Here is a 57,671-nt window from a genome sequence, read left to right on the forward strand (position 1 = left end):
GCGTCGCTGGAAGGCCGTGCACTCCGTCACCTCGTGGAGCAACGAGGCCCTGCACCGCGCCCCCGGCGGCCGGGCCGCGCTCAGCGCGCTCCGCCGCCGGCTGGAACACCTGGAGCGTTCGCTGATCCGGCACGAGGCCGACCTGGAGAACGGCCGACTCGACACCGCCTGGCAGGAACCGGCCGGTTTGGGAGACGCCCTGGCCCGGCTGACCCCAGAGTCGCTGGCCGAGCTGTGGGAGGCGGTCGAGGCGAAGACGGCCGAACTGGCCGCTCGCGACGAGGGCGATCCCCGCGCCGAACAGGTCGTGGTGTTCACGGCCGGGCTTCCCCTGGCGCCGAAACCGCCCAGCGCCCTCGCCCCGTCCACGGCGGACGGGCCCGCCTCGTCCGTCGCCGGCGCCGGCGAGGACGCTTCGTGAGCGGGACGACGGCCGGATTACCGGAGGCCGGCGACGACGCGTCGGCACCGCGGACGCCCGCCCCCACCGGGCGGGGTCTCGACCCGCTGACCGCCCGCCGCCGGTTCACCACGGTCTCGTTCCTCTTCTGGCTCCCCACCGGCATGTTCATCGCGACCGGGGTGCTCCTCCTCACCGACAGGGGCATGGGTCTCGCCGCCATCGCCGGCTTCTTCGCCGTGCACTCCCTCACGGCCGCCGCGATGGAGCTTCCCACCGGCGGCCTCTCCGACGTGGTGGGCCGCCGCGCTGTCCTGACCACTGCCGGGCTCCTCAACCTCACCGCCTTCACCCTCATCGGCCTCGCCTCGTCGGCCTGGGCCGTCACGCTCGGCATGGCCCTCATGGGCTGCGCCCGCGCTCTGTCCAGCGGGCCCGCCGAAGCCTGGTACGTCGACACCGTCCACGCCCACGCGGGACCCGAAGCCGATCTGCGTACGGGCCTGGCGCGCGGCAGCTCCGCCATGTCGGCCGGCCTCGCACTCGGCACCCTGCTCGGCGGCGGGCTGCCCTGGTTGCTCGGACTCGGCGGCGGCATCAGGGAGTGGCTGACCGATGCGACCGGCGGGCTCGTCATTCCCCTCTCCGTGCCCGCACTCCTCAGCGCGCTCGTCGAAGTCGTCTTCGTCCTCTACGTGCTGAGCGCCCTGCCCGAACCGCCCCGGCCCCCGGCCACCTTGCGCGGGGTCGTCGGCGGTGTTCCCGCCGCCATCGGTGCGGGGCTCCGGCTCGGCGCCCAGGACGCCCTGATCCGGCGCATTCTGCTGACCGCGAGTGCCGCCGGGGCCGCGCTGGCGGCCGTCGAACTGCTCACCCCGGGCCGGGCCGCCGCCCTCATGGGAACGGCCGAATCCGGGGCCGTGATCTTTGCCGGGCTTGCCTGCGCCGGGTTCGTCTGTTCCGCCATCGGCAACCAACTCGCTCCGCCGACTGCCCGGTTGACCCGCAGTAGTGAGCGCGCGGTGCTGGCCGGTTACGCGGTGATGGCGCTGGGCCTCGTCCTGCTCGGCCTCACCGCGACCTCGACGGGCCCCTTCGCCGCGGCGATCGCCGCCATCGGCTACGGGCTGGTCTATCTGGGGCTCGGAGCTGCGAGTCCCAACACGAAGGATCTGCTGCACCGCCGGGTCGACGCCTCCGGGCGCGCCACCGCCCTCTCCGTCCAGTCGCTCGCCCTGCTACTCGTGGCCGCCGCCGCTGGACTGGGGGTCGGGGCCCTTGAGCCAGGTCCACTGCCGTGGCTGCTGGTCGCCGCCGTCGTGCTGGCCGGAGCCCTTCTCTGGGCCCGGCGGGCCGCCCCCGCGAAGCCGTACCCGAAGGGAGCGGCGACCGTGATGCCGGAACAGCCCGCTGCCCGTTGTGGCCGTGATGACGCCTGAACGGCAGCCGGCCGGCGCCCGATGCATGGGGTGGCTTCCGCCGGCGGGCGCGATCGGGCTGAATGGGGGACGGAGGGCCCGAGGACACCCACGTCACAGCAGTTGAGGAGATCCACCCCCATGCACGACCGCACCGAACTGCTGGTCGTCGGCGAATGCGTCGCCGACGTCGTCCGGCTGCCGGACCAGGAGGACACGGTCCACCCCGGCGGCAGCCCCGCCAACGTCGCCCACGGGCTGGCCCGTCTCGGGCATCGGCCGACCCTCCTCACCCAGCTCGGCCCCGACGACAACGGGCGGCTCATCCGGGACCACCTGGTCTCCGCCGGAGTCGTCGTCCGCACCGACGGCGCGTCCGCCCCCACCCCGTCCGCCGTCGTCACCCTGGACGGGGCCGGGCGGGCCTCGTACGCGTTCGACGTCGCCTGGACCCTGGGCCCGGTCGCCGTGGAGCCCGCGCCGGGACATGTGCACACCGGGTCGATCGGTGCGGTGGTGGAGCCGGGGGCGGCGACCGTCCTGGACGTCGTACGGGCCGCCCGGGCCACCGCCACCGTCAGCTATGACCCCAATGTGCGGCCCGATCTGATGGGCGATCACGGGGCGGCCGTGCGGCGGGTCGAGGAGTGCGTCCGGCTGAGCGACCTGGTCAAGGCCAGTGACGAGGACCTGGCGTGGCTGTATCCGGGGGAGGAGCCGGAGAAGGTCGCGGCGCGCTGGCTGGAGCGCGGGCCCGCCGTCGTGCTGGTGACCCGGGGCGGCGACGGGGCCCTGGCCGTGTTCCCGGGCGGCCGGATCGCGGTGGCGGCCGCGCCGGTCGACGTCGTGGACACCGTGGGCGCGGGCGACGCGTTCATGTCGGGGACCCTCCACGCGCTGGCCGCGCACGGCCTCCTCGGCGCCGGAGCCAGGGACCGGCTGCACACGGTGGACCGGGACGCCCTCACCGGCGTACTGCGCCACGCGGTGGCCTCCGCCGCCGTCACCGTCTCCCGGGCCGGCGCCAACCCGCCCGACGCGGGGGAACTCCGGGAGGCGCTCGCGCGCAACTGACAAACCGTCATGACCCGTTCGGCCCAGTCGAACGCACCCTCGCCAGACGTTCCGCCGTTCGTCAACCGTTCGCAGTATGACAACGGGATCGGGGCAGCGGGTGGCGAGCAGACGGGCAGCAGGCAGCGGGGCGGGGCCGCGGGGGCGGGAGCGTGCCTTAGCGGGCGCGGGCGGGCGCACGGCGGTGCTGGAGAGCGTGGCGGGCTGGGTGCCGGGGGAGCCGGTGGGCAACGACCGGCTCCCCGCCGACTGGGAGGTCGACGACGCCTGGGTCCGCCGCCGCACCGGCATCGGCAGCCGGCACCGGGCCGGACCCGGGGTCGCCACCGGTGACCTCGCCTACGAGGCGGCCTCCCGGCTGCTCGCCGGCTCCCCGGCGACGGGCCCGGTCGACGCGGTGGTCCTCGCCACCGCCACCCCCGACCACCTCTGCCCCGGCACCGCGCCCGCCCTCGCGGCCCGGCTCGGGCTCGGCACCGTACCGGCGCTGGACATCGCCGCCGTGTGCAGCGGCTTCGTCTACGGGCTCGCCCTCAGCCACGGGCTGATCGCCTCGGGGCTCTATGAGCGCGTCCTGCTGGTCGGCGCCGACGTCTACTCGACCTGGCTCGACCCGGACGACCGCTCGGCCGGAGTCGTCTTCGGCGACGGGGCGGGCGCGGCCCTGGTGGCGGCGGGGCGGACCGGCGACCCCGGTGAGCTGCTCGCGTTCGACCTGGGCAGCGACGGCAGCGGCTACGGCCTGATCACCGTCCCCGGCGGCGGCGCCCGCGCCCGCGCGAGCCAGAAACCGCCCGCGTTGACGGACGCGTACTTCCGCATGCAGGGCGGCACCGTCTACCAGCACGCCGTCGAGCGGATGACCGGCTCGTGCCGGACGCTGCTCGACCGGGTCGGCTGGGACCCGGCCGAGGTCGACCACTTCGTGCCGCACCAGGCCAACGCCCGGATCCTGCGCGCGGTCGCGGACCGGGTCGGCATCGGGCCGCAGCGCTGCGTCACCCATCTGGAGCGGGTCGGCAACACCGGCGCCGCCTCCATCCCCCTCGCCCTGGCCGACGCGGCGGGCCGGGGGGTGTTCCGGGGCGGGGACCGGGTGCTGCTCACCGCGTTCGGGGGCGGATTGACCTGGGGTTCGGCGGCACTTCGGTGGCCGGGGACCCCGCAGAGGATTTCCACGGATTCTACGGAAGGAACACAGCATGTCGCAGTCCGCTGATCAGGGGTCAGCCGGTTTCGGCACCGCCGTCGCGGTGACGGGGGTCGGCCTGGTGACGCCCGCGGGGGCTGACGAGCACAGCTTCTGGGAGGGACTGTGCTCCGGGCGCTCCACCGCCCGGCGGTGCGAGGAACTGGCCGGTCTCCCGGTCGACTTCGCCTGCCCGGTCGACTCCATCGACCTGGACGAGGCGGTCGGCGGCCGCTCGGTGTGGCGGATGGCCCGGTTCGTGAAACTGGCCGTCGTCGCGGCCCGGCAGGCCGTCGCGGACGCCGGCCTCGACCCGGCGGTCTGGGACGGCGGCCGGGTCGGCGTCGTGCTGGGCGTCGGCGTCGGCGGGGTGTCCGTCCTCGTGGACAACGCCGCCAAGCTGGCCGCCTCCGGGCCCGAGGCGGTCTCCCCGCTGCTCGTCCCGATGATGATCCCCAACGCGGCGGCGGGCGAGGTCGCCATCGCCCTGAAGGCGGGCGGCCCGAGCCTCGCCCCCGCCACCGCCTGCGCCTCCGGGGCCACCGCCGTCGCCGTCGCCCGCGATCTGCTGCTCGGCGGAAGCTGTGACGTGGTGGTGGCGGGGGGCGCGGAGTCGGTGCTCACCCCGCTGGTGGTGACCGCGTTCGCCCGGATGGGCGCGCTCTCCACCCGTACCGCCGATCCGGCGGGCGCGTCCCGGCCGTTCGCCGCCGACCGCGACGGCTTCGTGATCGGCGAGGGCGCGGCCATGCTCGTCCTGGAGCGCGAGGAGGCGGCCCGCGCGCGGGGCGGCCGGGCGCGCGCCCTGCTCACCGGGGCCGGGTCCAGCACCGACGCCCACCACCCCACCGCCCCGGCCCCGGACGGGCACGGCGCCCAGCGCGCCGTCCAGGCGGCCCTGGACCAGGCGGGCTGGTCGCCGGGCGATGTCGACCACATCAACGCCCACGGCACCTCCACCCCCCTCAACGACGCCATGGAGACCATCCTCATCTCCCGGCTCTTCCCGCACCGCCCGCCGGTGACCGCGCCCAAGGGCGTCGTCGGGCACACCCTCGCGGCGGCGGGCGCGATCGAGGCGGTCGCCACCGTGCTGACGCTGGAACGTTCCCTCATCCCGCCGATCGCCAACCTGGACTCCTTCCCCGACGCCTTCCCGCTCGACTGCGTGACGAAGGAACCCCGGAGCCGGCGGGTGGAGACGGCGGTCAGCCACTCCTTCGGCTTCGGCGGGCACAACGTGGCCCTGGCCTTCCAACGCGCCTGAGCGCGCAGGGCCGTTCGGGAACGGCGAGGGGTGTCCTCGCCGTTCCTTGATCGTTACTCTGTCGTGACCGTATCCATGCATGAACCGACTTTGCCCTCCACGGACGACCAGCTGACCCGTGTCCTGTTCGGTGACAACTTCCGTCAGGAGCACGGCTTCTGGCGGCGGCTGCTCACCACAGAACCGTTCCGCCGCCCCGGGGGCGGCACCCCCGACGAACAACTCGCCCTCGCCTACCACCGGTTGCGCATCCTGAACAGCGCGCTCGACAGCGGTGCGCGGCTGGCCGCCGACCCCCGCGCGCTGGCCGCCCTGCACGAATGGCTCGGCCCGGTCGACCCGGCCCTGACCACCGTCGCGGGCATCCACTACAACCTCTTCCTCGGCAGCCTCCTCGACCACGACCCGGGCACCCTGCGCGACCTGTCGGACTTCCTGGAGCTGCGGCGGGTGGGCACCTTCCTCTGTACGGAGGTGGCGCACGGCAACGACGCGGCGGCGATCGAGACGACCGCGACGTACGACCGCGGACGCGACGGCTTCGTCCTGCACACCCCGCACGCCGGGGCCCAGAAGTTCATGCCCAACACCAGCCCCGCCGGCGGTCCCAAGACCGGAGTGGTGGCCGCCCGGCTGCTGGCGGACGGGGCGGATCACGGGGTCTTCCTCTTCCTCGCCCCGCTCACCGACGACAGCAGCGCCCTGCCCGGCGTACGGGTGCGGCGGCTGCCCGCCCGAATGGGCTCCCCGGTCGACCACTGCGTGACCTCCTTCGACCGCTACTTCGTCCCGCGCGACGCGCTGCTCGCCGGGGAGCAGGGGCGGATCGGGAAGGACGGGCGGTTCACCAGCGAACTGGCCAACCGCAGAAGGCGGTTCCTCCTCTCCATCGGGCGGGTCACCCCCGGCAAGCTCTCCATGAGCGCCTGCGCGGTCGGCTCCGCCCGGGTCACCCTCGCCATCGCCGTCCGTTACGCCGGCCACCGGCTGGTCTCCGGATCGCGGGCCGACCGGCGGGTGCCGGTCTACGCGCACCGCACCCACCACGGCCCGCTGGCCGGGGCGATGGCCACCGTCTTCGCGATGAGCCTCCTCCACCGCAGGGCCCTGGACCGCTGGGAGTCCGCACCCGCCCCCGACCGGGACGAGGCGGAGCGCCTGGTCGCCGTCGCCAAGGGCTGGATCACCTGGCAGGCGCGCGGCGTCATCGTCGAGTGCCGGGAGCGGTGCGGGGCGCAGGGGCTGCTGGAGAACAACGGCATGACCGAGCTGTTCACCGGCATCGAGGGCGCGATCACCGCCGAGGGCGACAACCTCGCCGTACACGCCAAGGCCGCCGCCGAGATGCTGTTCAGCGCCACGCTCCGGGACGAGGAGGAGGCGGCGGGCGACGACGGCCCCGGCGAGCTGGACGACCCCCGCTTCCTGGGCCGACTGCTCGCGGCGGTGGAGGACATCTGGTTCGCCCGGGCCCGGGAGCGGATGAGCTCGGCCCCGCCCGGCGACCCGCTCGGCCGGTGGAACGCCGCGTCGGGGGCCGCGCTGCGCGGGGTGGAGGCGTACGGCTACCGGCAGGCGGGCGAGGCGTACGAGCAGGCCGTCGCCACCCTGCCCGAGGGGGCCGCCCGCGAACGGCTGACCGAGCTGCACCGGCTCTTCGCCCTCCAGTGGATCGCCCGCAACAGCGGCGACCTGCTCGCCGCCGGACGGCTGACCGCCGATCAGGTCACCTTCCTGCCCGACGCGGTGGAGGCGTCGATCGCCGCCGTGGCCGCGCACACCCCCGCCCTGGTGAAGTCCTTCGCGCTGCCGGAGCGCCTGATGTCGGACTGGCCGATCGCCGGACCCGGCTACGCGGACGCCTACGACGACCCGGAGGGATCCTGGCACCGGGACCGCAGGGCGGCGGCGGCCGGGGGGCGCACGGTGGGGTTCCGGCGGCCCGTCTGCGGCAGCAAGCGGCGTCCGCTGCGGGAGAAGGTGGCGGCGCTCGGGACCCGCGGGGTGCTGCTGGCGTACTGGGGAACCACATCGGTGCTCTCCCGATGGTTCGAGAAGCCGCAGGTGAGCGCAGACGAATCGGTTCGCCCGAAGGCGTAACCGGAGGGTCGTCATCCAGTTACTTCGGCGGTGGGGTCGAAGCGTTCGGCCATCCGCCATTCGTGAGGACGCCGAGGCGTCATGAGGACGCCGAGGCCGATGAGAGGAACGACCATGAAGACCATCCACCCGAAGATCACCGAGGTGCTGACCGAGACGTTCAAGGTGCCCGCGGCCGAAATCCTGCCGGAGTCCACGATGGACAGCCTGGAGATGGACTCCCTCGCGGTCGCCGAGTTCGCCGTCATCATCAAGGAGACCCTGGGCGTCGACGCCGACTCCGAGAAGCTCTACAAGGACGCCACGCTGGCCGACGTCTCCGCGTTCATCGACGCGGCCGTCGCCGGCGTGAGGGCCCGCGGCGAGGCGGCCGACGCGACGGCCGGCGGCGGCCGGGCGGCCGACAGTTCGGTGCCGGTGAGCAACACCCGATGAACCGACCCGCCATCGCCGTCACCGGTCTGGGGATGATCACCCCGGCCGGCCATACCACCGACACCACCTGGGACGGAGTCCGTCGCGGAGAGTCCCTCGCGCGCACCGTCCCCGCACTGGAAGGCTGCGCGGTCGACTTCGCCTGCACGGTCTCCGGCATCGACCTCGACGAGGCGGTCGGCGGCCGCAGCGCCTACCGCATGGGCCGGTACGTCAAGTTCGCCGTCCTCGCCGCACGGGAGGCGGTGGCCGACGCCGGGCTCGACCCCGCCCACTGGGACGGCGCCCGCGTCGCCGTCGTCGTCGGCACCAGCAGCGGCGGCTCCGCCGGACTCACCGAACAGGCCGTCGCCCTGGAGCGGCGCGGCCCCGAGGCCACCTCGCCCTCGGGCATCCTGCTCACCATCCCGAACATGCCCGCGGCCGAGATCGCCATCCAGATGAGGGCCACCGGGCCCAGCCTCGCGCCGTGCACGGCCTGTTCCTCCGGGGTGACGGCCCTGTCCGTGGCCCGCGACATGCTGGCCCTGGGCCAGTGCGACATCGCCATCGCCGGAGCCACCGAGTCGATCGTCTTCCCGGTCGCCATGACCGGCTTCGCCCGCTCGGGCGCGGCGGCGCTGCGGAACGGGGACCCCGCCCGCCTCTGCCGCCCCTTCGCCGCCGGCCGGTCCGGGCTCGTCATGGGCGAAGGCGCCGCGATCATGGTCCTGGAGCGGGCCGAGGACGCCCGCGCCCGAGGAGCGGCCCCCCGGGCGCTGCTGGCGGGAGCCGGGGCCACGACCGACGCCCACCACCCCACCAGCCCGCACCCCTCAGGGGACGTCGCCCGGGCGGCCGTCGAGGCGGCGCTGACCGACGCGGGCTGGCGCGCCGAGGACGTCGACCACGTCAACGCGCACGGGACGTCGACCCCGCAGGGCGACGCGACCGAGGCCGCCCTCATCGGCCGGGCCTACCCGCACCGGCCGCCCGTCACCGCCCCCAAGGGCGTACTGGGGCACTGCATGGGGGCGGCGGGCGCCATCGAGGCGGGACTGACCGTCCTGACGCTCCAGCACGGCACCGTCCCGCCGATCGCGAACCTGGACGCCCCCGCGCCGGACTTCGACATCGACTGCGTCACGAAGGTTCCGCGCGAGGCGCCCGTACGACGGGCCGTCAGCCACTCCTTCGGCTTCGGCGGACACAACGCGGTGATCGCGCTCGAAGCTCCCTGACCCGCGCGGCTCCCTGACGCGCGGTCTCTGACGCGCCGCTCCCTGACGGGCGGCTCCGTGACCGCGAAGCTCCGTGATTCGCGAAGCTCCGCGACCTCACAGCTCGGTGACCACGAAGCTCCGTGACCCGCGAAGCTCTGTGATCCGAGCAGCTCCGTGACCCTTCAGCCCGACGGCCCGCCAGGCTCCGCAACCGAAGCGGAGGGCGTCCGGGCCGGTGCGGCGGGACGATCCCGCGCCGCACCGGCCCGCCGGGAGCCGGCCCCCGCACCGGCTCTGAGCTGCGCGAAGCCCCGTGATAGCTTGCCGGGGCCAGTCGAACCCCAGCGACGGGGTCAGGGAATCCGGTGCGAGACCGGAACTGACGCGCAGCGGTGAGGGGGACGGGCGGGGCCACGGCCACTGGAGCACAAGCGCTCCGGGAAGGCGTCCCGCCCGGACGAACCCGAGTCCGAAGACCTGCTGGCATCCGCGCCCCGCACCGGGGCACGGGAACCGTACGACGGGCTCCGCGGCTGGGCCCAGAGACACCGAGGTCCTTCGTGCTGCCCACGGCCACCCCCGCCCCGATACGCACCGCCGCCCTGCTCGCGGCCGGGCTCGTCCTGCTCACCGCCTGCGGTGGCGGGGCCGCCACCTCGTCCGCCGAGGGCGGCGACAAGGCGGCCGGCTTCCCGGTCACCCTGAAGAACTGCGGGCGCACCGTCACCGTGAAGGCCCCGCCCCAGCGGGCCGTCTCCGTTGACCAGGGATCGACCGAGATCCTGCTCTCGCTCGGCCTCGCCGACCGGCTCGCGGGCACGGCGACCTGGAGCGACCCGGTCATGAAGGGCCTGGAGAAGGCCAACGAGAGCGTCGAGCGCATCTCGGACAACCGCCCCTCGTCGGAGAAGGTCCTCGACAAGGAGCCGGACTTCCTCAGCGCCTCCTTCGCCTCCACCCTCGCCAAGGGCGGCGTCGCACCCCGCGAACAGTTCGAGAAGCTCGGCGTCCCCACCTACGTCTCGCCCGCCGACTGCGTCGGCAAGGACAACAGCGGCGGCGGCGACGGAGCCCGTACCGCGCCCCTCACCATGGACAGCGTCTACACCGAGGTCCGCGAACTGGCCCAGGTGTTCGGCGTCCCCGAGCGCGGCGACGCGCTGGTGGGCAGGCTCCAGGCGCGGGTGGAGAAGGCCACCGAGGGGATCGACGCGTCCGACGCCTCGCTCCTCTACTGGTTCTCCGACTCCAAGGCCCCCTACCTCGCGGGCTGCTGCGGCGCTCCCGGCGTCATCACCCGCGAGCTCGGCGCGAAGAACGTCTTCGACGACACCCACGACGAATGGCCCCAGATCAGCTGGGAGACCGTCGCCGACCGCAACCCCGACGTCCTGGTCATCGGCGATCTGAGCCGCACGATGCAGACCGCCGAGAGCGCCGAGAAGAAGATCGAGTTCCTGGAGTCCAACCCGGTCACCAAGACCATGGACGCCGTCAAGAACCGCCGCTACGTGCTGCTCAGCGGCCAGGCGATGAACCCCACCATCCGGACGGTCGAGGGACTGGAGCGCGTCGCCGCCGGGCTGCGCGACTTCAGGCTCGCGGGGTGAGCGGCGGCGACCGGGCGGTGGAGGGGGAAGGCCGGGCCGTGACGGCGGAAGGCCGGGCAGTGACGGGGGAAGGCCGGGCCGTGAAGCAGGGAAGCCGGGGGATGACGGGGGAAGGCCAGGCCGTCGAGGGGGGCAGCCGGGCGGTGGAGCGGGAAGGCCGGGCGGTGAAGGAGCCCGTGGAGCTGAAGGCTTCCTCGCCGCGGACGCCGTCCGGCCCGGTGTGGAGCGGCGGCCCGCTCGCGGTGCTGCTCTGGACCGGCGGACTCCTGCTCCTGCTGCTCTCCGTCGCGGTCGCCGTCACCATCGGGCCCGCCCGGATCTCCGTCCCCGACGTCTGGTCCGCCGTCGCCTCCCATCTGGGCCTCGGCGGTACGGAGTTGAGCCCGATCCGCGACGGCATCATCTGGAACCTGCGCATGCCCCGCACCCTGCTCGCCGCCGTGTGCGGGGCCGGGCTCGCGGTGTGCGGCACGGTGATGCAGTCCCTGCTGCGCAACCCGCTCGCGGACCCCTTCGTCCTCGGCGTCTCCTCCGGGGCCTCCACCGGGGCGGTCGTGGTCGTCGTCCTCGGCGTCGGCGGGGGAGCGGTGTCGCTGTCGGCCGGGGCGTTCGTCGGGGCCATCTGCTCGTTCGCCCTGGTCCTGCTGCTCAGCCACACCCTCGGCTCCACCACCGACCGGGTGGTGCTGTCCGGCGTCGCCGCGATGCAGCTGTTCTCCGCCCTGACCTCCTTCGTCGTGATGACCTCCGCGGACGCCGAGCAGACCCGCGGAGTGCTGTTCTGGCTGCTCGGCTCGCTCAGCGGGGTCGGCTGGAGCGAGGTGGCCCTGTGCACCGCCGTCCTCGCCGTCTGCCTGGTGGTCTGCCCGTACGCTCGACGCCTTCGCCTTCGGGCAGGACGCCGCGGCGGCGCTCGGCGTGAACGTCGCCCGCACCCGGATCGTGCTGCTGTGCACCACCGCCCTGCTGACCGCCGCCCTCGTCAGCTCGGCCGGAGCGATCGGCTTCGTCGGCCTGGTGCTCCCGCACGCCGCCCGCGCGCTCACCGGCTCCGGGCACCGCCGCCTGCTGCCGGTCACCGCGCTGGCCGGGGCGATCTTCCTGGTCTGGGTCGACACCCTCGCCCGCACGGTCCTGGACCCGCAGGAGGTGCCGGTCGGAGTCGTCACGGCGCTGATCGGCGTGCCCGCGTTCGTCGCCGTCCTGTACCGCACCCGGAGCACGCCATGAGCCTCATCGAGAACGGCGGCCTGCGCGCCGAGCGGGTCGGCCGCGAGGCGGGCGGCCGACTGATCCTCGACGGGGTCGCCATCACCCCGCCGCCCGGCTCCACGGTCGGCCTGCTCGGCCCCAACGGGTCCGGCAAGTCCACCCTGCTGCGGATCCTCGCGGGCCTGCTCGCCCCGGACACCGGCGTCGTCACCCTGGACGGCGACCCCCTCGCCGGCCTCGGCCGCCGCACCGTGGCCCGCCGGATCGCCGTGGTCGACCAGCACGCCGTCACCCAGGTCGACCTCAGCGTCCTGGACGTCGTACGCCTCGGCCGCATCCCGCACCGCCGCGCCTGGTCCGCCCCCGACCGCGCCGACGAGGACGCCGTCGCCGACGCCCTGCGGCGCACCGGCCTCACCGACCGGGCCGCGCAGTCCTGGCACACCCTGTCCGGGGGTGAGCGCCAGCGCGTCCAGATCGCCCGCGCCCTGGCCCAGCAGCCCCGCGAACTCCTCCTGGACGAGCCGACCAACCACCTGGACATCCAGCACCAGCTGGACCTGCTCGCCCTGGTCGCCGCACTGCCCCTCACCAGCGTCATCGCCCTGCACGACCTCAACCTGGCGGCGATGTTCTGCGACCGGATCACCGTGATGAAAGCGGGCCGGGTCATCGCGGACGGCACCCCGGCCGAGGTCATCACCGAGGAGCTCATCGAGGACGTCTACGGGGTCCGGGCGGTCGTCACCCCGGACGGGCCGGACGGACGTCCGTCTGTACGGTTCCTGCCGCGCCGCTAGAGCGTACGGTTCCTGCCGCGCCGCCAGAGCGTACGGTTTCCGCCGCGCCGCTGAGGAACGGGCGAGCGGCCGGTCCCGGACAGCCCGCCGGGCGGACCCGTTCGCACGGGCCCGCCCGGAGGCCGAGGACATGGGAGCGGCCTTCCGGCCGCCGGAAGGGGATGCGCCGTCAGCGGCGGCGTCCCTGGCCGAACTCGCCACCGGCGTCCTTGCCGGTGCCCATGTCCTTGCCGTCCGCGTAGTCGATCTTCTCCTTGCGGACCTCGGCGGAGACTTCCTTCTGCTCGGTGACCCGGTTCGTCTCCAGACGGACCCGCTCCACCGGCACGGACTCCTTGCGGACGGTCGCGCGCTCCGCGTGCAGGGTGACCTCCACGTCCTGCTCGCCGATGTCCGTGGTCCCGGCCGTCTTCTCACCGGGCTGCAACGGCTCGCGGACCACCCGCACCTCCTCGTGGGAGACGGGCACCGTACGGGAGACGTTCTCCGTCACCACGTACTTGTGCAGACGGGCCGTTCCGCTCTCGTACTCCTCCGTGCCGACGTGGAGCTGTTCCTCGGAGCGGATCAGCTCCTCCTTGCCGCTCAGGTCGGCGGAGCGCGCGGCTCCCGCGCCCGCCAGCGGGCGGGCCGTCGTGGAGGCGTCCGTGTCACGGTGCCTGCCCGTGCCGCCCGCCGCCGCGCCCGTGGTCGTACGACCGGTCGCCTTGGCGTTCGGCGCGGCGCCCGTGCCACGGGCCGCGCCCGCCGCACCCGCTCCGGCGGCACCCGCTCCGGCCGCGCCCATCGCGCCGGTACCGGCGGCGGTCGGGGCGTCGGCTCCGGTGCGCTTGTCACCGAGGTTGCCGGTCTTCCTGGTCAGGCCGTAATGCCGGTAGAGCTCTTCCTCCTCGGCCACGGAGAGGTGCGCGTCCGCGTCGACACGGGGCGCCTCCTTGACCGTGTCCTTGGAGTGCGCGACATGCAGGTCGGAGCCCACTCGACGGGCTCCGGCGAGCGGTACGAAGCTCTCCTTCATGCCGAACATGCCGGTCTTGACCGTGACCCAGTCGGGCTTGCCGGTGTCGTCGTCGACGTACACCCGGCCCACACTGCCGACCTTCTCGCCCTCGTTGTCGTACACGGTCAGACCGTCGAGCTCTCCGGAATCCGTGAAACCGTCAGCGGCTCCCATAACCGATTCCTCCTCGCTCGGGCACGCCCTGTGGTTCGCTCCACGGATGAGGCGCGTCCGGCTTCCATCGCGCCTCATGCCGTGGGCCGCTGCAACCTCCCGGCCACCCGGCCGGGAGGGCCCCGGAGACCCGGCGTCCCTGCGGGGCCCCGTACGACGGCGCTGAGCGGCCCAGGGACCGGTTAGGCCAATCGAGTGAGCGGGGGCGGGCCCGCATAGGATGCGGCGGAGCACGGCGGCCCCGGAACGACGGGCCACCGCCGGTCCCGCCGACCGCACAGGGGTGCGCCATCCGTTCCGTACGCGTCCACCTGCCCGCCCAGCGCGGCGAACTGCGCGACCGGCACGAGGACGGCCACCGCCTCCACCACCTCGTGTGGCGGCTGGGCCCCGGCGTGCGGGTGTGCAGCAGCGCGGTCCTCGGCGGCGGCATCGGCCCCCGCGCCTGGATCCTCAACGCCCAGGTCCCCGGCGGCTACCCCCGGCTCGACCCGGACCGCCACCTCGCCGAGATCGCCGCCGCCGAAGGGCTCACCGGCCCGGGCGCCGGGTTGATGACGGCGGCGGACGTCGCCGCGTACACGACCGGGCACGACGGCGGCGTGACCGCGACCGTCACCGCGGGGCTCGGTGTACGGGGCTGGGCCGCGGCCCCCGAGACCGACCGGCCCCGCACCCCGCACCGGCCCGGCACGGTCAACATCGTCGTCACGGTCCCCGTCGCGCTCTCCGACGCCGCCCTCGTCAACGCCGTCGCCACCGCCACCGAGGCCAAGGTCCAGGCCCTCCTGGACGCCGGACTCGACTGCTCGGGCACCCCCACGGACGCCGTGTGCGTCGCCGCCCCGGAACCGGAGCCGGAATCGGGGCCGGAGTCCGGGCCGGAGTCGAGGTCTGGGGCGGTGGGGGCGGGGCCGCGGCCCGGCGGCGAACCCTTCGCCGGACCCCGCTCCACCTGGGGCGCGCGCATCGCCCGCGCCGTGCACACCGCCGTACTGGCGGGGGCCCGGCCGGACCGGGGCCTCAGCTGACCGTCACCGGGTGCCGCACCACCGCGTCGAACAGATACCCCTGCGTGTTGTGCGCCGTCGCCTTCGGCTGCGTACGCCCCGACCGGTCCGTGGCCCGGGCCAGCAGCTCCGTCGCGCCCTTGTGCACCGGCGCCCAGTCCACCGACCACCGCACCCAGCTCCCGGCCCGGGGCACGTCGTGCAGCCGGGCCGACCGCCACCGGCGGCCTCCGTCCGTGCTGACCTCCACCGACTTGACCGGCGCGCCGCCCGACCAGGAGCGGCCGGTCAGCAGCGTACGGCGATGGGCGGGGAACACGGCCCCCGGAGCCAGCTCGAAGGCGCTCTTCAGCGTCTGCCGGGTCAGCGGCGCGCTCCCCTCCGGCGGATGGCCGGGGCCGAACAGCCGGTAGAGGCCCGTGTTCCACGGCGTGAGCAGTGGCTCGGCGCTCACCTCGATGTCCCCGAGCCACTTGATGTTGGCGATGCCCACCCACGACGGCGCGATCACCCGGACCGGATACCCGTGGTCGGGCGGCAGCGGCTCGCCGTTCATCTCGTACGCGAGCAGTACGTCGTCCAGCGCCTTCGCCACCGGCAGCGGCCGGCGCACCCGCCCCAGGTTCACGCCGTCCGTGACGACCTCCGCGTCCAGCCCGCGCGGCAGCACGTCCACCGCGTGCCGGCCGATCCCGGCCCGCCGCAGCACGTCCCCCAGCCGCACCCCGCGCCAGCGGGCCGTACCGATCGCCCCGAGCGTCCACGCGGTGCCGCTGGCCGCCTGCCCCTGCTGCGAGGCGAAGAAGCTGCGGCCGTTGCCCGCGCACTCCACGAACGCGGTACGCCTCACCGAGGGCAGCCTCCGCAGATCGGCGTAACCGAAGTCCACCGGGCCGCCCTTGAGCCCGTCGCCCCAGACTGTCAGCTTCCAGGCGTCCCGGTCGACGCTCGGGGTCGCGGTGTGGTTGCGGACGAAGAACCGGTCGGCGGGGGTGAGCAGCCCGGTGCCCCTGAGGGCGGCGAAGTTCGTCTCGGCGTTGGTGCCGCGCAGCGTGAACAGCTCCGGGGGCAGCGGCTTGACCACACCGGGCAGACCGGTGGCCGCCGGGCTGCCCGAGGTGGCCGCCGCCTGTGCCGGGGCGGCGACGGACGCCAGCGGTGCGGCGGCCGAGGCCGCCGCGAGAAGCCTCAGCAGATCGCGGCGGTCGATCCCGGCCGAGCGCGCCCGGCCGGCCGACCACTGCCGCAGCCGTATCCGGTCGTAGGCGTCCTCGGACGGCGCTGGGGGTACCGGGCTCATGGAGACTCCTTGCTGAGTACGGGGGAGGGGAGGGGGGTGGGAGCGGGCGGGAGCAACTCCCTGACCAGACGACCCACCTGGCCGGTTTCGATCAGGAAGCCGTCATGTCCGTAAGGGGAGGTGACGAGCCGCAGGGCGTCGGCGCCCGGCAGCAGTGCCGCCAACTCCTCCTGCTGGGATGGCGGATACAGCCGGTCCGAGTCGACGCCCACGACCAGCGCGGGCATCTCCGCCCGCCGCAGCGCCCGGGCGATCCCGCCCCGGCCCCGGCCGACGTCGTGCCCGTTCATCGCCTCGGTCAGCGTCACATAGCTGCCCGCGTCGAACCGGCGCACCAGCTTGTCCGCGTGGTGGTCGAGATAGGACTCCACGCGGTAGCGCCCGCCGCGCCCCGGCTCCTCGCCCGGCTGCGGCTCGCCGCCGAACCGGGAGCCGAGCTCGGGCTCGCTGCGGTACGTGATGTGGGCGACGCGCCGCGCCTGGCCGAGGCCCCGGTGCGGACCGCCGCCCGGCGGCGCGCCGTGGTAGTCGCCGCCCCGCCACCCCGGGTCCGAGCGGATCGCGCCGATCTGCACCGAACCCCAGGCGATCTGCTCGGCGGAGGCGGCGGCCGGGGCGGCGAGCACCAGCAGCGAACCGGTGCGCTCGGGCCTGCTCACCGCCCACTCCAGGGCCCGCATCCCGCCCATGGACCCGCCGACGACGGCCGCCCACCGGTCGACGCCCAGCGCGTCGGCGAGCGCCGCCTCGGCCGCCACCTGGTCCCGTACCGTCAGATACGGGAAGCGGGAGCCCCAGGGCGCGCCGTCGGACCCCGGGGAAGAGGGGCCCGTACTGCCCTGGCAGCCGCCCAGCACGTTCGGGGCGACGACGAACCACCGGTCGGTGTCGAGCGCCCGGCCCGGTCCGACGAGCGCGTCCCACCAGCCGGGGGTGGGGTGGCCGGGACCCGCGGGTCCCGACACATGGCTGTCGCCCGTCAGCGCGTGCAGGACCAGCACGGCGTTGGAACCGTCCGCCGCCCGCTGCCCCCAGGTCTCGTACGCCAGGCGAACCCCCAGCAGCCGGGCGCCGGACTCCAGGAGCAGCGGGTCCTCGATCGCCGCCCAGCGGCGACGACCGGGCGGGTCCCCCTCCCTCCGGCCACCGGAAGCCGGAGGGAGGGGAAGTGCGGCGGGCACGGCCGTCCCACGGTTCAGGACGCCGCCTTCGCGGCCCGGAACCCCGCCTCCAGGTCGGCCTTGAGGTCGTCCACGTTCTCCAGGCCGACCGAGAGCCGCACCAGCCCGGGCGTGGCGCCGGTGGCGACGAGCTGCTCCTCGGTCAGCTGGCTGTGGGTGGTGGAGGCCGGGTGGATGATCAGGCTTCGTACGTCCCCGATGTTGGCGAGGTGGCTGAACAGCTCGACCGCGTCCACGAACTGCTTGCCCGCCTCGGCCCCGCCCTTCAGTTCGAAGGCCAGCACCGCTCCCGCGCCGCGCGGCAGATAACGCTGCGCCGCCTCGTACCAGCGGTTCGACGGCAGGCCCGCGTAGTGCACGGTCTCCACCTCGTCGCGCTGTTCCAGCCAGCGGGCGAGCTCCAGGGCGTTGGAGGTGTGCCGCTCCAGCCGCAGGCTCAGCGTCTCCACGCCCTGGAGCAGCAGGAACGCCGAGTGCGGGGAGAGCGCGGGGCCCAGGTCGCGCAGCAGCTGGACGCGGAGCTTGATCGCGAAGGCGCCCGGGCCCAGGTCCGGCCAGTAGCGCAGCCCGTGGTAGCTCGCGTCGGGCTGGTGGAAGTCGGGGAAGCGCTCGGCGTGCGCGCCGAAGTCGAAGGTTCCGGCGTCCACGACGACGCCGCCGATGGTGGTGCCGTGCCCGCCGAGGAACTTGGTCGCGGAGTGGACGACGATGTCCGCGCCGTGCTCGATCGGCCGCAGCAGGAAGGGCGTCGGCACCGTGTTGTCCACGATCAGCGGCAGCCCGGCGGCGTGCGCGGTGTCGGCCACCGCCCGGATGTCCAGCACGTCGCCGCGCGGATTGCCCAGCGTCTCGGCGAAGAACGCCTTCGTGTTGGGCCGGACCGCGGCCTGCCAGGCATCCAGGTCCTCGGGGTCCTCGACGAACGTCACCTCGATGCCGAACCGGGGCAGCGTGTGCTTGAAGAGGTTGTAGGTGCCGCCGTAGAGCGAGGGCGAGGAGACGATGTGGTCGCCCGCCCCGGCCAGCGTCAGGAGCGCCAGGGTCTCGGCCGCCTGCCCCGAGGCGAGCGCCACGGCGGCGACCCCGCCCTCCAGCGCGGCGATGCGCTGCTCCAGGACGTCCTGCGTGGGGTTGTGGATGCGGGTGTAGATGTTGCCGGGCTCGGCGAGGGAGAACACGTCGGCGGCGTGCTGGGTGTCGCGGAAGACGAAGGACGACGTCTGGTAGATCGGCACCGCGCGGGCGCCCGTCGTCGGATCGGGGACGGCTCCGGAGTGGATCTGCTTGGTCTCGAACGACCAGGCCGCTCCGGGGTCCTCCCGGTTCACGTCCTCGGGGGTGTGGCCTGCGGTGACGGAGTCGAGGGGCTGGCTCATGTGTTTCCTCGCACGTGGTTCAGTCGCCGTACGGCGTACGTCCGCCGGTCGGCGGAAGCCCGGGTGGCGACGGGCTGACTACGGACCGTAGGACGCGGCGGACCGGCCCGGAAGCGTGTCGCCCGCTTGGCCACGAACCTGCAATACGGCGGCAACGCGAAGGGCCGGCCCCGGGTTCGGATCCCCGGGGCCGGCCCTTCGCGTCGCCGCCGTGCCGCGACGCGTGTGTCACTCCTGGACGAGCATCCCGCTGCGCAGCTTGCCCAGCATGCGGCTCAGCAGCCGGGACACGTGCATCTGGGAGATCCCGAGCTCCGCGCCGATCTGGGCCTGCGTCATCTCCTGGCCGAACCGCATGTCGATGATCCGGCGCTCCCGCTCGTCCAGTTCGCCCAGCAGCGGTGCCAGGGTGTGCAGATTCTCCACCGTCTCCATCGCGGGATCCGGCTCGCCCAGCACGTCGGCGAAGGTCCGCCCGCCGGTGTTCTGGGGGCCCGTTTCGGTGGAGTCGGTCGGCATGTCGAGGGAGCCCGCCGTATAGCCGTTGGAGGCGACGATCCCTTCGGTGATCTCCGCCTCGTCCATCCCCAGGTGCTCGGCCAGCTCCTGGACCGTGGGGTCACGGTCGAGGTCGCCCGCCAGGGCCTCCTTCGCCTTGGCGATGTCGACCCGCAGCTCCTGAAGCCGCCGGGGCACGTGCACGGCCCAACTGGTGTCCCGGAAGAACCGCTTGATCTCCCCGACGATGTACGGCACGGCGAAGGAGGTGAACTCGACCTCGCGGGAGAGGTCGAAGCGGTCGATCGCCTTGATCAGCCCGATCGTGCCGACCTGGACGATGTCCTCCATGTCGCCGCTGCCCCGGTTGCGGAAGCGGTTGGCGGCGAACCGCACCAGCGAGAGGTTCATCTCGATGAGGGTGTTGCGCGCGTACTGGTACTCGTGCGTGCCCTCCTCCAGGACCTGGAGGCGGTCGAAGAAGAGCCGCGAGAGCCGACGCGCGTCCATCGGGGCGACCTTGCCGGCGTCCTCGATCCACGGGAGGTCCTCCGTGGCGCCCGTCCGCTGCTCCGTACCGGTCGTCCGCGTGGTGTGCGCCGTCATCTGGTCACCCTCCCATGGTCGTAGGCCCGTCAGGTCTACTCGCCTTCCCGGGAGTTCGGTCCTCATGCACGCGAGCCGCATGCGATCTGGTTGCGCTGTGCGAGTCGACCGGAAACGGGCGGAGTCCGGCCCTGAGGCGGTGTCACGGCACGGGGCCGGATCGCGGGGAGCGCGGAACCGCCCCACCGGTACGGGGGAGCCCGGTGGGGCGGTCGTCACCAGACTGCCACAGCCGGACGGCCGTTGGGACCGCACCGGCGCGTATTGGCCTATGGATGGGTCGAATTCATCGCCCGGGCACGCGGGCGTGCGCCGGGGCGGGGCGTGCGCCCGCGTCTGGGCGCCCCGCTCCTCGGAGCCGGGCGGGCGGCCCGCTTGATTGCGGCCTCGTGAACAGTTCCCCGCCCCGGAATACGCCCTGCGCGCTTCGGCTTTTCGCCGCTGGCGGGCGCGCGGCGCCAGGGCACCGGGGTGTCCGCCGGGAGGAACCGCGCGATGGACCGGAACGAGGGAGAACATGCGCAAGGCGCACGCGTTCGAGGACTGCTGGGAAGACGTCGAGGACGGCTGGGGAGACGTGCCCCGGGTCGCCGCCGAACGGCCCGATCCGATCGCCCGGATCGAGGGGCCGTTCGCGGGGACGGACGCGCCGTTCGCGGGGACCGACGGGCCTGTCGCCGGGATCGACGGGCCGGGCGCGGGGGTGGGGATGGGCGCGCCGCTCGTTCCGGCACGGGGTGCGGGGGCGCGCGGGTCCCTGCGTACGGTGGGCCGTGGCCGTGGCCGTGGCCCCGCCCGCGAAGCCGCCCCGGCGGAGGTGGGCCGGTGACCGCCTCCGACTCCGCCGCCCCGACCCTCGGAGAGGCGCAGCGCCCCGGGTCCCGCCCCGGGAGCCCCTCGCCGCAGTCCTCCGCACCGCATGCGCAGTCCGCCGTACCGCACCCCCTGCCCGGGTCGTCCCACCCGCTGGACAACCCCGCGCGCTCCTCGCTCACGGGCCCGCACGCCCACTTCGCCGAGCGGCGCGGGCGGATCCTGCGCTACCCCGTCGACGTCACCCCCTGGCTGGCCCTCCCCGACGCACCGGACGCACAGGACTGGGCCGATGTCGCGGCGCTCGCCGGGCCGGGCGGGACCGTCACCCTGACCGCGCTCCGGGAGTCGCCGCCGGAGGACTGGGAGATCGTCTTCCGGGCGGACGGCGTCCAGCTCGTCGACGAGTCGGCGGTCCCGGAGCCCGCCCCGGAGGCCGTACGGCTGGGCCCGGCGGACGTCCCGGAGATGCTGGACCTCGTGGAGCGCACCCGCCCCGGCCCCTTCCTGCCCCGCACCGTCGAACTCGGCGCCTACCTGGGCATCCGCCGGGACGGGGCCCTGGTCGCGATGGCGGGGGAGCGGCTGCACCCGCCGGGCTGGACCGAGATCAGCGGAGTGTGCACCGACGAGACCGTACGGGGACAGGGGCTCGCGAGCCGCCTGGTCCTCGCGGTCGCGTACGGGATCCGCGAGCGCGGCGAGACCCCGTTCCTGCACGCCTCCGCCGCCAACACCGGGGCGATCCGGCTCTACGAATCGCTCGGCTTCCGGCTCCGCCGCCGTACGGAGTTCCTCTCCGCCCTGGTCCCGGCGGCGGCCGAAGGCTCCGGGCGCTGAGCCCCGCCCGGGACCTTCGGCACCTGCCGTGGGCCCTACGCCCCCGTGCGGGAGGGCCTTGGATCCGGTCAACTGGAAGGGACCGTTCCGATCTGCGGGCGGCGTCGAGGAACGAACGGGAGGAGAGGCCGTGGCCATGAGGAAGCGGCGCACGGCACGGAAGCGGACGCCGGTCCTGCCCGGCACGGACCCGGGCGCGGCGGCCTCCGCCGGCCGGATCGGGAGCTGGCCGCTGGCCGGCGGGCTGGCCCTGCTGAGCGTGCTGATCGTCCTCCTCGACGTGGCCACGGGCGACGACCTGCGCGTCGTGCCGCTGCTCGTGGTCGTCCCGGCCCTGGCCTCCGTCTTCTGCACCCTGCGGCAGACGGTCTGGGTGGCGGTGTGGATCACCTCGGTCGTCGTCGGCTCCGGGCTCGGCGGGGACGGGACCTTCTGGGACTTCGTGTTCGGCATCGGATTCACCGTGCTGGCCTGTGCCCTCGGGGTCGCCGCCTGCGCCGCCCGGATCCGGCACGCCACCGAGATGGCCCGCCTCCGCTCCGCCACCGTCGCCCTCCAGCGGCAGATCCTGCGCCCCCTGCCCGTCGTCACCGGCCAGGTCCTCGCGTACGGCCTCTACGAGCCGATGGAGGAGGACCGCTTCGTCGGGGGCGACATCTACGAGGTCGTGGAGTCGCCCCACGGGACCCGGGTGATCATCGGGGACGTCCAGGGCAAGGGGCTCGCCGCCATAGGGGCCGGGTTCGCCGCGATAGCCGCCTTCCGCGAGGCGGCGGTCCGCGAGCCGACGCTCACCGGGGTGGTGGACGCCCTGGAGGACGCCGTCGTCCGGCACAACGCCTTCTCCGCCCAGACCGGCGAGGCGGAACGCTTCGTGACGGCGCTGGTCCTCGGGTTCGACGACGAGTCGGACCGCGTACAGGCCGTGAACTGCGGCCATCTGCCGCCGCGGCTGCTGCACGAGGGCCGGTCCTCGGCCGTCCCGCTCGCCCGGACCTATGTCCCGCTCGGCCTCGCCGGCCTCAGCCGTGAGACGCGTGCCGCGGAGTCGTTCGGCTTCCCGCCGGACGCGACCCTCCTGGTCGTCACCGACGGGGTGACCGAGGCCCGCGACGCCGCCCGTGCCTTCTACGCGCTGGACGAGCGGCTCGGCCGCTGGGCCGGGCACGGCCCGCGCGAGCTGCTGGACGCGCTCCAGCACGATCTGGCGGACTTCACCGGAGGCGTCAGGCGCGACGACGTCGCGGCGCTCGCCCTGCGCCGTGCGCCCGCGGGCGACGGGCCCCGGGCGACGGCGACCAGGGGGAAGCTCCGTCCGATCGCGCCGTGACCGCGGGGCTCCTGAGCGGCCGACCCGCCGCCGCCCGGGTGGCGGGCGGACGGGACGGGGGCGACAAAGGACGTGCGGGACACGGGGGCGGACCGAGCGAAACAGGAAAGAAGCGAGGAGATCCCATGAAAGCCGTTCAGTACCGAACAGTCGGGGCCGCCCCCGAGGTCGTCACCGTCCCGGACCCCGAGCCCGGCCCCGGGCAGGTCCTGCTGAAGGTCACCGCCGCCGGCGTCTGCCACTCCGACATCGCCGTGATGAGCTGGCCCGCCGACCAGATCCCCTTCCCGCTGCCCCTCACCCTGGGCCACGAGGGCGTCGGCACCGTCGCCGCCCTCGGCGACGGCGTGACCGGGTTCGCCACCGGCGACTCCGTCGCGGTGTACGGGCCCTGGGGCTGCGGCACCTGTGTGAACTGCGCCGAGGGCAAGGAGAACTACTGCCTGTACGCCAAGGAGCGCGGCATCATGCCGCCCGGGCTCGGCGCTCCCGGCGCGATGGCCGAGTACATGATCGTCGACGACACCCGGCACCTGGTGCCGATCGGCGACCTGGACCCGGTGAAGACGGCGCCGCTCACGGACGCCGGGCTCACCCCGTACCACGCGGTCAAGCGCTCACTGGCCAAGCTCGTGCCCGGCGCGACCGCCGTCGTCATCGGCACCGGGGGACTCGGCCACGTGGCGATCCAGCTCCTGCGCGCCATGACGGCGGTGCGGGTCATCGCCCTCGACGTGACCGAGGACAAGCTCGCCCTGGCCAAGAGCGTCGGTGCGCACGAGACCGTCCTCTCCGACGAGAAGGCGGCGGACCGCGTCATGGAGCTGACCGGCGGCCTCGGCGCGCACGTCGTGCTCGACTTCGTCGGAGCGCCGCCCACCGTGAAGACCGCCGGAGCCGTCGCCCGGGTGGACGGCGACGTCACGATCGTCGGCATCGGGGGCGGCGCCCTCCCGGTCGGCTTCGGGACGCTTCCGTACGGAACCGATGTCAGCGCCCCCTACTGGGGCTCGCGCAAGGAGCTCGCCGAGGTCCTCGACCTGGCGCACGCGGGAGCGGTGGACGTCCACGTGGAGACGTACTCCATCGACGAGGCCCCGCTCGCCTACGAGCGGCTCCACGACGGCCGGGTCAACGGCCGCGCGGTCATCCTGCCGAACGGCTGAGCCCCGCACCCGCGTGCCGGGGCCGGTGAGAAATCCCCGGCCCCGTCCCCGGCGCGCCGTTACACTCGACGCCATGGGTTCGTACTACTACTTCCGCTGATTCCCGGCCGGGACAGCCGCCGCACGACGCGAAGCGTCACCGGCGAGGCTCACCCGCCGGCCGACGAGCACCGCCCGTGACGGCACCGGGCGGGGCCGCGTCGCGCACGGCCCCCGGTGAGCGGCTGTCCCTCCGCCGTCCGGTATCCACGCCCCGCCCCCGCGCGCCCCTGCGCGCCGCCGCGGGCTGTCACCCAGGGAAAAGGCACCCATGCACCCCCAGCGCGACCGCGCCCAATTGACCGTGAAGGACGTCTCCAAGGCGTACGGGGACCGCTCCGTACTCGATCAGGTGACGTTCACCGTCCGCCCCGGCGAGAAAGTCGCCGTCATCGGGGAGAACGGCTCCGGAAAGTCCACCCTGCTCCGGCTGCTGGCCGGGGCCGAACGGCCGGACGGCGGCGAGATCACCGTCCGCTTCCCCGGCTCAGTCGGCCACCTCGCCCAGACGCTCGCCCTCGACCCGGCCGACACCGTCCAGGACGCCGTCGACGCGGCCCTGGCCGGACTCCGCGCCCTGGAGCTGGCCATCCGCGAGGCGGAGGAAGCCCTCTCGCGGGGGGAGCCCACCGACGCGGAACTCACCGCGTACGGAGACCTCCTCACCGCCTACGAGGAACGCGACGGCTACCGGGCGGACGCCCGCACCGAAGCGGCCCTCCACGGCCTGGGCCTCGCCCACCTCACCCGGGACCGCGCGCTGGCCACCCTCTCCGGCGGCGAGCGCTCACGGCTGGCCCTGGCCTGCGTGCTGGCGGCCGCCCCCGAACTGCTGCTCCTGGACGAGCCGACCAACCACCTCGACGTGACGGCGGTGCACTGGCTGGAGGACCACCTGCGCGCCCACCGGGGCACCGTCGTCGCCATCACCCACGACCGGGCGTTCCTGGAGCGGGTCACCTCGGTGATCCTTGAGGTCGACCGCGACCTGCGCACGGTCACCCGGTACGGGGACGGCTGGGACGGCTACCGCACCGCGAAGGCCGCATCCCGCCGTCGCTGGGCCCAGGAGCACCAGGAGTACCTGAGCGACCTGGCCCGTACCGAGGAGCTGGTGAACGCCGCCGGGCAGCGGCTCGCGGCCACCGGAAGGGACCCGAAACAGGGCTTCGGCAAGCACCGCCGCTCCCATGAGGCCAAACTGTCCGGCCGGGTCAGGGCGGCCAGGACCCGGCTGGAAGCGCTGCACCGCTCTCCCGTGCCCGCCCCGCCCCGGCCGCTCGCCTTCACCGGCCGCCCGGCCCTGGCAGGGGAGTCCGGCTCCGGCGACGGCCCGGGCCTCGCCGGCGGCGGCCCCTTCGTGGAGCTGGACGACGTCTCCGTGGGCGACCGCCTCCACCTCCCCGCCCTCCGCGTGCAGCCCGGGGCGCGCCTCCTGGTCACCGGGGACAACGGGGCGGGCAAGACCACCCTCCTGCGGGTCCTCGCCGGGGACCTGGTCCCCGACACCGGGACGGTCACCCGTCGCGCCCGGGTCGGCTACCTCCCGCAGGAGCTGCCCGCCCGGCCGACCCGGCGCACCCTGCTCGCCGCCTTCGCCGCGGGCCGCCCCGGCTTCCCCGACGAACACGCGGACGAGCTGCTGGAGCTGGGCCTGTTCCGGCCCGAAGACCTCGGGGTGCCCGTCGCGGTCCTCTCCATCGGCCAGCAGCGCAGGCTCTCCCTGGCCCGGCTGGTGACCCGGCCGGCCGATCTGCTGGTGCTGGACGAGCCGACCAACCACATCGCGCTGAGCCTGGTGGAGGAGGTGGAGGAGGCCCTGGCGCAGTACCCGGGGGCCGTCGTCGTCGTGTCGCACGACCGCAGCTTCCGTGCCCGCTTCACCGGCGACGTACTGGAACTGCGCGACGGCCGGCCCGTCCGAGCAGCTGCCTACGCGTCCGGGGAAGCGGCGGCCTTCCCGAGCACCTGAGCGCGCAGCCGCTTCACGAAGACGCGCTGACCCGCGATCAGCCGCTCGGCGGCCTCCTCCGGCGTGCACCAGGCGAACCGGTCCATCTCCGGGAACTCCTGCTGCACGCCGGAGCCGCGCGGCCACTCCATCGTGAACGTCCCCGGCGACACGGACGCCACATCCAGCTCCGCCTGAACCGCCCACACGGTCACCGTCTTCCCGCTGCGCTGCCGCGACTCGCCGAGCGGCAGCCAGCGCCCCTCCGGCACCGGCACCCCCAGCTCCTCCTCGAACTCCCGCCGCGCGGCCGCCGCCGGTTCCTCCTCGGGGGCGTACTCGCCCTTCGGCACCGACCAGGCGGCCGACTCGCGCCCCGCCCAGAAGGGCCCGCCCATGTGCCCGATGAGCACCTCGACGTCCCGCTCGTCCCCGGTACCCGTGACCCGGAAGAGGAGAAGCCCCGCACTGCGCCTGCCTGCCGACATATCGCCAAGTCTGCAATCGCCATGAGCGGTGCGCCAACCCGAGGGCCGGGCCGGACGAACGCGCGTGGTGCGCCGATCCGTGGTCCGGGCGGACGAGCGCCCGTGAGGTGCCGATCCATGGGTCGGGCCGGGCCGTACGAACGCGCGTGGTGCGCCCCTCCCCGGGCCGGGACGAACGGAGGGACGGAGCCGCCCGGGCCCCGTCCCTCCGCGCCCACCGCCGCAGGGCTACGTCTTGCGGTAGCCGTACGCCTCCGAGGCCGCCGCCTCCACCGCGGCGATGTCCCCGCCCGCCGACGCGGTGACCACGGCGGCGACCGCGCCCTCCACGAACGGCGCGTCGACCAGCCGCGCGCCCTCGGGCAGCTCGTCGCCCTCGGCGAGCATCGCTTTCACCGTGAGGACCGCGCTCCCCAGGTCGACGAGGATCGCGACCCCGACGCCCCGGTCCACCGCGCCGGCGGCACGGCCGATCAGCTCGGCGCTGGTGCCGAGCCCGCCGTTCGGCAGCCCGCCCGCCGCCGCGACCGGGGCCGTCACGCCTCCGGCGGCGAGGCCCCGGGCCAGTTCGGCGACCGATTCCGCGACCGGCCCGCTGTGCGAGACCAGCACGATGCCCACCTGCGGCTCCTCGCTCATGCGTCGCCCTCCGCGTCCCGCGCCGCCTCGGCCAGCGCCTCCACCAGCAGGGCCGCCGACGTCGCGCCCGGGTCCTGGTGCCCGATGCTGCGCTCACCGAGATAGCTGGCCCGCCCCTTGCGCGCCCGCAACGGCGTCGTCGCCTCCGCGCCCGCCCGAGCCGCGTCGGCGGCCCCCCGGAACGACGAGGCCAGCGCCTCCGTTGCCGGCAGCAGCGCGTCGAGCATTGTCTTGTCCCCGGCCTGCGCCCCGCCGAGCTGCCCCACGGCGGCGACCCCGGCGGCGAAGGCCCGGGCCAGCTGGTCCCGGGTCACCTCGGCGTCCTCGCCGAGCGTCTTGCCGGTGCGGCGCAGCAGCGTCCCGTACAGCGGCCCGGACGCCCCGCCCACGGTGGAGATCAGCTGCCGGCCCGCCAGCGTCAGCACCGCGCCCGGAGTCGCGGGCGCGTCCTTCTCCAGCACGGCCGCCACCGCCGTGAAGCCGCGCTGGAGGTTGCTGCCGTGATCGGCGTCCCCGATCGCCGAGTCCAGCTCGGTCAGATGGTCCGCCTCACGGTCCACCGCGGCCGCGGTGACCGCCATCCAGCGGCGGAAGAAGTCGGCGTCGAGCACATGATCTCCAGTTCCCCGGGCCTGTCCGGCACAGTCGGTCGTTCTGGTCGGCGAGAGCCCCCGCGGTCCGGGCCGCCCGCCGCTCGGCTCAACGGCCCCAGCGCAGCGCGGCCGTCTCCACGGGCGCGTCCCACAAGCGCAACAGCTCCTCGTCGACCTGGCACAGCGTCACCGAGCAGCCTGCCATGTCGAGCGAGGTCACATAGTTCCCCACGAGGGTACGAGCCACCGGCACACCCCGCTCGGACAGCACCCGGTGGACCTCGGCATTGAACCCGTACAGCTCCAGCAGTGGAGTGGCCCCCATCCCGTTCACCAGCGCCAGCACGGGCCCGGTCGGCCGGAGGTCCTCCAGCACCGCGTTCACCGCGAAGTCGGCGATCTCGCCCGAGGTCATCATCGGCCGCCGCTCCCGCCCCGGCTCGCCATGGATTCCGATGCCCAACTCCAGCTCCCCGGCGGGCAGATCGAAGGTCGGGCTGCCCTTCGCCGGAGTCGTGACCGCGCTCAGCGCCACCCCGAAACTCCGCGAGGACCCGTTCACCTGCCGCGCCACCGAGACCACCCGCTCCAGCGGCGCGCCCTCGTCCGCGGCGGCCCCGGCGATCTTCTCGACGAAGAGCGTCGCCCCGGTGCCGCGCCGCCCGGCCGTGAAGGTGCTGTCGCTCACCGCCACGTCGTCGTCCACGATCACCTGGGCCACCCGCACCCCCTCGTCCTCGGCGAGCTCGGCGGCCATCTCGAAGTTCAGCACGTCACCGGTGTAGTTCTTGACGACGAACAGCACCCCCGCCCCGCTGTCCACCGCTGCCGCCGCCCGCACCATCTGGTCCGGCACCGGCGAGGTGAACACCTCCCCGGCGCAGGCGGCCGACAGCATCCCGGGCCCGACGAACCCGGCGTGCAACGGCTCATGCCCCGACCCGCCCCCCGAGACGAGCCCCACCCTGCCGGCCACCGGCGCGTCCCGCCGTACGACCAGCCGGTTGTCCACATCGACGGTGAGCTCGGGGTGGGCGGCCGCGATGCCGCGCAGGGCGTCCGCCACCACGGTCTCCGGGACGTTGATCAGCATCTTCATGTCTGTCTCCCTGGGGCGCTTCTGGGTGTTCGCGTCGGAGCGGCTTCGTTCTCGTACGATCTTGCCGACTCGTCGCGGCCGACGCTATCCACGCAACGAAAAGTCGGGATCCGATCTCGACGGTCGACGGTCGGGGCGCGGGGCGCGGGGCGGGTGGCGGGTGGCGACACCTTCCGCCCGCCCAGCCGCGACCAGCTCCTGCGGCTTCTCCGGGCGAGCTGCGGGCCGGCCACGGCTCCCCGCAAGGACTGCGGGAAGTGTTCCGCCCCGCTCCCGAAAGCCCTGTCCGGCGCTGCCGCCCGAGCGCGGTGCGCGCGGTCGGAGCGGCGGCATTCCCCGTACGCCCGGCAGACCTCGGACCCGTTGCGCATAATCACCCCATGGAAGCCGCTCACACCTCGCAGTTCACGTCGAACGTATGGGCGCAGCAGGCGAGTTGGTCGCTGGCCGCCAATCGGCAGAAGCGGCAGATCGGCAGGGTCCGGGCTGTCTCCCTCTTCTGTTTCGTCATCGCGGCGGTGTTGGGAACCGCCGCGGCGCAGACCGGCTCGGCACACCCGGCGGTGGCCCGGTGGCTGGCGTTCGGGGCGGCGGTGGCCGTCGGCGCGGTCACCGTGCTCAACAGCCGTGTCGGGCAGGGGCAGATCCAGGACTGGACCCGGCTGCGTTCGGTGAGCGAGGCATTCAAGGGCGAGGTCTACGCCTGTCTCGCCGGCGTCGGCTCCTACCGGACGCCCCAGGCGGTGGCGGTGCTGCGCGACGCGGTGAACGGCATCCGGGCCGAGGCCGGCGACCTGCTCCACCACATCGCCGACATCCCTGTCGATCCGGCCCGTCCGCTGCCGGACGTCGACGGCGTCGACTCCTACTTCCGGGTCAGGGTACGGGGGCAGATCGACGACTACTACCGGCCCAAGGCCCTGTGGATGCGCGGCCGCCTACGGATCGTGCGGAGGACCGAACTGCTGCTCGGAGGCGCGGCGGTGCTTCTCGGGGCGGGGAGCGGGGCCTTTCAGGTGGAGGCGGCCGCGGCCTGGGTGGCGGTCCTCTCCACCGTCTCGGCCACGGTCGTCGCCTACGCCACCGCGGCCAAGTACGAGTACCAGGAGCTGGAGTTCCTCCGTACCGCCGACGAACTGGAGCGCATCCTCGCGGACTGGCAGCTGTCCGCGCACAGGACGCCCCAGACCGAGGACGCGTTGGTCAGCCGGTGCGAACAGGTCATCTCGATCCTCAACGACACCTGGATGGTCAAGTGGAACTCGGAGCTGTAGGAGCTGTGGCAGCCGGTGAGGACGGGACCGCCGGGGGTTCGTACAGCCCGAGGGTCTTGGCCCGCCGGAGGCGTTGAGCCGCTTCGCGCGCCATGGCCTCGTTGCTCAGGCACGAGGGGCACCAGGGGACGCGGACGAGCAGCCCGGACCGGGTGACCACGTAGAGGTCCCCGGTCGCGGTCCCGCCGGGCTTCGCGGCGGGCAGGGTGAGCATGGCCCGGACGCCTCCGGAGATGCCGGGAAGGACCTGGCGCGGCTGGATGTTCTCGCTCGGGTGCAGGACGACGGATCCGTCGCTGTAGCCGATCGCGAAGGCTTTCCCGGTCGGGTCGAAGTCGGCGGCCATGGCGAGCACCGAGTCCGGCGGGGAGTCGATGAACGCGTTCCACTTGTAGGTCCCGTCACTCCGTGCGACGCCCAGCTGGGTGCAGCCGCTGAGCCCCGTGGCCTCTCCGACCGGCAGCAACCGCGGCCCGGGGCCGGTGGCGACGAGCTCGATGTCCGGTGAGCACCCCACCCGGTAGAGCCGGTTCGGCGGTGCGTCGGAGCCCGGAGAGACCGAGTACACGATCCCCATGGGCGTGCCCAGGAGAAGACGGTCGCCGGACGGATCGAGAGCCACGGCACGACCACCGGGCTCGGGCACCTCGATCGTCGCCGTGGTCCGCCGGGAACGGGCGTCCACGACGAGGACGTCGCCGTACACGCAGGGCACGTACAGGGTGCGTCCGTCATGGGAGAAGACGGGCCTGCCCGGCACACAGTCGTCGGGAAGGCTCACGGGCCGTGCCGTTCCGGCGCCCAGTTCGACGATCCGGACCTTCTCCGCGTCCGAGTCCACGACGGCCGCCCGTTCTCCGCCGAGGTCGGAGACCGCACCGTGCACCGTGCCCTCCACGTGTGTCGTGCGGACGACGGTCCCCGAAGCACGCTCCACCAGTCGCAGCGTGCCGTCCCGGCTCACGACCCACAGGTGTGCCTCGTCCTTCGCCCGGAAGACGTCTTCGAGCCACGCGTCGGGCTGGTCGAGGACGACCGTTCCGTCGGTGACCCGCCAGGAGACGGCGGTGCGGCCCGCCAGTGCCCAGACGCGCTCGCCCCGCCGGGTCCACACCAGGTCCGTGACGGGTGCGGGCGCTCCTCGGAACACGCCCCGCACCGTGCCGCGGACGGTGTCGACGAGGGCGACGCCGGTCTCCGTGGCGACCACCGCCCATCTGGCGTCGGGCGACAGCCGGGCCGTCCGCGCGGCCGACCCCAGGACCACGGTGCGCCAGAGTTCCCCCTCGCGGAGCAGTTGGATCCGCGCACTGCCCTTCCGCAGACGTATCTCCAGGGCCCCTTTCGTGTCGTTGCCGTCCACAGCCGCCGCGCCGTCGTCCGCTCCGCGTGCCGAGCGCCGTTCGTGGTCGTCCGCCGCCCGCGTCCAGAGGGAACCGTCCGGAGCGGTGACACGGACCTGGGAGGAGACGGTGGCGTCGGTGAAACGCCCGCTCGGCGAGGGAAGCGTGAAGGCGTCGTCCGGGAGCTTCACCGCCAGCGCCTCCTCGTGGATCACGGCGTACGCCACGGACTCGTTGCCGCCCCGTGCGGCGGCCAGCTCCAGCCCCTTGTACGGGTCCTCGTCGATCACCGCGAGCGCGTCACGGGTGCCGACGAACACCTCGGCCTGCTCCGTCAGTTGTCCGGTGACCTGCTTCTCCGCACGGGGCACGGCCTGGCTGGAGACATAGGACGCCAGGAGCAGGAACACCAGCGCGACGGACACGACCGCCTGCCGCACGGTACGGCGGCGGCTCGCGGCGATGAAGGCCCACTCGACCGGTGACAGCGTCCGGTCGCCCCGCAGCGCGTCGAACTGTCTGCGCAGCCGTCGCGGCGCGAGTCTCCTGCCCTGGCGTCCCTCCCGGTCCCAGTCCCGTGCCCGGACCGACAGTTCGGTCGCCGTGCCGTGCAGACGGCCCGCGTGCCGTGACATCCGGAGGATCTCCTCCGCCGCGGCGGTGACGTCCCGGCCCACGGGAACGTCCAGGCGCACCTTGCCGAAGCGCACGCCGAAGGCCGCTTCCGTGGCACAGGCGGTGGAGGTGCGCCAGTGGTCCGAGTCGCAGACCAGGAACAGGTCGCACGCCTGGACCGCGTCCTCCACCTCGTCCAGCCAGGGAACGGAGAAGGGGATGCCCTCGCGGTCGATCCAGAACCTCACGTGCCGCCGGGCCAGTTCCTGGACCAGCGCGTCGACCCATCCCTGGTCGCGCCGGCTGTACGAGACGAAGACGTGATGCAGCACTTCAGTCCTCCAGCGGTGCGGGCAGCGGCCGGCACACGCCGATACCGAGCGATTCCCGCGCGTCGTCGTCCACCTCATGGAGCTGGCGCTCCGTCCAGCAGCCGGACAGCCTCTCCTTGAGACGGGCGATGAGCCCCTCGTCGGTGGTGCAGCCGGGACAGCCCGGAACCGCCCAGACGGAGCCGTCCGTTCCTCGGACGAGGGGCTCCTCCCCGACCCATCCGACAGCCGTGGCGGGCCCGCCCCCGGGGATGTGCCATCGCGCCACGACGCGGGGGACGTCGTCGGACATCCGCAGCGACACGACGGCCACGTCCCCCGAACGGGCCGCGGCCACCCACTGGGAGCCGTCGTCCGACAGACGGGAGGCGGTGATGTCGGAGGCGAACAGCCGGATCCTGACGGCTTTTCGCGACGGCGGCTCCACGACGGCGTACCCGCCGTCCGCCCGCACGCCGCCGTCCGCGTTCTCCGTTCCGTTCCCCGTACGCAGGGAGCCGGCCGTGCCGGTGGTCCGCGGCCCCTCCGGCATCCGCCACAACGTGGCGTTGTTGTGCCCGTAGCAACCCACCACGTCTCCGGACGGGGGCAGCACCAGACGGTAGAGCCGGGGCACGTCCCGGCACACCACACCCAGCTCGCCGCCGTCCGACAGCCGCACCACGCGGGCCCGCTGGTCCGAGCCGCCCACCACGACCCTGCCGTGGTCCAGCAGGCTGACCGCGCCGACGCGTTCGGGCGCGGCGACACCGGTGGGGGCGGGGGGCCGGCCGGGGCGCATCTCCCACAACTGGCGGTCGGCGCCCGCGTACACCGCGTACACCTGGTCGCGTCCCACCGCGCCGGCGTGGACGAGAGGAGCGTCAACGTCCGCACGGGCCAGCACCTTCCCCGTCAGCGCGTCCACCAGCCGGTACCGCCCGGGCTTCACGGCCACCAGCGCTCGAACGCCGCCGTCGGTGGTCGCCTCCAGGGACAACAACATCTCGTAGTGGTCCCCGACCGTCCGGAAGTCCTCGTCGTCGGGTGTGCCGACCGCCAGCCGGTCCCCGCGCCCGACGACCATGGTGTCGTTCCCCGCCAGCCGCAGGCTCGCTTCCCCGTCTTCCGCGTGCCCCAGTCGGCGCACCTTCCGGGACGACAGGTCGACGACGGCGGTCCCCTCCTTTCCCACCGCGACGACCGTACGGCCGTGGGCCGCGGCCGCGATGTCCGCGTACCCGGGGCCCAGGCGCACCCGCCAGAGCATCTCGCCCTCGCGGATGCCGTACAGACCGACGCTGTAGGTGTCGTCCGACGCGTCGTGGATGAGCACGGCCGCCTGTTCGCCGTTCGGCAGCGGCGCCAGCCCGGCGTACCGCGTCGGTTCGCCCTCGGCGAGAGACGGCATCGGCTCGCCCAGCGACCACGGCACGGACAGCAGTGAGGCCAGCGTCCGGCGGGCCAGCGCCTTCTGGTCCGCGTTGCCGCGCAGGAGCAGTTGCGCGGCCTGCAGGGACGACCACTCGGGCATCTCGCGTGCGCTCGCCGGATCACCGAAGGAGACCAGGGCGTTGAAGTCCGTGCCCTTGGCCTTCAGGAGCCGGGGCAGCGACACGGCGACGATGAGCGCCATCACGGCCACCAGGACCGTGCCGGCGACACGTCGCCGCGTCCGCCAGGTACGGGCCCTGTGCGTGCTCCGGTACGACGTCTCGACGAAGTCGGCGACCGGGCCCCCGGTGTCGATGCCGCCGTCCGCCCGCAGCCTGGTCAGCAACTCGCGGGCTTCGGCGGCTCGTCGGTGGTCGCCGATGAGGCGGTCCGGGCTCCGCCTCCCGCGCTCCCACGCCTCGGCCTCCGCCCGGAGGTCGCGCAGCGCACGCACCAGCCCGGGGTCGCTGAGGACGGCGGCGAGCACGGTGCCGTACGCGGTGGCGGGTGAATCCGCTTGGAAGGAGACCCAGTTGACCGGCCTGAGGTGCTCGGGCGCACGCTTGCTGGCGACGCGGTCGATCCGCATCGGCACCAGCCGCGCCCCGCGATACCGCTCGACCTTCGCCAGCCACTGAGGATCGTCCACGGCGGCTTCGGAGATCAGGATGACCACCGCGTCCGCCGACGCCTGATCCGTCCGGGAGATCCCCGCGGCCGAGAGGGACTCCCGCAGAGACCGTTCGATCGCCGCGTCCGCGTCCGCCGCCACCACGCTGACGCTGAGCGCCGGTCTGTTGACTGCCATGCCCCATTACAGCCCGACTGCGCTGCCTGCGGCGGCAGATCACGACTTTCCCCCTTCGGCCGAAACCGGCCGGCGCGCGCGGGAGCGGTCGCGCGGCCTACCCCTCCTTCCGCAGCCCCCGGTCCGGCCGCAGCAGATACGCTAGGACGGCCGCCAGGCCGGTCATGCCCGCCGCCAGGGTGAAGCCGAGCGCGGGCGCGGTGCTCGCCACCAGGATGCCCGCGCCGGCCGCCGCAGCCGCGGAACCCGCCTGCCCCAGGGAATTGAGCCAGGCGAAGGACTCGGTGATGACCGCGCGCGGTGCGGCCCGGGCCGTCTCGGTGAACTGCATGGTCATGATCGGCCCGATGAGCAGCCCGCCCGCCGCGAACAGCGCGGCCAGCGCGAGCGGGTGGGCGGTGTGCGAGGCGAGCGCCCAGGCGGCGGTCAGGAGTGCCAGGGCCGCCACCAACTGGACGGAGACGCCGCCCGGCAGGCGTACCGCCCCGTACAGCAGCCCGCCGGCCGCGCTGCCCACGGAGAGGGCGGCGAGCAGCCAGCCGCTGTGCGCGGGCGTACCGAGCTCGCCCGCGAAGCCGAGGGCCGCGACCTCGACGGCCGCGAGGGAGCCGGTCGCGAGGAAGGCCACCGGGAGGCGGGCGCGGACCGCCGGCACCCGCAGGGCCCCCGTCCAGTGGCGCGGCCCGGCCGGAGCCGGGCCGAGCGCCCGTACCTCCGGCCGGGTGGCCAGGCCCGCACAGCCGATCAGGGTGCATACGGCGGACAGGCCGAGGCAGGCTTCGGGAGGCACCAGCCCGACCAGGGCCGCCAGCAGCCCGGGGCCGATGATGAAGACCAGGTCCATCACCACGGTCTCCCAGGCGAAGGCCGCCGCCTTCAGCTCCTCGTCGTCCTCGAGCACCCGGTCCCACAGGGTCCGCATGACCGGCGCCACGGGAGGCAGCAGCGCCCCGACCGCGAAGGTCGCCGGAAGCAGGAACGCCCCCGGCAGGTCGCTCGCCGTGACGCCGAACAGGACCGCCATGGCGACGAGTTGCGCGAGCCCGGTCGTCAGCAGGACCCGTGCCGCGCCCCGCCGGTCCACGAGCCGTCCGCGCAGCGGGCCGCTGACCCCGGCGCCGACCGCGTAGCTCCCGGCCGCCGCGCCCGCCAGGGCGTAGGAGTGGCCGGCGGCGGTGACCGCGAGCATCACGGCGAGGACGTTCATGCCGCTCGGCACCCGGGCCACCAGCCCGTAGACGACCACGGCGGCCACTCCGGGGCGCGTGAACAGCCGGCGGTAGCGCGAGTGCCGGGGAGTGGGCGGGCGGCGAGGGCCTTGCGAGGTCAGCACGGAGCGGCCTCTCCCGTTCCCGCCGCGTCCGCAGCCGTCTCGCCCGTTCCCGCAGCGTCCGCGGCCGTTTCTCCCGTTCCCGCAGCGTCCTGGGCGGCCTCATCCCTTCCTGCCGCCTCCGTGGCGGCCTCATCCGTCCCCGCCGTTCCCGCCGCGAGCGGTACGAAGCGCTTGAACTTGCCGTGCTCGGAGAGCGGGAAGTGGTCGACCCGGCGGACCGTGACGCGCGGCTCGTCCAGCCCCGGGCGGCGCAGCAGCTCCGTGACGGTGCGCCGCAGGGCCTCCAGGTCGGGGGTGTCCGGGGCCGTGGCATTCGCGGCCCGTACGTCGATGTCGGCCCCGTCCGGCGTCTGGCGGACCTGGTACTCGGCGATCTCCTGCTCGTGGTCGACCAACGCCATCCGGAACGTGTACACCGGGATCTCGACGCCGCCGGGATAGCCGAAGCTCGCATGGCCCAGCCGGCCCCGCCCGGCGTCCGGACCCGCCATCCGGCGGCCCGTCCACGGGCCGGGGTCCGGCTCGTCGAGGAGGGTGATCTCGTCGTCCAGTTCGTAACGGATCAGCGGCAGCAGCTGGTTGATCACATTGGTCAGCAGGACCCGGTCGGAGCGCACCCCCGCAGGTACGGGCCGGTACGCCGCGTCGACGGGCTCCAGTACGGCGTTCTCCTCCACCAGGTAGAGGCCCTCGACGCCCGGATGGGTGTGGGCCATCGTGCCGCTCTCGCTCGACGCGTAGTAGTCGATCAGCGGGGCGTCGAAGGACGCCTCGATGGCCGCCGCCACGGCCGGCCGCAGCGGCTCACCGGCCACCCCCAGGGCGTCGGGGGCGATATGGAGATCGCCCGCGTCGGCCGCCTGGGCCAGCTGGTGCAGCAGAGAGGGGTAGGCGAGCAGGAACGTGGGCCGGAACGCGTTGAGCCGTTCGACCGTCTCGGCCAGGGGCAGTGAGACGGGCAGCTCGATGTACGTCTCCGGGGGCTCGAAGGTGACCCGCCCGGCCCGGCTCATCCGTGTGGGCAGACTGGTCATGAGGTAGGCCCAGCGGTTCTCCTTCGCCCAGCCCCGGTGGCGCGTCAGCCACGCGAAGCTGCGGATGTCGGCGAGCCGGACCTCCAGCCAGCCGGGGAAGTCCCACGCGAAGACGGCCCGGGTGCCGCTGGTGCCGCTGGTCTCGACCAGGTGGTAGTGGTCCAGGAGGTAGGCGGGGCCGCTCTCCTCGATACGGCGCAGATGCGCGGTGGCCAGGTCCAGGGTGAGCCGGGGGTCGGTGACGATGGAGTCCCAGTTCTCCATCAGGTCGGCCTTGGTCATGGTGGGGATCTCGGTGAGGTCGTCCCCGGTGATCTGCTCGGGGTCGATGTGCCGCAGCCGATTCGCGTGCCAGGGCGAGCGCTCCTTCGCGGTGCGCAGGAGCGCCCGCAACCGCTCGTCGCGCAGGGCGAGTCGGGCGGCGTCCGGCCAGGTGAGCTGGTCGACGGCGGAGTCGAGGCGGCGGGCGAAGGCCCGTACGTGACGCTGCCGGTCCTTCTCGTAGTCCTCGGTCAGCGGTACGGGGGAGTCAGCCATCGGCCGGGTCCTCTCGGGGCGTGAACTCCACGGCGACCTGGGCCCACAGCTCGCTCATCAGCCGCAGCGAACCCTGGTCGACGCGCTCGTCGACGCCGTGGAACATCGTGAAGTAGTCGTCGCAGGGGATGTGTTCGGTGAAGAGCCCGTAGCCGTAGCAGACCGATCCGGTGGGCCTGACATGCCGGGCGTCGGTGGTGGCCGAGCTGATCGCCGGTACGATCCGCCCGCCAGGAGCCAGCCGGGCGGTGACGGTCTCCAGCGCGTCCCACAGCGGCGTCCGGCGCGCGGACCTGCTGCCGGGCCGCCACCCCCCGAACACCGGCCGCACCCCGTGGACGCCGCTCAGGGCGTCGCCGACCAGGGCCTCGACCTCCTCGCGGGTCTGCCCGGGCATCACCCGGATGTCGAGGGAGATCTCGACCCGGTCCGGCACCACGTTGGGCTTGGTGCCCCCGTGGATCGTGTTGGGCGAGACGGTCATCCGGGTCACGGCGTGGAAGTGCCGGGCCAGGCCGAGCGGAATCTCCTCCAGGGCCTGGTCGAACGCGCTCGCGTCCAGCAACCGCCGCCGCAGCTCGCCGTGGTGGCCGAGCCCGTCGACGTACTCCCGCCAGGTGTCGTCCAGTTGGAGTGCGGGAGCCAGGTGCGACAGCCGTCCCAGCACCTCGGCGGCCCGGACGACGGCGTTGTCCGTGCGGTAGGGGAAGGCCCCGTGGCCGCTGGTCCCCCCGACGACCAGGGTGCAGGGGTAGGCGCCCTTCTCGCCGACGAAGCACTCCAGTGCGGCGATCCCGTCCGGGGTGGGGATCGGGAACCCGCCGGACTCCGTGATCACCGAGCGGTCCCGGAACAGCTCGGGCCGGTTCCGGGAGAGCCAGCCCGCGCCCCAGTGGCCGCCCGCCTCCTCGTCCGCGACGGCCAGCAGCGTCAGATCGCGGCCGGGACGGAACCCCGAGAGGGCCAGGTGCTTGAGGGCGACGGCCATGGTGGAGGTGATGCCCAGCATGTCGACCGCGCCGCGCCCCCAGACGACCCCGTCCACCAGCTCGGCGGCGAACGGGTCCCGGGTCCAGCCGTCGGGGCTCGCCGGGACCACGTCGAGATGGCCCAGCAGGGTGAGGCCGCCGCTCGCCCCGCCGGAGCCCGGGAGGGTCGCGACGAGCGAGCCGCGCCCCGGGTGGGGTTCGACGATCTCCAGGCGGAGGCCGCTGCCGGAGAGGTAGTCCGCGAGCAGTTCGGCGCTCCTCAGCTCCTGCCCGGAGTCGGGGGTGCCGTCGTTGACGCAGCCGTGCCGGATGAGCCGCCGCAGCAGCGAGGTGGCCTCGGCGGTCATGGCGTCCGGGTCGAGCGGAACGACGGCCGTCGCCGGGCGGGCCCCCGCACCGGAAGGCGCGGCGGGCGAAAGGCCCGTGGACCGGGTCAACGTACCGCCCCCACCAGCGCCGCCGGCACGAGCGGGTTCGTCGCGGCGTCCAGCGCCCCGGGCACGGCAGCCGGGAGCAGCGCCCGGGACACCTGCACGGCGTCGTACGTCTCGGCCACGTCGTGCACGCGCACCGCGCCCGCGCCGAGCTGGGCGGCGGCGCACACGGCGGCGAGCGAGCCCGGCAGCCGCTGGGCGGGGGTGTCCCGGCCCGTCAGCTGCCCCACCATCGTCTTGCGGCTGACCCCGACCAGGACCGGGTGCCCGAAGGCGGCGAGCCGGGGGATGGCCCGGAACAGCGCCACGTTGTGGGCGAGCGTCTTGCCGAAGCCGAACCCGGGGTCGATCCACACCGTGGACGCCCCGGCGGCGAGGGCCTCCTCCGCCGTACGGAGCAGGAACCGGGAGACCTCCGCCACCACGTCCCCGTACACCGGCCCCTCCTGCATGGTGCCGGGAGTGCCCCGCATGTGCATCGCCACGTACCCGACGCCGAGTTCCCCCGCCACCGGGCCGAGGGAGCCGGAGACGTCGTTGACGATGGACGCCCCCGCCGCGACGGCGGCGCGGGCCACCGCCGCCTTGCGCGTGTCGACGGAGACCCGGCCGTGGAGCGCCAACTCCCGTACGACGTCGAGGATCCGGTCGCGTTCGACGGCGGCCGGGGTCTCCTCCGCGCCGGGCCGGGTGGACTCCCCGCCGACGTCGACGATGTCGGCGCCCGCCGCGAACATGGCGAGGCCGGCCTCGACCGCCTGGTCGGCGGAGCCGAGCCGGCCTCCGTCGTGGAAGGAGTCCGGGGTGACGTTGAGCACGCCCATGATCTGCATACTGGGTTCAATCCTCCCTGGTAGCTGAGCGGTTGTGGTGCGGATCCGCGCCCGGAGCCGTGAGGTCCGGCACGGCGGTCACGGTGTCCAGGGGGCCGCTCACCCCGTTGTGGCGGGCGAATCCGTGATCGCCCGAGCCAGAGCCCGAGCCCGAGCCCGAGCCCGAGCCAGGGCCAGGGCCAGGGCCAGGGCCAGGGCCAGGGCCTTTGCCCGCCGTCGTGCCCGCCTCCGAGTTCGTTGCCACCCCCGTGCCTGCCGAGGAGCCCGTCCCCGTGCCCGCCGCCGCCCGGGCCGCGAGCTCCCGGTCGAGCGCGCGGACCGCCTCCTCGGCGACGGCCAGGGCGCGCACGATCAGGTCGTCGGTGAGATAGCGGTGGGCGGCGGCCGTGACCGTGCCGTCGATCCACAGCGGCTCGCGCTGCCCCGTCGTCGTCAGCCAGGTCAACAGCGGCTCCCCGGCCAGGAGGTCGGCCGGAGCGCCCGCCCGGCGGGCCAGGACGGCGCGGGCGTGCCCGCCGACCACCAGGACCCGCAGGTCGAAGCGGTGGGCCCGGCCCTCCCGGGAGGTGCGGCGCAGCTCCATCCAGGGCTGCGCGATCCGGTCGGATCCCGGCTCCGGCGCGCCCGCCCCGGCGGCCGAGGCCCGCAGCTCCGCGACGGCATGCCGCTCGACGCCGTTGCCGGCCGCGCCGACCCTCGGCTTCAGCACGGCGTACCCGCTGTCGGTGCCGGTGCGCAGCAGCTTGTCGAGGGGGACGCAGGGGACCACGGGCACGGCCGCCCTCGCCAGGACGCGCGCGGTGGTGAGCTTGTCGCCGCAGACCCTCCTGGCTCCGGGCGCGTTGACGATCTCCGTGCCCGGGCCCCCGGAGACGCCGGGCAGCCGGTCGAAGACGACCGTACGGGCGTTGCCGCGTTTGGCGAGGAAGACGTCGGCGGCGGGCCGGTCGGCCAGGGCGGCGTCCACCCCCCGGGCCCGCAGCCCGGTCAGCAGCGCGGACAGGTCCCCGAGGGCCGTCGCGGAGCGTTCGAAGTCCCCGACGAGCCGGGAGGCCGGCGCGACGGTGACCGGTGCGGTGGCCGCTCCCGGCGGATCCAGGCGGAAGCACTCGGGCAGGGTGATCAGGCACGGGTCCTTCCCGGCGCGGGCCGCGAGGGCGTCGGCCAGCGCCTCCATGACGGGCGGGCGGCCATCGGGCCCGGCGGGCTCGCGGAGCACGCCGGGGTGGTCGTTGACTTCCAGGACGAGGACGTCGCCGCCGGCGGTGACGACGACGTCGACTCCGGCGAGCAGCAGCCGGGGCGCGGTCGGGAGCTCCGGGGAGCCCGGCGGCGTGAGGCCGCCGGGCTCCCCGGAGCGGGTGCGGTGTGTCATCCGGGACGGGTATCCGGTGCTACCGGGCGCCCTGGTCGGCCAGCGCGCCCTGGTCGGCCAGCGCGGCCGCCGCGGCACGGCGCGGCTGCGCCGGCCGTTCGGCGACCGGGTTGTCCGCGAGGATGTCGGCCCACAGGGTGCGCAGGTCCGCCAGACGCGGGGCGAGCAGGGACAGCGAGCTGCCCTTCACGATGTCGACGATCGCGATCGTCTCCCCCTGGGAGAGGTCGATCCCGCTGCCCTGGAGGGCCCGGAAGGGGTCGCGCGAGAGGTCGCCGAGGAACCCTTGCGGGTCCTTCCGGGCGATCTCCAGCACCGCCTCGATCTTTTTGAGCGAGAAGATTACGGTTGCCATGATTCTGCTTCCTAACTGTCGCCGTGGACCGGCGACCGATGGGTCGAATGCCCGGCCGGGGGAACCGGCGGGCCCTCTAGCTGAACTGACTGGCCGTCAGGCGCTTCATCACCTCCGTCGCGTACCGGACGCCCGGCTCGGTGAGCCGGAGCAGGGATCCTTCGCCCCGCACGAGGTCGAGGTCCGTCAGCTCGCGCAGGACGGCCTCGACGCTGTCCAGGTCGATGCCGGCCCGGCGGGCCAGCGCCTCCGGGTCGACGCTGAGCATGCACAGGCCCATGGCGAGGTCCCGCTCAAGCGTCTGCCGGGGAGTCATTTCCACCGAACGGCCCACCGGCCGGCGCCCGTTGTCCGTGTCGCGGTGGTAGGCGGCGTGCACGGTGTGGTTCTCCCACAGCTGCCGGTGGTTGCGGCTGTAGGCGCCGGGGCCGAAGCCGAGGTAGTCGGAGCCGTCCCACGTGGTGATGACGTAGCGGCACTCGAAGCCCGGTTCGGCGAACTCGGTGAGCGAGTACCGGGGCAGGCCCGCGGCGGTGAAGGTCTCCACCGCGTGGGCGCGCATCTCGTCGATGACGTCCGCGTGGGGCTGCGGGGGCACCTCGCCCGACTTGATCAGCCGGGCCATCACCTCGTCCGGGAACAGGATCATCTGGTACGCCGACAGATGCTTCACCCCGAGGTCCAGGCAGCGCTGCACGGTCTCGCGCCACATCGCCATGGTCTGGCCGGGCAGCCCGTACATGATGTCGACGTGCAGGTTCTCGATCCCGGCGGTGTGCACCGCCTCGGCCATCGCGATCGCCTGCGCCGCGTCGTGGGAGCGGTTGAGGGACTTCAGCAGCGGGTCCTGGAACGCCTGGATGCCGATGGACACCCGGTTCACCCCGGCGTCCTTGGCGATCCGCAGGTCCTTTGCCGTCTTGGTGCCCGGCTCCGACTCCAGGGTGACCTCGGTGTCCTCGCGGAGCCCGAACTCCTCGCGCATGCGCCGTACGAACAGCGCGATCGCGTCGTTGGGCAGCAGCGACGCGGTGCCGCCGCCGAGGTACACCGAGTGCAGGGCCGCGGCGGACAGGTCGTCGGTGGCTACCACCGTGTCGAGTTCGCGCCACAGCCGCGGGATGAAGCCGTCGAGCGAGTCACGCCGCAGCCGTTTGCGCTCGAAGGTGCAGAACGTGCAGATCTTCTTGCAGAAGGGGACGTGCAGATAGACGGAGTAGCGCCGCCACCGCTGGGGATCGGGCTGCACCCCCCGGTCCCACAGCGCCTTCGGCGGATGGTGGAAGACGTAGCCGCCGTCGTCGCGCAGCGCATCGGGTTCCTGGGGCTTGTCTATGGTCAGCGTTTCCATGCCAGCAGCCTCTCCACGGGTGTTCCGATAGGGCAGTCGTCGATGCACATGCGGCATTCGATGTAGGTCTTGTCGGTCAGCGCCTCGGCCCGGCTCCGGGGGTCCCACGGGGCGGCCACCACCTTCTGGCAGCGCGAGCGGTGGAAGACGTCCACGTCCAGCGCGTCCACGGGGCACGAGCGGAAGCAGTTGCCGCACTGCACGCAGACGTCGGTCAGCACGAGCGGGCTCTCGGTGAGCGGGGCGTCCACCAGCAGGGCGTGGATCTGGAGCCAGGACCCGTACTCCGGATGCATCAGGAGGTTGTTCCAGCCCCGGTTGCCGATCCCCGCGTACTCGCCGACCTCGACCATCGACACGCCCTGGGCGGTGAGTTCGGGCAGATCCTCGGTCGCGACCCCGGTACGGCGCAGGTCCCGGCGGATCGCGTCGGCGGCGCGCAGCAGCACGTAGTTGGCGAGCAGGGAGCGGTACTCGCCGTGGTGGTGCCAGACCCACAGCCCCTCGTCGGTGATCGGCACGGCGTAGCAGAACACGCTCCAACCGACGTACGGGCGTAGGGCCTCGGTGGTCTCCTCGGGCACCAGGGCCAGGTGCTCGTCGGTGAAGACGAACGACCCGTGCACCGCGTCGGGGATGGCGCGGACCAGCTCGCCGGTGATCCGGGCGGCCAGGTCCGGCGGGGGAGCGGTGGCCAGGCCGCCGAGGACGCCGCCGGTCACCGGGCGGACCCGCGCGACGCGGTGTGGGCAGGGCGTGACATGTGTCTCCTCGGGTCGCGGGTGCGGGTGCGGGAGCGGGGGAGGGGGCGGTCAGGCGGGTGCGTCCACGGGCAGGGGGCGGGCGGGCGACCAGGTCTCGGCGGCGGCCACGGCACGCAGCAGCGGCGCGGCCTTGAGGACGGTCTCGGCGTACTCGGTCTCCGGATCGGACTCCCACAGCACGGCCCCGCCGGTCCCCACCGACAGCCGGCCGTCGTGGGCGACCCCGGTCCGGATGGCCACCGACAGATCGCACGCGCCGTCCGCCCCGAACCAGCCGATGGCCCCGGAGTAGACGCCGCGCGCCCCGGGCTCGATCCGGTCCAGCAGCTCCATCGTGCGCACCTTGGGCGCCCCGGTCATGGAGCCGGGCGGAAAGGCCGCGCGCACGCAGTCCACCGGGCCCAGCCCCGGCCGCAGCACCCCCTCCACCGTCGAGACCAGGTGGTGGACCGTCCGATAGGTCTCCACCGCCATCAGCGAGGGGACCTCGACGCTGCCCGTGGCGCAGACCCGGCCGAGGTCGTTGCGGAGCAGGTCGACGATCATCAGGTTCTCCGCGCGGTCCTTGCGGCTGGTACGGAGCGCCTCGGCCCGCCCGGCGTCCTCGGCCGGGTCGCCGGCCCGGGCCGCCGTCCCCTTGATGGGCTTGGCCTGCACCCGGCCGTCCCGCCCGACTCGCAGGAACCGCTCCGGCGACGAGCTGAGCACCGCCAGTCCACCGAAGCGCAGATAGGCGGCGTACGGGGCCGGGTTGACCCGGCGCAGCGTCCGATAGAGCGTCAGCGGGTCGACGTCGGTGCGGGTCTCGACCCGGTTGGTCAGACAGATCTCATAGCTCTCACCGTCACGCAACCACTCCTTGCACCGGGCGATGTCGGCCAGGTACGCGTCACGGTCCCGGGCCCAGCGCGGGGTGTGGCGGGCCTCCTCCGGGAAGAGCGTGAGGGCGTCCCCGCCGGTGACGGGACCCACCGGCGGGGGCGGCGCGGCGTCGGCCACCTCGCGTTCGGCCTCCGCCAGCCACCGCCGCGCGACGGCTTCCGCGCCGGGCTCCGCGAGGGCCACCGCGTACACCTCGCGGCGTACGTGGTCGAAGGCGAACATCCGGTCCACGAAGAGCAGGGCCGCGTCCGGCAGCGGGGAGCGGTGGACGGGAGCGGGGGTTCCGGCGCAGTCGGCGCGCAGTTCGTACCCCAGGTAGCCGACGAAGCCGCCCAGCAGATCGAAGGGGAGCCCGGCGGGGGCGGCGGCCCGCAGCCGCTCCAGCTCCAGCCGCAGATGGTTCAGCAGGTCGCCCCGGTCGGCCCCGGCTCCGTGCGGGCCGCGGGTGCGCAGGGTCCCGGTGGCGACCTCGTAACGCAGTTCGTGGGAGAGCGGGCCGTCCGGGGCCCCCAGGTAGGAGAACCGGGAGGCGTCCGGTGAGGCCGGTCCGCCGCCACCGCTGTCGCCGCCGGTGTCGCTGCTGTCGAGCCAGAAGGCGTGCGACCGGTCGGCGTAGAGGGCGGTGAACACCGTCTCGGGGGCGGTCCAGCCGGGCAGCTTGCGGGTCAGGACCCGCAGACCGGCGGGGGCGGGCGCTTCGGCCGCCGGCCCGGGTTCGGGAGGGCGGCACGGGCGTGCGGGGCGGGCCCGCCTCCGTAACGGGGTGAGGTCGCGGAAATTGGTCAGTAGCCGGCGGCCGTATTCGGTGGCAATGGATTCCGGATGAAATTGGACGCCCCAGTGCGGCCGGTCGGTGCGCGCTATCGCCATGACCGACCCGTCCTCGGTCCACGCGGTGCGGCGCAGGTACGGCGGAAAGGGAGGGACCGCGAGCAGCGAGTGATAGCGGACCGCGCCGAACCCCTGCGGAATGCCGGCGAGGATTCCCGATCCGTCGTGCGCCACGGACGCCACCTCCCCGTGCGCGGGCCGCCCGGCCCGCTCCACCCGGGCTCCCGCCTCCCGGGCCAGGGCCTGATGACCGAGACACACGCCGAGGACGGGCACGCCGGAGCCGCGCAGAATCTCCCGGCAGGGACCGTGATCACACTGGTCGGCGGGGTGTCCGGGGCCGGGGCCCAGCACCACGTTGTCGAAGTCCGACCGGGCGGGCCAGCGGTCCGCCGCCGTGTCGTCGGAGACGACGACGGGCTCCTCGCCGTTGATCTCCGCCAGTAACTGGAACAGGTTGTACGTGTACGAGTCGTGATGGTCGACCAGCAGGGTGCGTACCACCGCGGAATCCCCCCATTCCTCACCGGGTCACGAGGGATCGTGCCACCGGCGGATATCGGGAGGGGAGGTGGCCGCGGATGATTTCACACTGGGCAATACGGGTGAAACAAAGCGGTGGCGTAGGCTGGTGATTCTGATTCGCCAGACCCGCCCGGGAGTGCGCAGCGGGGGCGGGGGGACAACGGAGGTTCGCACACATGCCGAGCAGCAGCCGTACGGCACTGGTCGAGGACCTGATGGGGCGTTTCCCGGAGGTGCCCCGGGAGGCCGTCATCAAGGAAGACCTGCTGCGCGGAGGCATGGCCTTCGACGAGTCCGCGCTGAGCGGATCGGTGGGCGGCGCGACCGGCGATGTGAAGCCGAAGTCGTACTTCATCTTCTCCTTCGACCACCGCACCCTGCCCGAGCTCGGAGCCGCCGCGCTCAACCGGCCGCCCGAGGAGGTCGTGCTCACCGGAGGCCCCTACGGACTGCGCCGCACGGTCGTGTCGGTGCGGGTCAACCCCGACTCCCCGTACGTCGTGCGGGGCGGCGAGGACGGGGCGCTCGGCCTCTACCTGGACGGGGCGCGGATCGCGGACGTCGGGCTGCCGCCGATGCCGGAGTACTACCGCCACCAGCTGTCCAACGGGAAGTCGGTGATGGAGGTCGCCCCGACCATCCAGTGGGGCTATCTCATCTACCTGACGGTCTTCCGGGTCTGCCAGTACTTCGGCGCCAAGGAGGAGTGCCAGTTCTGCGACATCAACCACAACTGGCGCCAGCACAAGGCGGCCGGCCGCCCCTACACCGGAGTCAAGCCGGTGGAGGAGGTGCTGGAGGCCCTGGAGATCATCGACCGGTACGACACCGCCGGCGTCTCCCGCGCCTACACCCTCACCGGCGGCTCCATCACCTCCCAGGTCGCCGGACGCGACGAGGCCGACTTCTACGGGCACTACGCGAAGGCCATCGAGGAGCGCTTCCCCGGCCGCTGGACCGGCAAGGTGGTGGCCCAGGCCCTGCCCCGCGCGGACGTGCAGCGCTTCCACGACTACGGGATCCGGATCTACCACCCCAACTTCGAGGTGTGGGACCGCCGGCTGTTCGAACTGCACTGCCCCGGCAAGGAGCGTTACGTCGGCCGCGACGAGTGGCACCGCCGCATCCTGGACTCGGCCGAGGTGTTCGGGCCGCGCAACGTCATCCCCAACTTCGTCGCCGGCATCGAGATGGCCGAGCCCTTCGGCTTCACGAAGGTGAGCGAGGCCATCGACTCGACCACCGAGGGCCTGCGGTTCTTCATGTCGAACGGCGTCGTCCCGCGCTTCACGACCTGGTGCCCCGAGCCCACGACCCCGCTGGGCAAGGCCAACCCCCTGGGCGCGCCCCTCGAATACCACATCCGCCTCCTTCAGGCGTACCGGGCGACGCTGGAGGAGTTCGGGCTCAACTCCCCGCCCGGCTACGGCCCCGCCGGACCCGGCCGCGCCGTCTTCTCGGTGAGCTCCTTCATGGACAGCCTCGAAGGGCTGGAGGAGCCGGCCCACTGACGGCCCCCGGAGATCGGGCGCGATTCGGGCCCGTACGGGGGGCGAGCGGGCGCCGGACGCGCCCGGGACGCACGGCCCCACCGGTGTGACCAGCGGCTGCCCGCCCGGGGAAACGGGCACGAACGGGCACAGGGAATCCGGCGAAGAACCTGGTCGAGCGGTCGGCACTGCTTGTACAAACGACACATGGGCCCGAACGGACCGGGCCGCGACCCGAACAGTGCCACCGCAAGAACCAGGGATGTGTGTCGTGGACACCGACGAACGCCGCAGAGGAATTCTCGACCGCGCCCGCCGGGACGGGTCGGTCGAGGTGAACGCTCTCGCGGTCCAGTTCCAGGTGGCCAAGGAGACCGTCCGCCGCGATCTGCACGTGCTGGAGGAGCACGGCCTCGTCCGCCGGACCCACGGCGGCGCGTACCCGGTGGAGTCGGCCGGCTTCGAGACCACGCTCGCGGTGCGCACCACTCGTAACGTGCCGCAGAAGTCGCGGATCGCGGCAGCCGCCGCCGACCTGCTCGGCGACGCCGAGACGGTCTTCGTCGACGAGGGCTTCACCCCCCAGCTCGTCGCCGAGGCCCTCCCCAAGGACCGGCCGCTGACCGTGGTCACGGCCTCCCTGGCCGTCGCCACCGTCCTCGCGGACGCCGAGAAGGTCTCCGTACTGCTGCTCGGCGGCCGGGTGCGCGGCGGGACGATGGCCACCGTCGACCACTGGGCCACCCGGATGCTCGCCGGCTTCGTCATCGACCTGGCGTACGTCGGCGCCAACGGCATCTCCCGCGAGTACGGCCTCACCACCCCGGACCCCGCCGTCAGCGAGGTCAAGGCCCAGGCCATGCGGAGCTCCCGACGCCGGGTGTTCGCCGGGATCCACTCCAAGTTCGGCGCGGTGAGCTTCTGCCGGTTCGCCGGGGTCGGGGACTTCGAAGCGATCGTCACCGACGCCGGCCTCCCCTCGGCCGAGGCACAGCGCTACTCCCTCATGGGCCCCCAGGTCATCCGCGTCTGACCCGGCCCGCCTCCGCACCACCGCCCCCCTCCGCCGGGGCGCGGTCCGCCCTGCCCCCGCACGACCGGCGTCACCCCCTGTACGGCCTCGCGCCACCGCCACCGCCCGTCCCCGCACGACCAGCGCCACCCCGTGTACGACCTCGCGCCCCCCGCACGACCCGATCACCGAGCCGCTACGACTGATCAGGAGTCCCCATGCGCCATCACCCCCGCCGACGCCACCGACCACGCCGCCTGCCGCGCGCCGGCGCGGCGGCCGCGGCTCTCGCCCTCCTCGCCGCCGGCTGCGCCGGAGCGGGCGGGACCTCCTTCGGGGGCGGAGACGCGCTCAACGTACTGATGGTGAACAACCCGCAGATGGTCGAGCTCCAGAAGCTGACCCGGGCGCACTTCACCAAGGAGACCGGCATCACCGTCCACTTCACGGTGCTGCCCGAGAACGACGTCCGCGACAAGATCAGCCAGGACTTCTCCAACCAGGCCGGCCAGTACGACATCGCCACCATCAGCAACTTCGAGCTGCCGTTCTTCGCGCAGAACGGCTGGCTCCACCCGCTGGACCACTACGTGGACGGCGACCCCGGCTTCGACCAGCAGGACATCCTGCCGCCGCTGCGCGAGTCGCTGACCGCCGAGGACGGCAAGCTCTACGCCCAGCCCTTCTACGGCGAGTCGTCCTTCCTGATGTACCGCAAGGACGTCTTCGAGCGGGAAGGGCTCACCATGCCCGACCGGCCGACCTGGCAGCAGGTCGCGGAACTCGCCGCGAAGACCGACGGATCGCGGCGCGGGATGAAGGGCATCTGCCTGCGCGGGCTGCCCGGCTGGGGCGAGGTCATCGCCCCGCTCACCACCGTCGTCAACACCATGGGCGGCACCTGGTTCACCGAGGACTGGCAACCGCAGCTGACCTCACCGGAGTTCACGAAGGCGACCAAGTTCTACGTCGACCTGGTGCGCGAGCACGGAGAACTCGGCGCACCGCAGTCCGGATACGCCGAGTGCCTCAACAACATGACCCAGGGCAAGTCCGCCATGTGGTACGACGCCACCGCCGGCGCCGGATCGCTGGAGGCGAAGGGCTCCCCGGTGAAGGGCAGGATCGGCTACGTGCCGGCTCCCGTCGAGCGGACCAGGAGCTCCGGCTGGCTCTACACCTGGGCCTGGGGCATGCAGAACGCGACCAAGAAGGCGGACGACGCCTGGGATTTCATCTCCTGGGCGTCCGGCAAGGAGTACGAGGAACTGGTCGGGAGGACGAGCGGCTGGGCCAACGTGCCCGCCGGCAAACGCGCGTCCACGTACGCCCACCCCGACTACCGCAGGGAAGCAGGGGCGTTCGCCGACGTCACCGAACGCGCCATCTCCGAGGCCGACCCGAAGAACCCCGGCACCCAGCCGCGCCCCACAGCGGGCATCCAGTTCGTCGGCGTACCGGAGTTCACCGACCTGGGCACCAAGGTGGCGCAGGAGATCAGCGCCGCCATAGCGGGCCGCCAGTCGGTGGACGCCGCACTCGCCGCCTCCCAGAAGCTGGCCGAGAAGGTCGCGGAGGAGTACCGATGACCGACACCGCCGTCAGGCCGCCCGAGGCCCGCCCCGCCCCGCCCGCCAAGGGCCGCTCCGGCAGCAGAGCGCGGGCGTGGGCAACCCGCGCACCCCTCCTGCCCGCACTCGTCTTCCTGATCGTGATCACCCAACTGCCCTTCGTGGCAACGCTGGTGATCTCCTTCTTCGACTGGAACTCGCTCAAGCCGGACAAGCGCCACTTCACCGGCCTGTCCAACTACGCCTCCGTCTTCACCGACCCCGCCCTGCGCGAATCGGTCCTGACGACGGTCGTGCTCACCGCCTCCGTGGTGATCGTCAGCGTCGTCCTCGGCCTGGCCTTCGCCCTGCTGCTGGACCGCACGTTCTTCGGCCGGGGCGTCGTGCGGACCCTGCTCATCACCCCGTTCCTGATCGTGCCGGTCTCCGCCGCCCTGCTGTGGAAGCACGCGCTGTACAACCCCGAGTACGGGCTCTTCAACGGGCTGCTGACCTGGTTCGGGAACCTGTTCGGCATCGAGGGGATCGCCCAGCCGGAGTGGACGTCCCAGATGCCGCTGATCGCCGTGGAGGCGGCCCTGATCTGGCAGTGGACGCCGTTCATGATGCTGATCCTGCTGGCCGGGCTCCAGAGCCGTCCCGCCGAGATGATGGAGGCGGCCAGGCTGGACGGCGCGGGCCCCTGGCAGATGTTCCGCTTCCTGACCCTGCCGCATCTGCGCCGCTACCTCGAACTCGGCGTGCTGCTGGGGTCGGTGTACATCGTGCAGAACTTCGACGCCGTGTTCACCATCACCGCCGGCGGCCTCGGCACCGCCAACCTCCCGTACACCGTCTACGAGACCTTCTACCGGGCCCACGAATACGGACTGGCGTCCGCCGCGGGCGTGGTCGTGGTGATCGGCACCGTGATCATCGCGACCTTCGCGCTCCGGGTGGTCTCCTCCCTCTTCCGTGAGGAGGCGAGCCGCGCATGAGCGCCTCGACCGCGACACCGCCCCGCACCACCGCCGCGAAGGCCACCCGCCCGGCCGGCCGGGCCCGCAGGCGCTCCACCGCACTCGGCCTGACCGCCTGGGCCGTGGGCCTCGTCTTCTGCCTGCCGGCCCTGTGGATGGTGCTGACCTCCTTCCACGCGGAGGCCGACGCGGCGACCAACCCGCCCTCCCTCGCCGCCGCGCTCACGCTCGACGGCTACCGGACGTTCTTCGGCGGCGGGGGCGGACCGACCCCCTGGCCCCCGCTGGTCAACTCCCTCACGGCATCGCTGTTCTCGACCCTCCTGGTGCTCCTGCTGGCGCTGCCCGCCGCCTACGCGCTCGCCATCCGGCGGGTGCGCAAGTGGACGGACGTGATGTTCTTCTTCCTCTCCACCAAGATGCTGCCGGTGGTCGCGGGGCTCCTGCCGGTCTACCTGTTCGCGAAGAACACCGGGCTCCTGGACAACATCTGGCTGCTCGTCCTCCTCTACACCTCGATGAACCTGCCGATCGCCGTGTGGATGATGCAGTCCTTCCTCGCGGACGTCCCCGTCTCCGTCATCGAGGCGGCCCAGGTCGACGGGGCCCGGCTGCCCACCGTGCTGAGCCGGGTCGTCGCCCCCATCGCCGCCCCCGGCATCGCCGCCACGGCGCTGATCTGCTTCATCTTCAGCTGGAACGAGCTGTTGTTCGCCCGGGTGCTGACCGGTGTCGTCGCCGGTACCGCACCCGTCCACCTGACCACCTTCGTCACCAGCCAGGGCCTCTTCCTCGCCCAGCTGTGCGCGGCGTCGGTGGTCGTGTCCCTGCCGGTGCTCGCCGCCGGCTACGCCGCCCAGGACAAACTGGTCCAGGGCCTCTCCCTGGGAGCAGTCAAATGAGGGCAGCCATCGTCGAAGCCCCCGGCAAGGTGTCCGTCACCACGGTCGAGGACCCCGCGCCCGGCCGGCGTGACGTGATCGTGAAGGTGGCGTCCTGCGGTCTGTGCGGAACCGATCTGCACATCCTCCAGGGGGAGTTCGCCCCCACCCTGCCGATCGTTCCCGGCCATGAGTTCGCCGGCGAGATCGTCGCCGTGGGCGCGGACGTCACCGAGCTCGCCCTCGGCGACAAGGTGGCCGTGGACCCCTCCCTGCACTGCCACGAGTGCCGCTACTGCCGCTCGGGCCGGGGCAACCTCTGCGACAACTGGGCCGCGATCGGCGTCACCGTCCCCGGCGGGGCGGCCGAGTTCGCCCGCGCCCCGGTCGCCAACTGCGTCAAGCTGCCCGAACACGTCGACGTGCGGGACGCGGCCCTGATCGAACCGCTCTCCTGCGCGGTACGCGGCTACGACGTCCTGAAGGGCAACCTGGGCGCCGAGGTGCTGATCTACGGCTCCGGAACGATGGGCCTGATGATGCTGGAGCTGGCCAAACGCACGGGCGCGGCATCGGTCGACGTCCTCGACGTCAACCCGCAGCGCCTTCGGACCGCGACGCTTCTCGGCTGCACGGGAGCGGCCGCCCGGGCCGAGGAGCTCGACCGCCCGGGCGGCTGGGACGTGGTCGTCGACGCCACCGGCAACGCCGCGGCCATCCAGGACGGCCTGGGGCGGGTCGCCAAGGGCGGCACCTTCCTCCAGTTCGGGGTGGCCGACTACGCCGCCACCGCGGTCATCGAGCCGTACCGGATCTACAACCAGGAGATCACCATCACCGGCTCGATGGCGGTGCTGCACAGCTACGAGCGGGCCGCCGCGCTCTTCGCCGGCGGGGTGCTGGATCCGGCGGTCTTCATCAGCGACCGGCTGCCGCTGGAGCGGTACGCGCAGGCGATCGACCAGTTCAAGGCGGGCATCGGGCGGAAGATCGTGGTGCAGCCGTAGGGCGCGCTGCCGAGTGGCGGGCCGCTGAGGCCCGCCACTCGACGCTCGTGAGACGGATCCGCCGCGCGCTGCGGAGCGGTTGTCCGGCTCAGCGGTGCGCGGACTGCGCCACCGGGGTGAGCCGGTCCGGGCCGCCGGGCACCGGACCGGCTCACCGGTCTCACATCGCCGGGATCAGGGGAAGTTGACGACGGTCGAGGGGATCGTCGACGTTCCCGAGGTGGGGGAGCCGATGTTGTTGATCACGTGCTGGTACTGGCCGTTGCCGCCTAGGGAGACGACCAGCAGGTTGTGGAACTTCACGCCCGGTTTCACCGGTGCCTTGAAGCCGTGTTCCTGGACGATGGTCGGGTCGACGTTGTAGTAGCAGTAGCTGCCCATGCCCCAGCCCTCGTGCTGCTGGACCGAGTCGTCGACCCGGTAGGCCGCGTAGCCCTTCGTGCTGCCGTTCTGGATGGCGGCCTGATTGGGGGCGTCGTACGCCTTCTCGTTCTGGAAGAAGATCGTGCGGCCCCGTTCGCCGTACCACTCCACGTCGTACTTGTTGAAGTGCTCCACGAACAGCCCGGTGGCCAGGACGTCGTCGCCGTTGACGCGGACTCCGTAGTCGGCGCGGTTGGTCTCCCAGCCCCAGCCCTCGCCGTGGTCCGCCCGCCACACCCACGTGTGGTCGATGATCGTGTCGTCGCTGTTGACCACCAGGCTGGTGGTCGCCTTGCCGGGGCCCGCGCCGCCGATGCGGATGAACACGTCCTGCACGGTGGTGGGGTTGGCCGAGTGGTCGGCCGACGAGCCCTGCGGGCCGACCTCCAGCAGGGTGGGCGAGTTGACGGGACCGGCGTCGATGAGGAAGCCGGCCAGCTTCACCCCGTCGACGTCGGCGACCTTCATCGCGGTCACGCCGTTGTCCGGGATGATCGTCGCGAGGCCGAGACCCAGGACGACGGTGTCGGCGCGGTTCACGTTGATGGTCTGGTCGATGTGGTAGACCCCGGGCGTGAACAGCAGGTTGAGGCCCTGGGCGAGCGCCGCGTTGATCGTCGCCGCGGTCGCGCCCTGCTTGACGACGTAGAAGCGGTTCAGCGGGATGGACTCGCCCTGCTGGGTTCCACCGTCCCAGGAGACGCCGCGCGCGTTGACGCGCTTCGCCGGGACGAACACCTTGTACTCGTTGCCGTCGAGGTACAGGAACGGCTTCTCGCGGGAGATCGGAGTGGTGTCCAGCGTGGTGTACGGCGGGTTCGGGTAGCTCGTCGCGGGAGCGCCCTGGACGCCGGAGAACGTCATGTTCCAGACGGCGTTGGTCCAGCCGCCGACCGAGCTGTCGCGGGTGTACCACTGCTGCTGGGAGTACGGTCCCACGGTGCCGTCGATCTTGCTGTCGGCGATGTAGCCGCCGCTGGCCCAGCCGTAACCGTCCGGCGCGAGGTTGAGTCCGCCCTTGATGTGCATACGGCGGAAGGGCGCGGCCTGGGAGACCGCCCAGCGGTTGGTGCCGGAGACCGGGTTGAGGGTCAGGTTCTCCGCCGAGCGCCAGAAGTTCTGGGTGGCGTTGCCGTTGAACCAGCCCGCGTCGACCGTCACATCGCCGTTGAACGTGGTGTCGTTCGGGTGGAGCCCGAGGCCCGCGATCTGGGTGTAGAACCCGATCTGCGCGTTCAGGTTGTTGTACGTGCCGGGCTTGAAGAGCAGCGCGTGCCGGCCGTTGCCGAACTGCGCGGACTCCTGCTGCCGGAAGATCTCGTCGACCTTGCCCTGGATGTTCGGCGTGGACGGGTCGAAGACGTGGACGTTGGGTCCGAGGTCGCCGCCGCCGGGAATCTGCGGGCCGCCGCCGTCCCGCGTACCGAAGACCTTGAACTCCCAGAGCGAGTAGCCGTATCCGGTGGCGCGCTGGGTGCCGGTCAGGCGTACGTAACGGGCCTCGCCCGAGATGCTCAGCGTCTCGTTGCCGCCCTGGCCGGCGGTGGTGCTGTACGCGTCTCTCCAGGTGCTGCCGTTGGTGGAGAGCTCGATGCGGTAGCTCCGGGCGTACGCGGCCTCCCAGGCCAGCTCGACCCGGCTGAGGGCGGCCGGGGAGCCGAGGTCGATCCGTATCCACTGCGGGTCGGAGAACGCGCTGGACCAGCGGGTTCCGCTGTCGCCGTCGACCGCGTTGGCCGCGGCCGTGCCGCCGTTCTCCTGGCTGGAGGCGGTCACCGCGCTGCCCTGGGAGAGCAGGACGGGCGCCGCCTGCGCCGGGGTGGCCTGCGCCACGCCCAGCAGGGCCGCGACCAGGGCGGTCACCAGCGCGATGCCGAGACCGCGCCATCGGTGGAGTGCGGCCATCGGGGGCCGCGAGGGTCTGACGGGGGCAACTGACATGTCCTGATCTCCTGAACTGTCATGAGTGCGGGGGTGGAGACGGGGGCGGGTGCGAGCTCCTCCGGGAAGGAGAGAGCGCTCTCTCGGTACCGGAATGATTCTCCCGCGTTTCCGCCACGTCAAGAGTTGTGCACAGGATCGCCGCCTTCGGTCGTCGAAGGGGTGAGACGTTTCATCTCCTGAACGAGGAAGGGCAGTTGGCGTCCTCGCCGAAGTGGCGGGGTCGGCGTACGCCGGTCGACGCCCGCACCGACTGCCCCGCACCCACTTGACGGTTCGCGCGACTCCCGCCACGCTCCGCACTGCGGGGGAGCGCTCTCTCGGCCCTGACCCCGTCGCAGAGCAAGGAGTCCGTATGGATGCCCGTGGTACCCCACGGCTGCGAGGCGCCCTGGCCGTCATGGCCGCGGTGGCCCTTCTGTTCACTCTCTCGGTGGCCCTCGCCCCGGACCGGGCCCTCGCCGCGCCCGTCCTCGTCTCCCAGGGGAGACCGGCCACCGCCTCCAGCACCGAAGGCCCCTTCGCCGTCGCCAACGCCGTGGACGGCGATCCGGCGACACGCTGGTCCAGCGCCTTCACCGACGACCAGTGGATCCGTATCGACCTCGGCACGAGCACCGCGGTCGGCCAGGTCGTCCTCAACTGGGAGGCCGCGTACGCCAAGAGCTACCGGATCGAGCTGTCCGGCGACGGGCAGCAGTGGACGACGATCCACTCCACCACCACCGGCTCCGGCGGCGTCGAGACCCTGACCGTCTCGGGGACCGGCCGGTACATCCGGCTGCTCGGCGCCCAGCGCGCCACCCCGTGGGGCTACTCCCTCCACGAGTTCCAGGTCTACTCCGCCACCGGCGGCACCGGCCCCGGGGGCGACGTCCTGCTCTCGTACGGCAGGCCCGGGTCCGCCTCCACCTCGCAGCACGACGGCACGTGCTGGGAGTGCACCCCGGCCAAGGCTTTCGACCGCGACCCCGCGAGCCGCTGGGCCACCAGCCCCGAGGGCGGCTGGAGCGACCCCGGCTGGATCGCCGTCGACCTCGGCGCGCGCGCCGAGATCCACCGGGTGGTCCTCCAATGGGACCCGGCCCACGCCCGGGCCTACCGGATCGAGGTCTCCGACAACGGCGCCGACTGGAGGACGATCCACCAGACCGCCTCCGGCACCGGCTTCAAGGAGACGCTGAACGTCACCGGCTCCGGCCGGCACATCCGGCTGTACGCCACCCAGCGCAGCGGTCAATACGGCTACTCGCTCTGGGAGTTCCAGGTCTGGGGCACCGGCGGGGCCCCGATCCCCGCACCGCCGCCGCCCGCCGACCCCACGTACGACCGGCTGGTCTTCAGCGACGAGTTCAACGGCCCCGCCGGAGCCGCCCCCGACCCGGCCAAGTGGGTCCCGGAGACGGGCACCGGCCCCAACAACGAGCTGGAGTACTACACCAACAACAAGAACGCCGCACAGGACGGCAACGGCTCCCTCGTCCTGGAGGCCCGCCGCGAGCCGACCCCCGGCTCGTCCTGCCCGCGCGACCCGCTGAGCGGCAGCACCACCTGCCAGTACACCTCGGCGCGGCTCAACACCTACGGCAGGTTCCAGTTCACCTACGGCCGGGTCGAGGCGCGCATCAAGGTCTCCGGCACGCAGGGGCTCTGGCCCGCGTTCTGGATGCTCGGCGCGGACTACTTCGACAAGGGCCGCCCATGGCCCTACACCGGTGAGATCGACATCATGGAGCACGTCGGCAAGGAGCCCGCCACGACCTACTCGACGCTGCACGCACCCGCGTACAACGGCGCGGCCGGCTATGGAGCGCCCTACTCGCTGCCCGGCGGCGCGAACTTCGCCGACGCCTTCCACACCTTCGCCGTGGACTGGGACAGCAAGGGCATGACGTTCCGGGTCGACGGCCGGGTGACGCACCGGGTCGACAAGGAGGAGCTGGAGCGCACCCGGGGGCCCTGGGTGTTCGACCACGACTTCTTCCTGATCCTCAACAACGCGGTCGGCGGCGACTGGCCCGGTTCGCCGGACGCCACCACCCGCTTCCCGCAGAAGCTGAGCGTCGACTACGTCAAGGTCTGGCAGTAGCCCTTCCCCGACGCGCGGCCCGGGCCACCGCCGGCGGCCCGGGCCGCGCTGAGGGGGATCAGCGCGGCTCGTACACGATCCAGAGCGGCCCGGAGGCCAGGTCGATCCGCTCGCCGTCCGGTGTGGTGAACGCGGTGTCCGCGTCCGCGCCGGAGCGCGTCCACCGCGCCTCGTACGCCTTGCCGTCGCGCAGGACCAGCGCGGAACCCGAGCCCACGGTCTCGGTGAACGGCGTGTTGTTCCCGGACCGGTCGCCGTAGGTCGACGGGCGTACGGTGACGTCCTGCACGATCACCGTGGCGGCCCCGAGCGGCTCTCCCTCGCTCGTGCGGGCGGGGGTCCCGTCCAGGGCGACGAGCCATCTCTCGCGCTCGGCGGACCAGGTGAAGGCGGTGCGCGCGGACGGGAACCGGACCGTACGGCTGTCCTCGGCCCTCCCGCCGGGCGGCGGCGGGCCGAA

Annotated in this window: 46 protein-coding genes, 1 pseudogene and 1 riboswitch (2 of these 48 cut by a window edge); of the genes and pseudogenes, 25 read left to right on the top strand and 22 right to left on the bottom strand. The window is 73.3% G+C overall.

The genetic code is table 11. The features are described 5' to 3' along the window. The 11 genes and pseudogenes from ACLJPL_RS23135 to ACLJPL_RS23185 form a co-directional block, all read left to right on the top strand. Window positions 1-421, top strand: the 3' portion of a protein-coding gene (locus ACLJPL_RS23135) for an ArsR/SmtB family transcription factor (RefSeq protein ID WP_411082815.1). Its footprint begins 236 nt before the window's first position; only the last 421 of its 657 coding nucleotides appear in the window; its start codon lies off the left edge, out of view; the stop codon is at window positions 419-421. Next, window positions 418-1,839, top strand: coding sequence for an MFS transporter (locus ACLJPL_RS23140; RefSeq protein WP_411082816.1), 1,422 nt, complete (start codon window positions 418-420; stop codon window positions 1,837-1,839). The genes ACLJPL_RS23135 and ACLJPL_RS23140 overlap by 4 nt, the downstream gene beginning before the upstream one ends. A gap of 120 nt (window positions 1,840-1,959) precedes the next feature. After that, window positions 1,960-2,892 (top strand): carbohydrate kinase family protein, encoded by a 933-nt coding sequence (locus ACLJPL_RS23145; protein ID WP_411082817.1) that lies wholly within the window; start codon window positions 1,960-1,962, stop codon window positions 2,890-2,892. A gap of 184 nt (window positions 2,893-3,076) precedes the next feature. Continuing rightward, window positions 3,077-4,111: a beta-ketoacyl-ACP synthase 3 gene (locus ACLJPL_RS23150; protein ID WP_411082818.1), complete on the top strand. Its 1,035-nt coding sequence runs from the start codon at window positions 3,077-3,079 to the stop codon at window positions 4,109-4,111. Beyond that, window positions 4,095-5,348 (top strand): beta-ketoacyl-[acyl-carrier-protein] synthase family protein, encoded by a 1,254-nt coding sequence (locus tag ACLJPL_RS23155; protein ID WP_411082819.1) that lies wholly within the window; start codon window positions 4,095-4,097, stop codon window positions 5,346-5,348. The genes ACLJPL_RS23150 and ACLJPL_RS23155 overlap by 17 nt, the downstream gene beginning before the upstream one ends. Before the next feature lie 75 nt (window positions 5,349-5,423). Beyond that, entirely contained in the window at window positions 5,424-7,448 is a 2,025-nt protein-coding gene (locus tag ACLJPL_RS23160) for an acyl-CoA dehydrogenase (RefSeq protein WP_411082820.1), read from the top strand. 114 nt (window positions 7,449-7,562) lie between these two features. Then, entirely contained in the window at window positions 7,563-7,883 is a 321-nt protein-coding gene (locus ACLJPL_RS23165) for an acyl carrier protein (protein WP_411082821.1), read from the top strand. After that, a complete protein-coding gene (locus tag ACLJPL_RS23170) occupies window positions 7,880-9,103 on the top strand; it encodes a beta-ketoacyl-[acyl-carrier-protein] synthase family protein (protein WP_411082822.1) in 1,224 nt (407 codons plus the stop codon). Before ACLJPL_RS23165 ends, ACLJPL_RS23170 begins: the two co-directional genes overlap by 4 nt. Before the next feature lie 296 nt (window positions 9,104-9,399). After that, window positions 9,400-9,585, top strand: a riboswitch (cobalamin riboswitch). A gap of 60 nt (window positions 9,586-9,645) precedes the next feature. Then, complete coding sequence (locus ACLJPL_RS23175; protein WP_411082823.1) at window positions 9,646-10,695, top strand: ABC transporter substrate-binding protein; 1,050 nt, start codon at window positions 9,646-9,648, stop codon at window positions 10,693-10,695. Between the two features lie 101 nt (window positions 10,696-10,796). Further along, window positions 10,797-11,925 (top strand): annotated as a pseudogene (locus ACLJPL_RS23180) (FecCD family ABC transporter permease). Beyond that, window positions 11,922-12,707, top strand: coding sequence for an ABC transporter ATP-binding protein (locus tag ACLJPL_RS23185; protein WP_411082824.1), 786 nt, complete (start codon window positions 11,922-11,924; stop codon window positions 12,705-12,707). The pseudogene ACLJPL_RS23180 and the gene ACLJPL_RS23185 overlap by 4 nt, the downstream one beginning before the upstream one ends. A 169-nt stretch (window positions 12,708-12,876) precedes the next feature. Here the strand turns inward: ACLJPL_RS23185 and ACLJPL_RS23190 are convergent, their stop codons facing one another. After that, entirely contained in the window at window positions 12,877-13,881 is a 1,005-nt protein-coding gene (locus ACLJPL_RS23190; RefSeq protein WP_411082825.1) for a PRC and DUF2382 domain-containing protein, read from the bottom strand. 215 nt (window positions 13,882-14,096) lie between these two features. Between ACLJPL_RS23190 and ACLJPL_RS23195 the strand changes: the two genes are divergently transcribed. Then, window positions 14,097-14,912, top strand: coding sequence for an adenosylcobinamide amidohydrolase (locus tag ACLJPL_RS23195; RefSeq protein WP_411083015.1), 816 nt, complete (start codon window positions 14,097-14,099; stop codon window positions 14,910-14,912). Here the strand turns inward: ACLJPL_RS23195 and ACLJPL_RS23200 are convergent. The 4 genes from ACLJPL_RS23200 to ACLJPL_RS23215 form a co-directional block, all read right to left on the bottom strand. Then, the gene (locus tag ACLJPL_RS23200; protein WP_411082826.1) at window positions 14,905-16,191 is read right to left on the bottom strand and encodes a sulfite oxidase; all 1,287 of its coding nucleotides are present in this window, start codon (window positions 16,189-16,191) and stop codon (window positions 14,905-14,907) included. The genes ACLJPL_RS23195 and ACLJPL_RS23200 overlap by 8 nt on opposite strands. Beyond that, entirely contained in the window at window positions 16,188-17,372 is a 1,185-nt protein-coding gene (locus ACLJPL_RS23205; protein WP_411082827.1) for a homoserine O-acetyltransferase, read from the bottom strand. The genes ACLJPL_RS23200 and ACLJPL_RS23205 overlap by 4 nt, the downstream gene beginning before the upstream one ends. 14 nt (window positions 17,373-17,386) lie before the next feature. Continuing rightward, window positions 17,387-18,748: a bifunctional o-acetylhomoserine/o-acetylserine sulfhydrylase gene (locus tag ACLJPL_RS23210; RefSeq protein WP_411082828.1), complete on the bottom strand. Its 1,362-nt coding sequence runs from the start codon at window positions 18,746-18,748 to the stop codon at window positions 17,387-17,389. A 228-nt stretch (window positions 18,749-18,976) separates the two neighbouring features. Then, on the bottom strand, window positions 18,977-19,852 hold the full coding sequence (locus tag ACLJPL_RS23215; RefSeq protein ID WP_411082829.1) for an RNA polymerase sigma factor SigF: 876 nt from the start codon (window positions 19,850-19,852) through the stop codon (window positions 18,977-18,979). A 517-nt stretch (window positions 19,853-20,369) separates the two neighbouring features. Between ACLJPL_RS23215 and ACLJPL_RS23220 the strand changes: the two genes are divergently transcribed. From ACLJPL_RS23220 to abc-f, 5 genes are all read left to right on the top strand, one after another. Further along, entirely contained in the window at window positions 20,370-20,681 is a 312-nt protein-coding gene (locus ACLJPL_RS23220) for a hypothetical protein (RefSeq protein WP_411082830.1), read from the top strand. 116 nt (window positions 20,682-20,797) lie between these two features. Then, window positions 20,798-21,505 carry a GNAT family N-acetyltransferase gene (locus tag ACLJPL_RS23225; RefSeq protein ID WP_411083016.1) on the top strand — a complete coding sequence of 236 codons (708 nt, stop codon included), beginning with the start codon at window positions 20,798-20,800 and terminating at the stop codon, window positions 21,503-21,505. 130 nt (window positions 21,506-21,635) lie between these two features. After that, window positions 21,636-22,835 (top strand): PP2C family protein-serine/threonine phosphatase, encoded by a 1,200-nt coding sequence (locus ACLJPL_RS23230; RefSeq protein ID WP_411082831.1) that lies wholly within the window; start codon window positions 21,636-21,638, stop codon window positions 22,833-22,835. A gap of 125 nt (window positions 22,836-22,960) precedes the next feature. After that, entirely contained in the window at window positions 22,961-24,001 is a 1,041-nt protein-coding gene (locus tag ACLJPL_RS23235) for an NAD(P)-dependent alcohol dehydrogenase (RefSeq protein ID WP_411082832.1), read from the top strand. A gap of 310 nt (window positions 24,002-24,311) precedes the next feature. Beyond that, window positions 24,312-26,012: a ribosomal protection-like ABC-F family protein gene (abc-f, locus tag ACLJPL_RS23240; RefSeq protein ID WP_411082833.1), complete on the top strand. Its 1,701-nt coding sequence runs from the start codon at window positions 24,312-24,314 to the stop codon at window positions 26,010-26,012. Here the strand turns inward: abc-f and ACLJPL_RS23245 are convergent. The 4 genes from ACLJPL_RS23245 to dhaK form a co-directional block, all read right to left on the bottom strand. Continuing rightward, a complete protein-coding gene (locus ACLJPL_RS23245; RefSeq protein ID WP_411082834.1) occupies window positions 25,973-26,479 on the bottom strand; it encodes an NUDIX domain-containing protein in 507 nt (168 codons plus the stop codon). The two genes, abc-f and ACLJPL_RS23245, sit on opposite strands and share 40 nt — an antisense overlap. A 228-nt stretch (window positions 26,480-26,707) precedes the next feature. Then, window positions 26,708-27,118 (bottom strand): PTS-dependent dihydroxyacetone kinase phosphotransferase subunit DhaM, encoded by a 411-nt coding sequence (locus ACLJPL_RS23250; RefSeq protein ID WP_411082835.1) that lies wholly within the window; start codon window positions 27,116-27,118, stop codon window positions 26,708-26,710. Beyond that, window positions 27,115-27,729, bottom strand: a complete 615-nt coding sequence (dhaL, locus tag ACLJPL_RS23255; RefSeq protein WP_411082836.1) for a dihydroxyacetone kinase subunit DhaL — start codon at window positions 27,727-27,729, stop codon at window positions 27,115-27,117. The genes ACLJPL_RS23250 and dhaL overlap by 4 nt, the downstream gene beginning before the upstream one ends. A gap of 88 nt (window positions 27,730-27,817) precedes the next feature. Further along, window positions 27,818-28,810, bottom strand: a complete 993-nt coding sequence (gene dhaK / locus ACLJPL_RS23260; protein ID WP_411082837.1) for a dihydroxyacetone kinase subunit DhaK — start codon at window positions 28,808-28,810, stop codon at window positions 27,818-27,820. Between the two features lie 380 nt (window positions 28,811-29,190). Between dhaK and ACLJPL_RS23265 the strand changes: the two genes are divergently transcribed. Beyond that, window positions 29,191-30,084, top strand: coding sequence for a DUF4231 domain-containing protein (locus ACLJPL_RS23265; protein ID WP_411082838.1), 894 nt, complete (start codon window positions 29,191-29,193; stop codon window positions 30,082-30,084). Here ACLJPL_RS23265 and ACLJPL_RS23270 read toward each other — a convergent pair. The 11 genes from ACLJPL_RS23270 to pabB form a co-directional block, all read right to left on the bottom strand. Beyond that, window positions 30,062-32,374, bottom strand: a complete 2,313-nt coding sequence (locus ACLJPL_RS23270; protein ID WP_411082839.1) for a toll/interleukin-1 receptor domain-containing protein — start codon at window positions 32,372-32,374, stop codon at window positions 30,062-30,064. The genes ACLJPL_RS23265 and ACLJPL_RS23270 overlap by 23 nt on opposite strands. A 1-nt stretch (window position 32,375) precedes the next feature. Further along, window positions 32,376-34,595, bottom strand: coding sequence for a hypothetical protein (locus ACLJPL_RS23275; RefSeq protein ID WP_411082840.1), 2,220 nt, complete (start codon window positions 34,593-34,595; stop codon window positions 32,376-32,378). Between the two features lie 97 nt (window positions 34,596-34,692). After that, entirely contained in the window at window positions 34,693-35,928 is a 1,236-nt protein-coding gene (locus tag ACLJPL_RS23280; protein WP_411082841.1) for an MFS transporter, read from the bottom strand. Continuing rightward, window positions 35,922-37,499, bottom strand: coding sequence for a phenylacetate--CoA ligase family protein (locus ACLJPL_RS23285; RefSeq protein ID WP_411082842.1), 1,578 nt, complete (start codon window positions 37,497-37,499; stop codon window positions 35,922-35,924). Before ACLJPL_RS23285 ends, ACLJPL_RS23280 begins: the two co-directional genes overlap by 7 nt. Further along, window positions 37,492-38,925 (bottom strand): M20/M25/M40 family metallo-hydrolase, encoded by a 1,434-nt coding sequence (locus tag ACLJPL_RS23290; protein WP_411082843.1) that lies wholly within the window; start codon window positions 38,923-38,925, stop codon window positions 37,492-37,494. Before ACLJPL_RS23290 ends, ACLJPL_RS23285 begins: the two co-directional genes overlap by 8 nt. Further along, window positions 38,922-39,755 carry a dihydropteroate synthase gene (gene folP, locus ACLJPL_RS23295; protein ID WP_411082844.1) on the bottom strand — a complete coding sequence of 278 codons (834 nt, stop codon included), beginning with the start codon at window positions 39,753-39,755 and terminating at the stop codon, window positions 38,922-38,924. The genes ACLJPL_RS23290 and folP overlap by 4 nt, the downstream gene beginning before the upstream one ends. A gap of 7 nt (window positions 39,756-39,762) precedes the next feature. After that, entirely contained in the window at window positions 39,763-41,130 is a 1,368-nt protein-coding gene (locus ACLJPL_RS23300) for a hypothetical protein (RefSeq protein ID WP_411082845.1), read from the bottom strand. A 19-nt stretch (window positions 41,131-41,149) separates the two neighbouring features. Beyond that, complete coding sequence (locus tag ACLJPL_RS23305) at window positions 41,150-41,485, bottom strand: hypothetical protein (RefSeq protein WP_411082846.1); 336 nt, start codon at window positions 41,483-41,485, stop codon at window positions 41,150-41,152. 76 nt (window positions 41,486-41,561) lie between these two features. Further along, window positions 41,562-42,836, bottom strand: a complete 1,275-nt coding sequence (hemW, locus tag ACLJPL_RS23310; protein ID WP_411082847.1) for a radical SAM family heme chaperone HemW — start codon at window positions 42,834-42,836, stop codon at window positions 41,562-41,564. Further along, the gene (locus ACLJPL_RS23315; RefSeq protein WP_411082848.1) at window positions 42,824-43,558 is read right to left on the bottom strand and encodes a 4Fe-4S binding protein; all 735 of its coding nucleotides are present in this window, start codon (window positions 43,556-43,558) and stop codon (window positions 42,824-42,826) included. Before ACLJPL_RS23315 ends, hemW begins: the two co-directional genes overlap by 13 nt. Before the next feature lie 90 nt (window positions 43,559-43,648). Then, window positions 43,649-45,817, bottom strand: coding sequence for an aminodeoxychorismate synthase component I (gene pabB / locus ACLJPL_RS23320; RefSeq protein WP_411082849.1), 2,169 nt, complete (start codon window positions 45,815-45,817; stop codon window positions 43,649-43,651). A gap of 197 nt (window positions 45,818-46,014) precedes the next feature. Between pabB and ACLJPL_RS23325 the strand changes: the two genes are divergently transcribed. The 6 genes from ACLJPL_RS23325 to ACLJPL_RS23350 all read left to right on the top strand — a co-directional run bounded on the left by ACLJPL_RS23325 (window position 46,015) and on the right by ACLJPL_RS23350 (window position 52,758). Beyond that, window positions 46,015-47,349 carry a radical SAM protein gene (locus tag ACLJPL_RS23325; RefSeq protein WP_411082850.1) on the top strand — a complete coding sequence of 445 codons (1,335 nt, stop codon included), beginning with the start codon at window positions 46,015-46,017 and terminating at the stop codon, window positions 47,347-47,349. Window positions 47,350-47,599: 250 nt separating this feature from the next. Next, complete coding sequence (locus ACLJPL_RS23330) at window positions 47,600-48,361, top strand: DeoR/GlpR family DNA-binding transcription regulator (RefSeq protein ID WP_411082851.1); 762 nt, start codon at window positions 47,600-47,602, stop codon at window positions 48,359-48,361. Between the two features lie 197 nt (window positions 48,362-48,558). Further along, window positions 48,559-49,929, top strand: a complete 1,371-nt coding sequence (locus tag ACLJPL_RS23335; RefSeq protein WP_411082852.1) for an ABC transporter substrate-binding protein — start codon at window positions 48,559-48,561, stop codon at window positions 49,927-49,929. Beyond that, window positions 49,926-50,888 (top strand): carbohydrate ABC transporter permease, encoded by a 963-nt coding sequence (locus ACLJPL_RS23340; RefSeq protein WP_411082853.1) that lies wholly within the window; start codon window positions 49,926-49,928, stop codon window positions 50,886-50,888. Before ACLJPL_RS23335 ends, ACLJPL_RS23340 begins: the two co-directional genes overlap by 4 nt. After that, window positions 50,885-51,772 (top strand): carbohydrate ABC transporter permease, encoded by an 888-nt coding sequence (locus ACLJPL_RS23345; RefSeq protein WP_411082854.1) that lies wholly within the window; start codon window positions 50,885-50,887, stop codon window positions 51,770-51,772. The genes ACLJPL_RS23340 and ACLJPL_RS23345 overlap by 4 nt, the downstream gene beginning before the upstream one ends. Next, entirely contained in the window at window positions 51,769-52,758 is a 990-nt protein-coding gene (locus ACLJPL_RS23350) for a zinc-dependent alcohol dehydrogenase family protein (RefSeq protein ID WP_411082855.1), read from the top strand. Before ACLJPL_RS23345 ends, ACLJPL_RS23350 begins: the two co-directional genes overlap by 4 nt. A 174-nt stretch (window positions 52,759-52,932) precedes the next feature. On the opposite strand, the gene ACLJPL_RS23355 is transcribed toward ACLJPL_RS23350, so the two are convergent. Beyond that, a complete protein-coding gene (locus ACLJPL_RS23355; protein WP_411082856.1) occupies window positions 52,933-55,122 on the bottom strand; it encodes a discoidin domain-containing protein in 2,190 nt (729 codons plus the stop codon). 355 nt (window positions 55,123-55,477) lie between these two features. Between ACLJPL_RS23355 and ACLJPL_RS23360 the strand changes: the two genes are divergently transcribed. Then, entirely contained in the window at window positions 55,478-57,211 is a 1,734-nt protein-coding gene (locus tag ACLJPL_RS23360; protein ID WP_411082857.1) for a discoidin domain-containing protein, read from the top strand. Window positions 57,212-57,269: 58 nt separating this feature from the next. Here the strand turns inward: ACLJPL_RS23360 and ACLJPL_RS23365 are convergent, their stop codons facing one another. Continuing rightward, a protein-coding gene (locus tag ACLJPL_RS23365) for a DUF3048 domain-containing protein (protein WP_411082858.1) crosses the window boundary here: on the bottom strand, window positions 57,270-57,671 show its 3' portion. 552 nt of this gene lie beyond the right edge of the window; the window shows 402 of its 954 coding nt (coding positions 553-954); its start codon lies beyond the right edge, outside the window — the gene reads right to left on this strand; the stop codon is at window positions 57,270-57,272.

Source organism: Streptomyces sp. cmx-18-6, from assembly GCF_046548915.1.
Taxonomy (GTDB): Bacteria; Actinomycetota; Actinomycetes; order Streptomycetales; family Streptomycetaceae; genus Streptomyces.

Coding starts and splice junctions, on each gene's coding strand:
- ACLJPL_RS23345 (WP_411082854.1), top strand. CDS start 50,885: ATGAGCGCCTCGACCGCGACACCGCCCCGCACCACCGCCGCGAAGGCC.
- ACLJPL_RS23340 (WP_411082853.1), top strand. CDS start 49,926: ATGACCGACACCGCCGTCAGGCCGCCCGAGGCCCGCCCCGCCCCGCCC.
- abc-f (WP_411082833.1), top strand. CDS start 24,312: ATGCACCCCCAGCGCGACCGCGCCCAATTGACCGTGAAGGACGTCTCC.
- ACLJPL_RS23285 (WP_411082842.1), bottom strand. CDS start 37,499: ATGGCTGACTCCCCCGTACCGCTGACCGAGGACTACGAGAAGGACCGG.
- ACLJPL_RS23325 (WP_411082850.1), top strand. CDS start 46,015: ATGCCGAGCAGCAGCCGTACGGCACTGGTCGAGGACCTGATGGGGCGT.
- ACLJPL_RS23190 (WP_411082825.1), bottom strand. CDS start 13,881: ATGGGAGCCGCTGACGGTTTCACGGATTCCGGAGAGCTCGACGGTCTG.
- ACLJPL_RS23200 (WP_411082826.1), bottom strand. CDS start 16,191: ATGAGCCCGGTACCCCCAGCGCCGTCCGAGGACGCCTACGACCGGATA.
- ACLJPL_RS23165 (WP_411082821.1), top strand. CDS start 7,563: ATGAAGACCATCCACCCGAAGATCACCGAGGTGCTGACCGAGACGTTC.
- ACLJPL_RS23265 (WP_411082838.1), top strand. CDS start 29,191: ATGGAAGCCGCTCACACCTCGCAGTTCACGTCGAACGTATGGGCGCAG.
- ACLJPL_RS23350 (WP_411082855.1), top strand. CDS start 51,769: ATGAGGGCAGCCATCGTCGAAGCCCCCGGCAAGGTGTCCGTCACCACG.
- ACLJPL_RS23275 (WP_411082840.1), bottom strand. CDS start 34,595: ATGGCAGTCAACAGACCGGCGCTCAGCGTCAGCGTGGTGGCGGCGGAC.
- ACLJPL_RS23210 (WP_411082828.1), bottom strand. CDS start 18,748: ATGAGCCAGCCCCTCGACTCCGTCACCGCAGGCCACACCCCCGAGGAC.
- ACLJPL_RS23245 (WP_411082834.1), bottom strand. CDS start 26,479: ATGTCGGCAGGCAGGCGCAGTGCGGGGCTTCTCCTCTTCCGGGTCACG.
- folP (WP_411082844.1), bottom strand. CDS start 39,755: ATGCAGATCATGGGCGTGCTCAACGTCACCCCGGACTCCTTCCACGAC.
- ACLJPL_RS23160 (WP_411082820.1), top strand. CDS start 5,424: ATGCATGAACCGACTTTGCCCTCCACGGACGACCAGCTGACCCGTGTC.
- ACLJPL_RS23220 (WP_411082830.1), top strand. CDS start 20,370: ATGCGCAAGGCGCACGCGTTCGAGGACTGCTGGGAAGACGTCGAGGAC.
- ACLJPL_RS23300 (WP_411082845.1), bottom strand. CDS start 41,130: ATGACACACCGCACCCGCTCCGGGGAGCCCGGCGGCCTCACGCCGCCG.
- ACLJPL_RS23185 (WP_411082824.1), top strand. CDS start 11,922: ATGAGCCTCATCGAGAACGGCGGCCTGCGCGCCGAGCGGGTCGGCCGC.
- ACLJPL_RS23355 (WP_411082856.1), bottom strand. CDS start 55,122: ATGTCAGTTGCCCCCGTCAGACCCTCGCGGCCCCCGATGGCCGCACTC.
- ACLJPL_RS23145 (WP_411082817.1), top strand. CDS start 1,960: ATGCACGACCGCACCGAACTGCTGGTCGTCGGCGAATGCGTCGCCGAC.
- ACLJPL_RS23335 (WP_411082852.1), top strand. CDS start 48,559: ATGCGCCATCACCCCCGCCGACGCCACCGACCACGCCGCCTGCCGCGC.
- dhaK (WP_411082837.1), bottom strand. CDS start 28,810: ATGAAGATGCTGATCAACGTCCCGGAGACCGTGGTGGCGGACGCCCTG.
- ACLJPL_RS23305 (WP_411082846.1), bottom strand. CDS start 41,485: ATGGCAACCGTAATCTTCTCGCTCAAAAAGATCGAGGCGGTGCTGGAG.
- ACLJPL_RS23250 (WP_411082835.1), bottom strand. CDS start 27,118: ATGAGCGAGGAGCCGCAGGTGGGCATCGTGCTGGTCTCGCACAGCGGG.
- ACLJPL_RS23360 (WP_411082857.1), top strand. CDS start 55,478: ATGGATGCCCGTGGTACCCCACGGCTGCGAGGCGCCCTGGCCGTCATG.
- ACLJPL_RS23170 (WP_411082822.1), top strand. CDS start 7,880: ATGAACCGACCCGCCATCGCCGTCACCGGTCTGGGGATGATCACCCCG.
- ACLJPL_RS23155 (WP_411082819.1), top strand. CDS start 4,095: ATGTCGCAGTCCGCTGATCAGGGGTCAGCCGGTTTCGGCACCGCCGTC.
- ACLJPL_RS23215 (WP_411082829.1), bottom strand. CDS start 19,852: ATGACGGCGCACACCACGCGGACGACCGGTACGGAGCAGCGGACGGGC.
- hemW (WP_411082847.1), bottom strand. CDS start 42,836: ATGGAAACGCTGACCATAGACAAGCCCCAGGAACCCGATGCGCTGCGC.
- ACLJPL_RS23235 (WP_411082832.1), top strand. CDS start 22,961: ATGAAAGCCGTTCAGTACCGAACAGTCGGGGCCGCCCCCGAGGTCGTC.